This window comes from Hyphomonas sp. UBA3601 (assembly GCF_002375605.1).
Lineage (GTDB): Bacteria > Pseudomonadota > Alphaproteobacteria > Caulobacterales > Hyphomonadaceae > Hyphomonas.
The window spans coordinates 9,295-54,019 of sequence record NZ_DFME01000017.1 but is presented as its reverse complement, the minus strand read 5'-3'; the positions used below and the strand labels follow the sequence as shown (position 1 = coordinate 54,019).

The 44,725-nt window shown below is 59.8% G+C and carries 46 protein-coding genes and 2 pseudogenes; 28 read left to right on the top strand and 20 right to left on the bottom strand.

Annotated elements, in window-relative coordinates; genetic code table 11:
• Window positions 1-176: pseudogene (locus B4F73_RS16710) on the bottom strand (O-succinylhomoserine sulfhydrylase); the annotation flags it as partial.
• A 65-nt stretch (window positions 177-241) separates the two neighbouring features.
• Here B4F73_RS16710 and B4F73_RS01345 point away from each other — a divergent pair.
• Window positions 242-1,258, top strand: a complete 1,017-nt coding sequence (locus B4F73_RS01345) for a 2'-deoxycytidine 5'-triphosphate deaminase (protein ID WP_290482335.1) — start codon at window positions 242-244, stop codon at window positions 1,256-1,258.
• 11 nt (window positions 1,259-1,269) lie between these two features.
• A complete protein-coding gene (locus B4F73_RS01340; protein WP_290482334.1) occupies window positions 1,270-1,872 on the top strand; it encodes a glutathione S-transferase N-terminal domain-containing protein in 603 nt (200 codons plus the stop codon).
• 2 nt (window positions 1,873-1,874) lie between these two features.
• Here the strand turns inward: B4F73_RS01340 and B4F73_RS01335 are convergent, their stop codons facing one another.
• The 6 genes from B4F73_RS01335 to radA are packed head-to-tail and all read right to left on the bottom strand — an operon-like array spanning window position 1,875 to window position 6,915.
• Window positions 1,875-2,360 (bottom strand): GNAT family N-acetyltransferase, encoded by a 486-nt coding sequence (locus tag B4F73_RS01335; RefSeq protein ID WP_206991094.1) that lies wholly within the window; start codon window positions 2,358-2,360, stop codon window positions 1,875-1,877.
• Between the two features lie 32 nt (window positions 2,361-2,392).
• Window positions 2,393-2,740: a DUF3088 domain-containing protein gene (locus B4F73_RS01330; RefSeq protein WP_206991093.1), complete on the bottom strand. Its 348-nt coding sequence runs from the start codon at window positions 2,738-2,740 to the stop codon at window positions 2,393-2,395.
• 6 nt (window positions 2,741-2,746) lie between these two features.
• Window positions 2,747-3,481 (bottom strand): SDR family NAD(P)-dependent oxidoreductase, encoded by a 735-nt coding sequence (locus B4F73_RS01325; RefSeq protein ID WP_206991092.1) that lies wholly within the window; start codon window positions 3,479-3,481, stop codon window positions 2,747-2,749.
• A 21-nt stretch (window positions 3,482-3,502) separates the two neighbouring features.
• Complete coding sequence (gene purF / locus B4F73_RS01320) at window positions 3,503-4,954, bottom strand: amidophosphoribosyltransferase (RefSeq protein WP_290479765.1); 1,452 nt, start codon at window positions 4,952-4,954, stop codon at window positions 3,503-3,505.
• A 40-nt stretch (window positions 4,955-4,994) separates the two neighbouring features.
• The gene (locus tag B4F73_RS01315; RefSeq protein WP_034811029.1) at window positions 4,995-5,540 is read right to left on the bottom strand and encodes a CvpA family protein; all 546 of its coding nucleotides are present in this window, start codon (window positions 5,538-5,540) and stop codon (window positions 4,995-4,997) included.
• Window positions 5,533-6,915, bottom strand: a complete 1,383-nt coding sequence (gene radA, locus B4F73_RS01310; RefSeq protein ID WP_349679528.1) for a DNA repair protein RadA — start codon at window positions 6,913-6,915, stop codon at window positions 5,533-5,535. The genes B4F73_RS01315 and radA overlap by 8 nt, the downstream gene beginning before the upstream one ends.
• Window positions 6,916-7,070: 155 nt before the next feature.
• On the opposite strand from radA, the gene B4F73_RS01305 reads away from it, so the two are divergent.
• Window positions 7,071-8,684: a tetratricopeptide repeat-containing sulfotransferase family protein gene (locus tag B4F73_RS01305; RefSeq protein ID WP_290482332.1), complete on the top strand. Its 1,614-nt coding sequence runs from the start codon at window positions 7,071-7,073 to the stop codon at window positions 8,682-8,684.
• Between the two features lie 10 nt (window positions 8,685-8,694).
• Here the strand turns inward: B4F73_RS01305 and B4F73_RS01300 are convergent, their stop codons facing one another.
• The 5 genes from B4F73_RS01300 to B4F73_RS01280 all read right to left on the bottom strand — a co-directional run bounded on the left by B4F73_RS01300 (window position 8,695) and on the right by B4F73_RS01280 (window position 13,480).
• Window positions 8,695-9,300 (bottom strand): hypothetical protein, encoded by a 606-nt coding sequence (locus B4F73_RS01300; protein WP_290479762.1) that lies wholly within the window; start codon window positions 9,298-9,300, stop codon window positions 8,695-8,697.
• A 72-nt stretch (window positions 9,301-9,372) separates the two neighbouring features.
• Complete coding sequence (locus B4F73_RS01295) at window positions 9,373-10,137, bottom strand: ABC transporter ATP-binding protein (RefSeq protein WP_290479761.1); 765 nt, start codon at window positions 10,135-10,137, stop codon at window positions 9,373-9,375.
• On the bottom strand, window positions 10,134-10,946 hold the full coding sequence (locus B4F73_RS01290) for an MlaE family ABC transporter permease (protein ID WP_290482331.1): 813 nt from the start codon (window positions 10,944-10,946) through the stop codon (window positions 10,134-10,136). The genes B4F73_RS01295 and B4F73_RS01290 overlap by 4 nt, the downstream gene beginning before the upstream one ends.
• Window positions 10,924-11,979: an alanine racemase gene (alr, locus tag B4F73_RS01285; RefSeq protein ID WP_290479759.1), complete on the bottom strand. Its 1,056-nt coding sequence runs from the start codon at window positions 11,977-11,979 to the stop codon at window positions 10,924-10,926. Before alr ends, B4F73_RS01290 begins: the two co-directional genes overlap by 23 nt.
• 49 nt (window positions 11,980-12,028) lie before the next feature.
• A complete protein-coding gene (locus tag B4F73_RS01280; protein ID WP_034811041.1) occupies window positions 12,029-13,480 on the bottom strand; it encodes an MFS transporter in 1,452 nt (483 codons plus the stop codon).
• A 298-nt stretch (window positions 13,481-13,778) separates the two neighbouring features.
• Here B4F73_RS01280 and B4F73_RS01275 point away from each other — a divergent pair, with 298 nt between their 5' ends.
• The 16 genes from B4F73_RS01275 (at window position 13,779) to B4F73_RS01200 (ending at window position 26,023) form a co-directional block, all read left to right on the top strand.
• Window positions 13,779-14,240, top strand: a complete 462-nt coding sequence (locus B4F73_RS01275) for a hypothetical protein (protein WP_290479758.1) — start codon at window positions 13,779-13,781, stop codon at window positions 14,238-14,240.
• Window positions 14,241-14,326: 86 nt separating this feature from the next.
• The gene (locus B4F73_RS01270; RefSeq protein WP_290481202.1) at window positions 14,327-15,514 is read left to right on the top strand and encodes a DUF2336 domain-containing protein; all 1,188 of its coding nucleotides are present in this window, start codon (window positions 14,327-14,329) and stop codon (window positions 15,512-15,514) included.
• Between the two features lie 95 nt (window positions 15,515-15,609).
• Complete coding sequence (locus tag B4F73_RS01265) at window positions 15,610-16,098, top strand: Na+/H+ antiporter subunit E (protein ID WP_206991085.1); 489 nt, start codon at window positions 15,610-15,612, stop codon at window positions 16,096-16,098.
• The gene (locus tag B4F73_RS01260) at window positions 16,095-16,388 is read left to right on the top strand and encodes a monovalent cation/H+ antiporter complex subunit F (protein WP_034811049.1); all 294 of its coding nucleotides are present in this window, start codon (window positions 16,095-16,097) and stop codon (window positions 16,386-16,388) included. The genes B4F73_RS01265 and B4F73_RS01260 overlap by 4 nt, the downstream gene beginning before the upstream one ends.
• The gene (mnhG, locus tag B4F73_RS01255; protein ID WP_206991084.1) at window positions 16,381-16,752 is read left to right on the top strand and encodes a monovalent cation/H(+) antiporter subunit G; all 372 of its coding nucleotides are present in this window, start codon (window positions 16,381-16,383) and stop codon (window positions 16,750-16,752) included. The genes B4F73_RS01260 and mnhG overlap by 8 nt, the downstream gene beginning before the upstream one ends.
• Window positions 16,753-16,757: 5 nt before the next feature.
• Window positions 16,758-17,390 (top strand): DUF4040 domain-containing protein, encoded by a 633-nt coding sequence (locus B4F73_RS01250; RefSeq protein ID WP_290479757.1) that lies wholly within the window; start codon window positions 16,758-16,760, stop codon window positions 17,388-17,390.
• Window positions 17,387-17,839, top strand: a complete 453-nt coding sequence (locus B4F73_RS01245) for a Na(+)/H(+) antiporter subunit B (protein ID WP_034811052.1) — start codon at window positions 17,387-17,389, stop codon at window positions 17,837-17,839. Before B4F73_RS01250 ends, B4F73_RS01245 begins: the two co-directional genes overlap by 4 nt.
• 4 nt (window positions 17,840-17,843) lie before the next feature.
• Entirely contained in the window at window positions 17,844-18,359 is a 516-nt protein-coding gene (locus B4F73_RS01240; protein WP_034811054.1) for a cation:proton antiporter subunit C, read from the top strand.
• Window positions 18,356-19,885 (top strand): monovalent cation/H+ antiporter subunit D family protein, encoded by a 1,530-nt coding sequence (locus tag B4F73_RS01235; RefSeq protein ID WP_051607456.1) that lies wholly within the window; start codon window positions 18,356-18,358, stop codon window positions 19,883-19,885. The genes B4F73_RS01240 and B4F73_RS01235 overlap by 4 nt, the downstream gene beginning before the upstream one ends.
• On the top strand, window positions 19,885-21,393 hold the full coding sequence (locus B4F73_RS01230; protein WP_290482330.1) for a proton-conducting transporter membrane subunit: 1,509 nt from the start codon (window positions 19,885-19,887) through the stop codon (window positions 21,391-21,393). The genes B4F73_RS01235 and B4F73_RS01230 overlap by 1 nt, the downstream gene beginning before the upstream one ends.
• Window positions 21,390-21,836, top strand: a complete 447-nt coding sequence (locus B4F73_RS01225) for a hypothetical protein (protein WP_290482329.1) — start codon at window positions 21,390-21,392, stop codon at window positions 21,834-21,836. Before B4F73_RS01230 ends, B4F73_RS01225 begins: the two co-directional genes overlap by 4 nt.
• Window positions 21,836-23,599 carry a Na(+)/H(+) antiporter subunit D gene (locus B4F73_RS01220; protein ID WP_206991080.1) on the top strand — a complete coding sequence of 588 codons (1,764 nt, stop codon included), beginning with the start codon at window positions 21,836-21,838 and terminating at the stop codon, window positions 23,597-23,599. Before B4F73_RS01225 ends, B4F73_RS01220 begins: the two co-directional genes overlap by 1 nt.
• Window positions 23,600-23,760: 161 nt before the next feature.
• Window positions 23,761-24,156 carry a MucR family transcriptional regulator gene (locus B4F73_RS01215; protein WP_290479754.1) on the top strand — a complete coding sequence of 132 codons (396 nt, stop codon included), beginning with the start codon at window positions 23,761-23,763 and terminating at the stop codon, window positions 24,154-24,156.
• A 142-nt stretch (window positions 24,157-24,298) separates the two neighbouring features.
• Window positions 24,299-24,802, top strand: coding sequence for a PAS domain-containing protein (locus tag B4F73_RS01210; RefSeq protein WP_206991078.1), 504 nt, complete (start codon window positions 24,299-24,301; stop codon window positions 24,800-24,802).
• A 213-nt stretch (window positions 24,803-25,015) separates the two neighbouring features.
• Window positions 25,016-25,360, top strand: coding sequence for a helix-turn-helix domain-containing protein (locus tag B4F73_RS01205; protein ID WP_290482328.1), 345 nt, complete (start codon window positions 25,016-25,018; stop codon window positions 25,358-25,360).
• 3 nt (window positions 25,361-25,363) lie between these two features.
• Complete coding sequence (locus B4F73_RS01200; protein WP_290482327.1) at window positions 25,364-26,023, top strand: hypothetical protein; 660 nt, start codon at window positions 25,364-25,366, stop codon at window positions 26,021-26,023.
• Here the strand turns inward: B4F73_RS01200 and B4F73_RS01195 are convergent.
• Both B4F73_RS01195 and B4F73_RS01190 read right to left on the bottom strand, forming a co-directional pair.
• Complete coding sequence (locus B4F73_RS01195) at window positions 25,987-26,421, bottom strand: SufE family protein (RefSeq protein ID WP_290482326.1); 435 nt, start codon at window positions 26,419-26,421, stop codon at window positions 25,987-25,989. The genes B4F73_RS01200 and B4F73_RS01195 overlap by 37 nt on opposite strands.
• An 89-nt stretch (window positions 26,422-26,510) precedes the next feature.
• Window positions 26,511-27,488, bottom strand: coding sequence for a hypothetical protein (locus B4F73_RS01190; RefSeq protein ID WP_034811067.1), 978 nt, complete (start codon window positions 27,486-27,488; stop codon window positions 26,511-26,513).
• Between the two features lie 119 nt (window positions 27,489-27,607).
• Between B4F73_RS01190 and B4F73_RS01185 the strand changes: the two genes are divergently transcribed.
• From B4F73_RS01185 to B4F73_RS01165, 5 genes are all read left to right on the top strand, one after another.
• The gene (locus tag B4F73_RS01185; protein ID WP_290482325.1) at window positions 27,608-29,251 is read left to right on the top strand and encodes a sensor histidine kinase; all 1,644 of its coding nucleotides are present in this window, start codon (window positions 27,608-27,610) and stop codon (window positions 29,249-29,251) included.
• Window positions 29,252-29,341: 90 nt separating this feature from the next.
• A complete protein-coding gene (locus B4F73_RS01180; protein WP_290479748.1) occupies window positions 29,342-29,692 on the top strand; it encodes a DUF1491 family protein in 351 nt (116 codons plus the stop codon).
• 107 nt (window positions 29,693-29,799) lie between these two features.
• A complete protein-coding gene (locus B4F73_RS01175; RefSeq protein WP_034811071.1) occupies window positions 29,800-30,174 on the top strand; it encodes a hypothetical protein in 375 nt (124 codons plus the stop codon).
• 68 nt (window positions 30,175-30,242) lie between these two features.
• Window positions 30,243-31,841, top strand: a complete 1,599-nt coding sequence (locus B4F73_RS01170) for a peptide chain release factor 3 (RefSeq protein WP_206991074.1) — start codon at window positions 30,243-30,245, stop codon at window positions 31,839-31,841.
• Between the two features lie 103 nt (window positions 31,842-31,944).
• Window positions 31,945-32,775 carry an alpha/beta fold hydrolase gene (locus tag B4F73_RS01165; RefSeq protein WP_290482324.1) on the top strand — a complete coding sequence of 277 codons (831 nt, stop codon included), beginning with the start codon at window positions 31,945-31,947 and terminating at the stop codon, window positions 32,773-32,775.
• A gap of 15 nt (window positions 32,776-32,790) precedes the next feature.
• Here B4F73_RS01165 and B4F73_RS01160 read toward each other — a convergent pair whose 3' ends face one another.
• Together B4F73_RS01160 and B4F73_RS01155 are read right to left on the bottom strand one after the other, a co-directional pair.
• Complete coding sequence (locus B4F73_RS01160) at window positions 32,791-33,231, bottom strand: PAN domain-containing protein (RefSeq protein WP_290482323.1); 441 nt, start codon at window positions 33,229-33,231, stop codon at window positions 32,791-32,793.
• A gap of 60 nt (window positions 33,232-33,291) precedes the next feature.
• The gene (locus B4F73_RS01155; protein ID WP_349677861.1) at window positions 33,292-35,118 is read right to left on the bottom strand and encodes an ABC-F family ATP-binding cassette domain-containing protein; all 1,827 of its coding nucleotides are present in this window, start codon (window positions 35,116-35,118) and stop codon (window positions 33,292-33,294) included.
• A gap of 405 nt (window positions 35,119-35,523) precedes the next feature.
• On the opposite strand from B4F73_RS01155, the gene B4F73_RS01150 reads away from it, so the two are divergent.
• Window positions 35,524-36,486 (top strand): peptidoglycan-binding domain-containing protein, encoded by a 963-nt coding sequence (locus B4F73_RS01150; protein ID WP_206991070.1) that lies wholly within the window; start codon window positions 35,524-35,526, stop codon window positions 36,484-36,486.
• 51 nt (window positions 36,487-36,537) lie between these two features.
• On the opposite strand, the gene B4F73_RS01145 is transcribed toward B4F73_RS01150, so the two are convergent.
• Genes B4F73_RS01145 through B4F73_RS01135 form a run of 3 tightly spaced genes read right to left on the bottom strand, consistent with a single transcriptional unit; the run spans window position 36,538 to window position 40,333 of the window.
• Window positions 36,538-37,212: a pseudouridine synthase gene (locus tag B4F73_RS01145; RefSeq protein ID WP_290479745.1), complete on the bottom strand. Its 675-nt coding sequence runs from the start codon at window positions 37,210-37,212 to the stop codon at window positions 36,538-36,540.
• Window positions 37,209-38,249: a class I SAM-dependent methyltransferase gene (locus B4F73_RS01140; RefSeq protein WP_290482322.1), complete on the bottom strand. Its 1,041-nt coding sequence runs from the start codon at window positions 38,247-38,249 to the stop codon at window positions 37,209-37,211. The genes B4F73_RS01145 and B4F73_RS01140 overlap by 4 nt, the downstream gene beginning before the upstream one ends.
• A gap of 56 nt (window positions 38,250-38,305) precedes the next feature.
• Window positions 38,306-40,333 (bottom strand): transglycosylase domain-containing protein, encoded by a 2,028-nt coding sequence (locus tag B4F73_RS01135; protein ID WP_290481206.1) that lies wholly within the window; start codon window positions 40,331-40,333, stop codon window positions 38,306-38,308.
• A 209-nt stretch (window positions 40,334-40,542) separates the two neighbouring features.
• Between B4F73_RS01135 and B4F73_RS01130 the strand changes: the two genes are divergently transcribed.
• Together B4F73_RS01130 and B4F73_RS01125 are read left to right on the top strand one after the other, a co-directional pair.
• Window positions 40,543-42,069 (top strand): flavin-containing monooxygenase, encoded by a 1,527-nt coding sequence (locus B4F73_RS01130; protein WP_290482321.1) that lies wholly within the window; start codon window positions 40,543-40,545, stop codon window positions 42,067-42,069.
• A gap of 66 nt (window positions 42,070-42,135) precedes the next feature.
• The gene (locus tag B4F73_RS01125) at window positions 42,136-42,618 is read left to right on the top strand and encodes a GlcG/HbpS family heme-binding protein (protein WP_206991065.1); all 483 of its coding nucleotides are present in this window, start codon (window positions 42,136-42,138) and stop codon (window positions 42,616-42,618) included.
• Here B4F73_RS01125 and B4F73_RS01120 read toward each other — a convergent pair.
• On the bottom strand, window positions 42,615-43,829 hold the full coding sequence (locus B4F73_RS01120) for an acyl-CoA dehydrogenase family protein (protein WP_290482320.1): 1,215 nt from the start codon (window positions 43,827-43,829) through the stop codon (window positions 42,615-42,617). The two genes, B4F73_RS01125 and B4F73_RS01120, sit on opposite strands and share 4 nt — an antisense overlap.
• A 60-nt stretch (window positions 43,830-43,889) precedes the next feature.
• On the opposite strand from B4F73_RS01120, the pseudogene B4F73_RS01115 reads away from it, so the two are divergent.
• Window positions 43,890-44,725, top strand: a pseudogene (locus tag B4F73_RS01115) (amidohydrolase); the annotation flags it as partial.

Below are 44,725 nucleotides of genomic sequence, written 5' to 3'. Positions count from 1 at the left end.
TCCTCTTCACCCGCCATACGGCGCATGGCCTGTTCAGCGCTGTCATAGGAAAAGCCGGATGTCAGGTAGATCGCTTCGGAAATCTCGCCATGTTCGGAACGCATAAGGCCGCCGCGCACCGCTTTGGTCGCAGGCTTCCAGCCCTTTTTTCCGTCGTCGCCCGGTGCATCTGCCATGACACGATAGTCCCTTGTGTTTCCTGTAACGGGTCTTATGCCTGAGAGGGTAAGGGGTGCAAGTGATGGCCGTCGATTCTGGTGTATTGTCTGATCATGAGATTGAAGCGCTTCTCGGCGCTGATGCGATCCGGACGGACCTGCCGCTGGATGAGGGGCAGGTGCAGCCGGCAAGCCTTGATCTCCGCCTGGCCGAAGATGCTTATCGGCTGAGGGCCAGCTTCCTGCCGGGCAAGGACCGCACCGTCGCCGAGATGTTACAGGAACCGGGCATCCATATGCACCGGATCGATTTGACCAAGGAAGGCGCGGTTCTGGAAACGGGATGCGTCTATCTTGTGCCGCTGATGGAATCCCTGCGCTTGCCTGCCGGCATTGCGGCGCGGGCCAATCCGAAAAGCTCGACCGGCCGGATTGACGTGTTTACGCGGCTCGTCACCAATCGCTCCCGCGCCTTTGATGAAGTGCCAACGGGCTATTCCGGCCCGCTCTACCTGGAAGTCAGCCCGCGCACTTTCCCGATCATGGTGCGCCCTGGTGACCGGCTCGCGCAGATACGGTTCAAGCGCAAGAAGCCTGAGACGCTGAAGGAAAAAGTGGTCTCGATTGATCTCGAGTCCACGGGCGACCAGCCAGTTGGCTATCGTGCCAAGCATCATTCGGGCATTGTCGACCTGCGCGGCATTGGCGCGCATGAAGCGAGCCAGTTCTGGGAGCCGATCTGGCCGCGCGATGGTCGAATTGTTCTGAACCCGGAGGAGTTCTATATTCTGGTCAGCCGTGAAGCGGTGAAAGTGGGCGCGATGGAGGCCGCCGAAATGGCGCCCATTGCGCCGGAGTTGGGCGAATTCCGCGCGCACTATGCGGGCTTCTTTGATCCGGGCTTCGGCACGAATAGTGGCGGTAGCCGCGCTGTGCTGGAAGTGCGGTCGCGGGACGTGCCCTTTATCCTCGAACATGGCCAGCCCGTCGCCAAGCTGGTCTATGAAAGCATGGCCTCCAAGCCCAAGGGTCTCTATGGCGGCAAGGGCTCCAACTATCAGGGGCAGGGCCTGAAATTGTCGAAGCATTTCAAGACCTGAAGGTGCATGTGATGAAGCTCTACTATTCCGCGACGTCTCCTTATGCCCGCAAGGTGCGGGTGCTGATCATTGAGCATGGGTTGCAGGAGGCGGTGGAATTGGTGCGCGCTGATCCCATGGCGGAGAATGCTGCGTCGAAAATTGGGAATCCCCTGAGCAAGGTCCCCGCGCTTGAGCTGGATGACGGCGCTCACCTGTTCGATAGTCCGGTGATCTGCGAGTATCTCGATCATCAGGCGGCGGGAGAGCCCTTGCTGGCGCGCGAAGGCGCCTCTCGCTGGGCGGTGCTGACGGCCCAGGCGCTTGGTGATGGCATTCTGGATGCTGCGCTCAGTCTCGTCATGGAATCGCGACGTCCTGAAACCGAGCGCTCCGCCTACTGGCAGGATCGGTGGACGGCAGCAATTCATCGCGGCGTGGATCAGATCGCCGAAGATGTTGCGTCAGACCGGGAAGCATTCGACCTTGGGCGGATCGCCTATGCCTGCGCGCTTGGCTATCTCGACTTTCGCTTGCCCGACCTCGACTGGCGTGGCCCGCATCCGAACCTGCTGGCCTGGTTTGAAGATATGTCGGCGCGCGAGAGCTTTGCTCTCACCACGCCGCCGGAATAGAGTCATTCGTCCAGATTGAGTCGCATCTCGGTTATGTAGGGATTGAAACCTGCCTTCTCGTACGCACGGATGGCGGGATCATTGCCGCTATAGACGGTCAGCCGTATCTCGGTGAGGTCGCGCATGCGGGCCCAGTCGAGCAAATAGTCCGTCAGGATACGGTTCAGTCCCTTGCCGCGATGATCAGGGTGCACGAACATGAATCCCAGAAAGGCGTGATTGTCAGAGGCAATGTAGGGTTTTGACGCCCGCTTTTCTGCATAGCCCGTCGCAATGATGGCACCGTCCAGCTCAATCACGGCGACTTCTGCATCCTCGGACCGGACGCGTTCGCCAAGATCATAATAGCTGATCGGATCCGGCTTCAGCGTATGGTCGTAGGGCCGCTCGGCGGCGATGATTCCCTGTTCGCATTCTTTCAAGGCGGGCAAGTCGTCCAGTGTGGCGGATCGGGGGCGCAGAGAGGCGGGAGATAGATGCGTGGACATGGCCATCCTTCTGCCGGACTTGGTTTGCTGCTTCAAGGATGCGGCGTGGGAATACCGTGGCGAAGGGTCAGCGCGTTCAGAATTGCATCCTTGTCGTCGATGAAATGCACGCCAGCATGCTGCTTGACGCCTTGGCATCCTTCGCCTGCATCCGACAGGATCAGCACGGGGAGGGACTGGTTCTCAGGCCCGAGACGACTGACCAGGTCCGCGCGTGGGCGCGGCCAGGCGATGCGGTGAATATCGATCTGTTCGGCCAAGCATGGGAAGGCGGCAATCAGACCTTCCATCAACATGCAATGCCAGCAATAGAAAATCTCGTCCGGATAGGCCGGGTCTTCAAAGGGGGGCTGAAGGAGGAAGAGGTCATCCTTCGCCATTCTGCCTTATCCCTTCGATCCGGCCAGTTCGCGATAGGTGACCAATTGGCCGGTGCGTGTCTCGCTCGGGCTGACCAGCTTGACCAGTTCGGCGGCAACCTCTTCCGGGGTCGGAAGAGTCATCGGATCTTCGCCGGGCATGGCTTCGGCGCGCATACCGGTGCGTGTGCCACCCGGATCGAAAATATTGGCGCGCAGTTTCATGTTCTCATTCTCGTCGGCCCAACCGATGACGAGTGCTTCCATCCCTGCCTTGGCGGCCTGGTAGGGGCCCCAAAATGCACGCGGCTTTCGGGCAACGCTGGACGTCACAAAGACGGCGCGGGGCGTATCGGACTGATGCATCCAGGGCGAAAGGGTGCGGATCAGGTGGAAGTTGGAGGTGAGGTTCACCGCAATCGTCTCTTCAAAGCTGCGGGGACCACACGTCTCGACCGGGCCAAGCGTGCCAAGAATGCCGGCATTGGCAACGAGACCATCCAGACGACCAAAGCGTTCGCCGATCACCTTGCCGAGCGTCTCGATGCCCTTGGTGTCTTTCAAATCCATCGGCACAAGAACAGCTTCGCTGCCAAACGCGCGGATCTCGTCGTCAAGCTTCTGCAGCGCGGCCTTGGAGCGGGCAACCGCAATGACGATGTTGCCTTGACGGGCAAGCTCCAGCGCGGCGGCGCGGCCAATGCCACGCGAGGCGCCGGTAACAAGGACGAGCCTCGGGGAAGCGGAAGGGGTATCTGTCATGGCGCGGCTCAGGAAAGGCGATCAAGCGTCGTCCAGCAGGGAGAGCTGACGCTCTTTGTCGGATTCTGCATGTTCATTATCGACCAGCGGCGTTGGATAGTCACCCGTGAAGCAATGGTCGGAGAATTGTGGTTGCATCGGATTGCGCTGCGGCTCTCCAATGGCGGTATAGAGGCCCGGTACCGACAGGAAACCGAGCGAGTCGACGTTCAGTTCACTGACCATTTCCTCGTGCGTATGGATCGCCGCGAACAGTTCGGATTTGGCCGCCATGTCGATGCCGTAGAAGTCCGGGTTCAGGATGGGTGGGCTGGCCGAACGGAAATGAATTTCCTTGGCGCCGGCATCACGCACCATCTGGACGATCTTTTTCGACGTGTTGCCGCGCACGATGGAATCGTCGACGAGAATGACACGTTTGCCTTCCAGGACGGCGCGATTGGGGCTGTGCTTCTTGGAGACCGCGCTCTGACGTCCTGTCTGGGTCGGCTGGATGAAGGTTCGGCCGACATAGTGGTTCCGGATGATACCCATCTGGAACGGGATGCCGGACGCTTCGGAAAATCCGAGTGCAGCGGGCACGCCCGAATCCGGCACCGGCACGATGACATCCGCATCGGCGGGTGTTTCGGCGGCCAGCTGGTGTCCCATGCGGCGGCGTACTTCATAAATCGAACGGCCCTGAACGATGCTGTCCGGACGGGCGAAATAGACGTATTCGAACACACAGGGACTGGTCGGGCGCTGCGGAGCGAAGCGATAGGATTCGACGCCCTTGTCGCTGATGATGACGATTTCGCCATTCTCGACTTCGCGCACGAACTCGGCGCCGATAATGTCCAGCGCGCAAGTTTCAGACGCCAGCACATACGCGTCGCCCAATTTTCCAAGGATCAATGGGCGCAGTCCAACCGGGTCACGCGCGCCGACCAGTTTCTTGCCGGTCAGGCCGACCAATGCGTAGCCGCCTTCGATTCTCTGAAGTGCGTCCACCAGGCGCGCGAGGAAATCTTTGCCCGTGCTGCGCGCGACGAGGTGAAGGATGACTTCCGTGTCCATGGTAGACTGGAAGATGGCGCCGTCCTTGACGAGGTCATGGCGCAGCTTGCGGGAATTGGTGAGGTTACCATTGTGCGCCACGGCGAACCCGCCCCCGGCGAGGTCGGCGAAGATTGGCTGCACGTTCCGCAATATGGTGCGGCCCTGTGTAGAGTATCGGTTATGGCCGATGGCAGCATGACCCGGCAGGCGCGTTCGGAGGTCTCCCCCGAAATGCTCTCCTACCATGCCCAAATGACGTTCCGAGGGGAATCGCTTGCCGTCAAAGGTAATCATTCCGCAGGCTTCCTGCCCGCGATGCTGGAGCGCATGCAAGCCAAGCGCTGTCAGCAGGCTGGCTTCATGATTTCCAAAGACACCGAAGACGCCACATTCCTCGCGGGGCTTGTCGTCATCATGATCGAAAAGGACCATTTGAGACGCACCTCCTGAGTGACGGTATTGCGACAAGGGCCTATTGCCCTGTTTTGCCCTCTGAGGGAAGGGCGGCTTGCACATCTTTTCCGACTTTCGACGCATTGTCGTTCACATAGTTCGCCATCTCGGCGAGTGGTGGGTACGTCATCGAATTCCGGATGAAGTCCGGGATCCGGCTCTCATCAAGCGCCAGATTGAGGAGCACGGCAAAGAAAACGAGGGCGATGGCACCGCGCGCAATGCCAAAAAACAGACCGGCGAAATGGTCGAACATGCCAATGCCGTCGGCGCCCTGGATGTTCTTGGACAGGCGCTGGCCAAACCATGCGACCAGAACATAAACAATGATGAATGCGACAACGACCAGGGCAAGATCGCCCAGCAACGGGTCGACGCCTTCCGGCACCAGCGTGCGCACGCCGTCTGCAAAGAAGCGGCGGGCATAGAAGGCGGCGGCCAGGGCGGCGATGAATGATCCGAGTGTCGCGATCTCGCGCAGGAAGCCTCTGGCAAATGCCATGATCGCGGAGATCACAATGACTGCAACCGCGATAGCGTCGAAAGCTGTAATGGACTCAAGCATTTTGGGCGTCCGGAGCGAGAAGGTGGGCGAGATCGATAAGCCGTTTAATTGGGGTGATCGTCAAGCCATCCACTGAAGTCGGACTGCCTTCGGGCACATAGGCATGGGTGAAGCCAAGCCGGACGGCTTCCTTGAGACGTTGCTCCATGCGGGCCACCGGGCGCACTGCGCCCGACAGGGCCACTTCGCCGAAGAACACGGTCCGCTCGGGCACAGGCGTGTCGGCAAGGGAGGTCAGCAGCGCCGCCGCCGCGCCAAGGTCTCCGGCTGGCTCGCCAATGCGATAGCCGCCTGCGACCGAGAGATAGACATCCATGCCCGACAGGCTGATCCCGCAGCGCGCTTCCAGCACGGCGAGCAGCATGGCAAGACGCCCGCCATCCCAGCCGACGACGCTGCGCCGGGGCGTGCCATAGGCGCTTTTGGCCACCAATGCCTGCACTTCGGCGAGCACAGGACGTGAGCCTTCCATCGCCGCATAGACCGCTGCCCCGCCTTCGCCATCGCCATCGGCTGACAGGAACAGGGCAGACGGTTCCTTGGCCGGGGCGAGGCCGTATTGGTGCATTTCGAAGATGCCGATCTCGTCAGTCGGGCCGAAGCGATTCTTCACGGCGCGCAGGATGCGAAACTGGTGTCCGCGCTCACCCTCGAAATAGAAGACGGCATCGACCATGTGCTCGACCACGCGCGGACCGGCAATATTGCCCTCCTTGGTGACGTGCCCGACGAGCACCAGCGCGGCGCCGGATTTCTTGGCCCAGCGAGTCAGTTCCTGCGAGCAGGCCCGGACCTGGCTGACTGAGCCGGGCGCGGCCTCAAGACTGTCAGACCACATGGTCTGGATGGAATCGATCACCACGAAATCAGGTTTGGCCGTTTTCAGCGCCGAAAGGATCTTTCGAAGGTCGGTTTCGGTGGCGAGGTCGACCGGGCTTTCGGCAACCTTCAGTCGCTTGGCGCGCTCCTGGATTTGCGCGGCAGCTTCCTCGCCAGATACATAGACCGTTTTCACGCCATTGCGGGCGAGTCGCGCGGCGACCTGCAGCAGCAGGGTCGATTTGCCGATACCGGGATCGCCGCCAATCAAGGTGGCGGATGATGGCACGATGCCGCCGCCGAAGACGCGGTCCAGTTCTTCCACACCCATGACGATGCGGGCAGGCGTTTCGGTCTCGGTGTTCAGAGCGACGAATTCTGTCTTGCTGGAGCGCTTCGTGCCGGCCTTGGGCGCAGCGAGACCGCCCGGCGTGCCGCCGACCGTCTCCTCGACCAGCGTATTCCATTCGCCACAGCCCGCGCATTTGCCACTCCACTTGGAATGAACTTCGCCACAGGATTGGCACACAAAGGCAGTCGTTGCGGTCTTGGCCATGGTCAGAGAGATATGAGGGTTTGCGGGCAGGGGAAAGGGTTCGCTTTCGGTCCGGGCTGCAAAAGTGAGGGCGCGGGATGCCGGTTGCATTGCTGCAGACGGTCAGGTTCGCAGTCTCTTGTGTTCGCACGCCGGGGGCGGCAAACATCGGCCGCATGTCGACTGATAATCAAAATCCCGGAAACGACGGCCGCAGTTCAGGCCGACCGTTCGCGCCGCTGCAGCCTGCGCGGCAATTGCTGGGAGAGAAGCGTTACCGGGAGGCCCATGCTTATTGCCGGAACGCGCTGGAGCAGGACCCGGACTGCGCCGATGCTTTTTTTGTGCTTGGTATCATCAATTATGAACACAACCAGTTCGAGCGCGCCCTGAAGCTGTTCGAACGCGCGCTTGAGAAAGGCCATCCCGAGCCGGGAGCGCACGTTCAGGCCGCGCGATGCTACGCCAAGCTGACTTTGCCGAAGCAGGCGCTCATACATATTGAAGCCGCCATAAAACTACAGCCATCGGACGGTTTCACGCTGGCATCTATCGGCGCCACGTTGAGCGCCCTGGATCGGCATGAGGAAGCGGTCGCCTTTCACAGGCAGGCCGCGACCGCCTCTTCGAATGATCCGATCGTCTTCTTCAATCTTGGTTCGTCCCTGCAATTCATTGGTGATTTTGAGGGGGCAAGGAAAGCGTACCGAACCTGCCTCCAATTTGCGCCTCAGTACATTCCGGCGCGCGCCTATCTCGCGCTGATCACGAAACACAGCCCAGAGCAGAACGCAGTCGCGGAGCTTGAGGCCGCTTGGCTGCAGCGGCACCCGCGAGACATTGAAGGCGGGCTTCAACTCGCCCATGCCATTGCAAAAGTGCATGAGGACCTGGCCGACCCGGCAGCAGCCATGGACTGGCTGGACAAGGGCAAGGCCCTGGTGCGTCAGAATATTCCCAGTCAGCGAATGCAGAATCAGGCCAGTTTCGAAGCCGCCGAAGCGCTGTGCCATACGCTCGGCGTGAACAGTGAGGTTCAAACTGGCGGCCCGATTTTCATTGTCGGCCTGCCGCGTACCGGCACCACACTTGTCGACCGTATCATTTCCAGCCACTCCGGCATCGTGTCTGCGGGAGAACGCCCGGAGTTCGGAGCTTTCCTGAAGCGCGCAGTCGGCAATGACAGCGCGGACATGCTGGACGCTGGTACGATCAAGGGGGCGGCCGGAACCGACCTGTTGGCGGTCGGACAAAACTATATCGAAAGTGTGCAGGGAATATTGAACGGCGCGCAGCGCTTCACCGACAAGATGCCGATCAATGCCTTACTTGTTCCGGCCATACTTGCCGCCTTGCCGAATGCGCGCGTGATCTGTTTGCGGCGACAGCCTGCCGATAGTGTGTTGAGCATCTATCGCCAGCTGTTCGCCCTGTCGGCATTGCACTATCGTTGCGCGCACAGTCTTGAAGACCTGGCGGATTATGTGGCGCGCTTTCATGGTCTTGTTGAGACTTACACGGGCGCGCTCCCGTCCTCGCGGTTCACTCTGGTTGACTATGAGACCCTGGTGGAGGAACCGGAGGCGGAAACCCGGCGGCTTCTGGAATTTTGCGGTCTCGACTTCGAGCAGGCATGTCTGGACTTTCAGGAAAACACCGCGCCCGTGGCCACCGCCAGCGTCGCCCAGGTGCGCCAGCCCATGTATCGATCATCTGTGGACCGTTGGAAACGCTATCAGCCCCAGCTTGAGCCAGCCCTTGAGATACTTCGGAAGGCTGGACGACTCTAGGCGTCGCGTCTCAGAGCTGTGCCGGGGGAGACGCATCATGGGTGTCCGTTTCGGGAGGAGACGTCTCGGTCGCCGCGCTGTCGCCACAGGTGAAAGCGGCAAGCCCTTCCGGCATTTTCCCGTCTGTCAGACGCACGGCGCGGGCCGGTCCCCGGGCGTTGCCCGCGGTGAAGGCAAAGCGTCCATCCAACACGTCGACATTGCGCTGGTAGAATGGGATGTAGCCCGAGAAGAGACGTTTGGAGAGGCTGGGCGCAAATTCGAACCGCCCGGTAGACGCACGGCGGGAGCCTTCAAACCGACCCGTCAAAGTGACCGAGTTGATCTCTTTCGTGCCGACCAGACGGACCGGGAAGCGCGCGGTGGCAGGGATCGGTTTGAAGGCTTCCTGGATCTTCTCGCCATCGCCCACCACCGGAGCCGATAGCGGATCATCTGACAGGAAAACCCGCCAAGCCAGGTGCAAACCCTCATAACGTGTGAAGTCGGCCTCTTCGGTGCAGGTGTCGATGTGCCATTCCCCGTCGAGGCGAAATTTCTCGTATTGCAGCCAGCCCGTAAAGGCGAGCGATAGCGCCGTGAAGGCCACCGAAATATATTTGATGAAATCCATCATGGCGCGTCTCCCCGTGTTCCCGGCGGAGACTGCGCCTGAAGATCAGTCTGGGGTCAAGTGGCAGAAAAGAATCTAAATCGCCGGCTGGATCGGGCCTTCGGCGCGTCCGTGGACGAACTGGTCGACATATTCGCTGCCGCTATTGTCGATGATGTCAGCCGGGCCGTGCCATATGATCTTGCCCTCATAGAGCATGGCGATGTTATCCGCGATCTTGCGCGCCGAGGCCATGTCATGCGTGATCGAGACGGCGGCTGCGCCGAGGCCGCGCACCTGTTCGAGGATGAGGTCGTTGATCGCATCGGCGGTGATCGGGTCGAGGCCGGTGGTGGGCTCATCGAAGAAGATCAGGTCCGGCTTGGAGATGATCGAGCGGGCGAGCGAGACGCGCTTCTGCATGCCGCCGGAAATCTCAGCCGGGTAGAGGTCGGCAACGTCTGAGCCAAGACGAACCTTTTTCAGCGTCTCGATGGCGAGTTCGCGCGCGTCCTTGCGCCGCAACTTGTCGACCTGCAGCAGGCGGAAGCCGACATTCTCCCAGACTGTCAGCGAGTCGAACAGCGCGCCAGATTGGAACAGCATGCCGATGCGGGCGCGCATCTTCTCGCGCGTCCTGCCGGTTGCGTTGGTCACGTCCTGCCCATCAAACCAGATCGTGCCGTCGGTCGGCGTCATCAGGCCGAGCGCATTTTTCAGCATCACCGACTTGCCCGAGCCCGAGCCGCCCAGCACGACGAGGCTCTCGCCCTTCTGCACTTCCAGGTCGACGCCCTTGAGCACTTCCTTGGAGCCGAAGGACTTCTTGACGTTTTCAAGTTTCAGGATGGGCGTGCTCACAGGCCAATCTCCACGAACAAGGTGGACAGGAGGTAGTTGGCGGCGAGGACCAAAACGGCCGCGCCAACCATGGAGAGCGTGGCCGCCCGGCCGACGCCGGTCGCGCCGGCTTCGGAGCGATCACCCTGGTAACAGCCCATGATGGCAATTACCGCGCCGAACACGACCGCCTTGATGACGCCGACAAGCACGTCTTCAGTCGTCATGAATTCCAGCGTGTTGCGCAGATAGGTCGTGGAGTCGAAATCAAGGCCATAGACGCTGACCAGCCAGCCCCCCATCACGCCAATCGTGTCAGCCACCAATACCAGAAGGGGCAATGACACGATCGCGGCAAGGAAGCGCGGCGCGTATAGATAACGATAGGGTGACGCAGAAAGCGTCTCCAGCGCGTCGATCTGTTCGGTCACCCGCATGGCACCGATTTCGGCGGAGATGCCAGCGGAAACCCGTCCGGCCAGCATCAGGCCGGTGATCGTGACGCCCAGCTCCCGCGTGATACCAAGCACAACAATGTTTGGCACGAATTGCTCCGCGCCGTATCGGCTTCCGCCCTCATAGATGTTGAGCGCCAGTGCCGCCCCGATGAAGACCGCTGACAGCCCCACTACAGGCAGGGAGTAGAAGCCAATATTGATGATCTGCCGCCAGATCTGGCCGACATACCAGCGCGGCGTGAACGCGGCGAATTTCACGCGAGCAGAAAATACCGTCAGTCGGCCAATCTCCGTGAAGAAGCCAAGCACGGCAGCGCCGATCCATTGAAGGGGATTGGGAACCCCGCGCTTACGGGTAGACACGTTCGACACGATTGCTGAGTCCTGTAAGTAATTCATACCCAAGCGTGCCAGCGCGGGCCGCTTGATCTTCAAGTTTGGCATGCGCGCCGAGGAATTCAACGCGCGCCCCGGATTTAGCGATGCCCTGTGCTTTTGAGACATCAATTGTGATGAGGTCCATGGAAATGCGACCGAGCACGGGGCAAGGCGTGCCATCAAGATAGGCAATCAGCGTGTCGCTGCCGGATCGCGGAATGCCGTCGGCATAGCCCAGCGCAACCGTGGCCAGCGCTGTGTTGCCATCCAGCGTATGGGTTGCCCCATAGCCCACGGTTTCGCCCGCCTTGGCATGAAAGACACTGAGAATGCGCGCGTCGAGCGTCACGACAGGCTGCAGACCTACCGTGTCGGGCGGGGTCGAGCCGCCATAGAGCGCGATGCCCGGACGGGTCAGGTCAAAAGCGTAGTTCGGCCCCAGATAACACCCGGCGGAATTGGCCAGACTGGCAGGCGTGTCGGGGAAGGCGGATACGATCTCTGTGAACCGGTCAAGCTGGACCCGATTGAGAGCATGGTCCGGCGTGTCGCCGCAGGCCAGATGGCTCATCACCAGGACAGGTTGCAGCTTGTGTAGCTCGTCGCGCCGATGCGTCAGCACACTGGAGGCAAGGCCGAGCCGGTTCATGCCGGTATCAAAATGCAGCGCGCAGGCCCCGCGCGGCGTGCGGGCCCAGAGTTCGACCTGTTCCTCGCTGGACAAGACCGGCGTCAGGTCTGCCTCGCGATAGGTTCGAAGATGGCTGCCGGTCGGTCCGTTCAAGACAAAGATGCGCGGACCAAAGCCCAGCGCTTTGCGCAGGGCCGTGCCTTCTTCGAGATGGGCGACAAAGAATGTGCTGCAGCCTGCCGTGGCCAGCGTCTGGGACACTTTAGCCGCGCCAAGCCCATAGCCATCTGCCTTGACCACGGCGGCCGTGGTGGCGGTCGGATTCAACCGGTCAATGGCCTGCCAATTGGCGGCAATGTTCGACAGGTGAATAGTGGCGCGCGGGCGGGAAGTCATGAAGGTTTCGATAGAAGCGTTTGGCCCCCGTGTCATCTACACAAAGCCGTCAGCTTCGCTCCTGATGCTCCAGCCAGGCGGAGCCCTTCATGTTCCAGACGGGCGTGAAAAAGACCATCCAGATGATCAGCGCGATCATGCCGCCTGCCGGGACGATAGCGATCTTCTGGGGGCCGAACAGGTCGACCAGTGCGCCCATGATGGCGGCACCGAACGGCGCACCGGCCATGAAGCCGAGCTGATAGATAGACAGGACGCGGGCGAGCTTTTCCTTTGGCGCGGCGTCTTGCACGATCGAGCGGCTCATCGCGATGGAGATGCCGGCGGCGAGTCCCCAGATGAAGACGATGCCGAGGAAGACATAGTGCGGCACCTGCCACATCATGGCGAGGATGCTGACTGAGGCGAGGAATTGCGCGATCAGCAACAGGCGGCCCTGACGCTTGATGCGCTTGAAGATCGATAGCACGACGGACGAAACAAACGCGCCCATCCAGAAAGTGACGAACATGTCCCGGATGCCATCCGAGCCGAAGCCGTAGACGTCGCGGTTCACGATCGGCAGCACGACCAGGAAGGCACCGATCACGAAGATCCCGACGCCGAACATCAGCGCAGTCATCGCCCACAGCTTTCCGTCTGAGCGCACGGCATGGAAGCCCTCGGCGATATCGCCCAGAGCGGATTTGATGCCCTTGCCGCTGGTCGCGATCTGGCGGCCCCGGCCCAGCCAGAGGGCGAAGCCTGCGCCAAGCGCCAGGATGATGCCTTGAATGGCGAGCAGCTGTTCTGCCGGAATCGGGCCGATGCCAAACCCGCCGAGCCAGTCGGGCATCAGTGTACGCTTGTCAGCATAGCCGCCCACGATGAGTCCGCCGATCTGTGCGAGGAATTGCGCCATTGTCGCCAGGGTAACGCCGAGTTGGAGCGTGACCCCGGAGCCGACCCGCATGCGCCGCTCCACGACCTCATTCACGATGGAATCGCGCGCGGGCATCATGAAGGCGCCGACGGTGCCGATGGTCAGGCCGTAGATGATCATTGCGGGATAGGAGAGTTCGCCACGCGCAACAGCCAATGCGAGGAACAAGGCAGGTGTAGCGGCCAGCAGGTGCAGAATAATGAGCAGACGTTTGCCATCTGCGCGCTCGGCCACCACGCCGCCGATCAGCAGGAAGATGACTGACGGCGCCGACAGCGCCATATTGGCGAGGCCAAGGGCCAGGCCATCCATGTGCAGGTGTTCCTTGCCCGTGATCAGATAGGGGAACAGGACCATCTGGAGGCCAAAGGCCATGAACCAGCTGAGTTGGACCATCAGATAGGCGGGCAGTTCGATTTTCACGCCACGGCGTAGCTGGCGGGCGCGCCAATGGTTTGCCGTTGCCAGCAGGGAGGCACCAGCCCCAATCGCTTCGCTGACGCCGCTGACGGGGGACGTGATGTCCTCGGCCGCGTCTTCGGCCATCTCGTCGATGAAGTCGTCCATCTTGTCTGGCATGCGCGCTCCGGAGCAATTGGCGGGACTGTATGAAGACGGCCCCGAGAAGGAAAGCCCCCGGCCTTGCGACACATGAAGACTGATGTCCATGACCGATGCGCAAGAAACGGGTGGGACGCCATACGCACAAGTGCTGATCCTTGCTGGCACCAAGGAGAGCAGGACATGATTTCACAAACAGCGCGCGGCAAGGCTGGATGGAGTTGGTGTCACGGGAACTTCGCGCATAGTTCAGTTGCCACAGCGCTGCGGTATGGTTAGCTTCACGCTAATGGCCCACCGGTAAAAGGTATGTAGAATGCGTCTGTTCCGGCATATTGTGAGTTGGGCCCTGGCCCTGTTCCTGATCGCGATGTTCGTTCAGGCGACCATTCACCCGCTGCCCAATCCGCCAGAAGGTATGGTGAAGTTCTTCGACCCGCCGGGCGAGAACATCGTATTCCAGACCATTGCGGCGAAATCAGGCATCAGCCTTTATGAACCGGCCGGCCGTGTTGTCGTAGGCCTGCTGGAACTGGTGGCGGCGCTGTTCCTGATCTTGCCGATGACGCGCCGGTTCGGGGCGTTCATGTCTGCGGGCGTGCTCGGCGGGGCAGTTGCGATGCATCTGTCGCCTTGGTTGGGCCGGGAAGTGCCAGTGTCACTGGATCCGCAGAACACAGCCACCGATGGCGGCATGTTGTTCATGCTCGCGATCGTCATGTTGGTATCCAGCCTGTTGCTGATGGTTGTGCACCCCGGTTCTCAAGAGCGGAACTAGCGCTCAGCACCATCTCCACAGACCGTTAACCGTTTGCTGCAACAGTTTTCGTCATTGCGAAAACGGCCACACGTATGGAAGATCCCTTGGAACCGCTGCAGATGCCACCGATCGGTCGCGCGCGGAACGCATTGTTCCGGCGATTGCTGGACCTTGTTGCCATGCCAGCGTCCCGATTGGCCCATCAGGACCGCCATATGGTGGGCGATATCCTGTTGGAAGTGTTGTTTCACGCCGAAGAAACCGATCGGGAAATGTGCGCCCGTCGCCTGTCGAACCACCGCGAAGCTCCGAAACGTGTCTTGCGCTATCTCGGCCAGTGCTCATTCCGCGTTGCGCAGCATGTGCTTGAGGAAAATGAGGGCTTCGATGCCTGCGACTTGCGGGAAATCTGCATGTCCGGGACCCAGGAACACCGAAAAGTCATTGCCGAGCGCAAGCTTGTGCCCGATTCGGTCTGTGAATATCTGGCGGAGTTCGCCGAAATTCCCGTCGTGAAGGTGATGCTGGCCAATAATGGCGCGATCATGCCCGAACAGGCGATCGACAAGCTGGTTGCCCGGTCGCGCGGGGACGAATCACTCTGCGCGCTTCTGGTTGAGCGACTGGAAACCAAACCGTCTCAAGCCATGGCCATGTTCTGGTGGAGCGACAGCACGACCCGCAGGAAAATTCTTCAACGCCATGCCGCCGATCGCCTGGAAGTAATCGACACCTGCCGCGACGTGTTTGAACTTGCCGCAGAAGAGAATTGGGCCGATCCGGTTACGCGCAAGGCAATTCAGCTGATCGAACGGCGCCAGCGCAATCGCGCGGCGATCGACAAGAGTCCCTATGACAGTCTCGAGGACGCGATCAACGCATCCGCGCTGGAGGGACTGGATTCCGAACTCGCGCAGGAAATCGGTTACCTCGCGGGCCTCAAGCCAGTGACGGCGGCAAAGATTCTGACGGACAAGGGTGGAGAGGGGATCGCGGTGCTGTGCAAGGGCACCGGGGTCAAGCGCGACTTTCTCCCCGTCCTGTGGGCGGGCTTGAAACGTGACCTGGAAACCGGAACGGGAGAGATCGATCCCGATTTTGCCCGCGTGGCCGAGATCTATGAAATCATGACCGTCGCCAAGGCGCAGACCACGCTGCGCTACTGGAACTGGTCGCTGTCTTCGGCTTTCTCTCCGAACGCTCTATCGTCCGCCATCGACGATGTGCCGGCCAATGAGGAAGCCAGCTTTTCCTCGCCGCAACGTACCGCGCGACTCGTTTTTGGCAGGTAGCGACACAAAACCATCCGAAAAGCACTTTCCAAGACGCGCGCAGGCCTTTAGGTCAGGGCGTTCATTGTATTGGGTCATCTATGAAAGGGGCGCGTGTGGCGTACTTTCTGGGGTTGCTGGTTGCACTGGTCGGCTTCTGGCTGGGCATGTCCGGCCATTACACACCTTTATTGCTGTCGCTGGGCGCTGTGTCAGTGGCTGTCTGCCTGATCCTGGCATACCGACTCGACATCATTGATCGTGAAGGCTCGCCGTATGTGCGCATTGTCGGGTTTGCGCTCTACTTCCCCTGGCTGATGAAAGAAATCGCGAAAGCGAACTGGACCGTGGTCAAGGCCTGTCTGAAAGCCGAAATGGACATAGCTCCGGCCCTGGTGAAGGTTAAGACCGCCTGTGAATCTGATCTCGCAAAAGTCACCTTCGCAAATTCGATCACGCTGACCCCGGGCACCGTCACCGTTGAGATTGAAGGTGACAAGATGCTGGTGCATGCCCTCTACGAACAGGAAGCCCAGCCCGAAGCGTTCGCCGAGATGGACCGCCGGTCTCGCCGCGCTGCCGATGGCAAGGGAGGCCCCGCATGACCGCTGCTGCCCTCATCGCCGTTCTGTTCGGCATGCTCCTCTTGTTGATTCGCGCCATTGCCGGTCCTACGCTGTATGATCGCGTGCTGGCCGTGAACTCATTCGGCACCAAGACCGTGCTGGCGCTCGGCCTGCTTGGCTTCGTAATGGGGCGCCCACAATTCCTCGACATCGCCATTCTCTACGCACTGATCAATTTCGTTTCGACGATCGCGATCCTGAAATTCTTCCGCTACCGGTCATTCCAGGTTCCACTGGTGCGTCGCGGACAGGGAGGTGGCAATGGCTGATTTCCTCGCAACGCTCGCAGCAGGGTGGGAAGTCATCCGGTTTCCGCTTGGCGCCGCGCTATGCCTGGCAGGCGGGCTGCTTTGCCTGATCGGCACCGTGGGCGTGCTGCGTTTTCCGGATTTCTACACCCGCCTTCATGCGGCCAGTATCACCGACACGTCTGGCGCGACGCTACTTTTGCTCGGCATGGCCATGATGGCGCCCGACTGGATGGTCGTCAGCAAACTGGGTGCGATCTTCATCTTCATCTATCTGACCAGCCCGGCATCGTCGCATGCTGCCGCAAATGCGGCGCATACAGCCGGCCTTCAGCCCCTGATCGGGCCGGTCGATACACATGACAAGGAAGGGCAGGATTCCTGATGGCCATGAGTGAACCAGATATCGGCTTGGCGCTGGTCAACATCGTCCTGCTCGGCCTCCTGTTTGTCGTGGCGATCGCCATTGCGCGCTTGCGCAGCCTGTTCGCCATCGTGATGCTGTCGGGCATCTATTCGCTGGTCTCGGCGGCTTGGTATGTCGCCGTGGATGCGGTGGATGTCGGCTTCACTGAGGCAGCCGTCGGCGCGGGCATGTCCACCGCGGTCCTGCTGGGTGCCATGCTGCTCACATCACGCACCGCGAAGCCGGAGAAATCCCTGCGCCAGCTCGGGCCTTTGCTCGTCTGCGTCGCCACCGGCATCATGCTGATCTATGCGACGGTCGATTTGCCAGCCGTGGGCGATCCGAACTCACCCGCCAATACCGGCGTCGGCCTCACCTATCTGCGGGTGGCCTGGTATGACACCGGCATCGAGAATGTCGTGACCCCGGTCCTCGGCAGCTATCGCGGGTTTGATACGCTGGGCGAGACGACGGTTGTGTTTGTGGCTGGTATTGCTGTTGCGCTCCTGCTCGGCTTCGGCGAGCGCTCGCTGGCGGAGACAATCCGCAATGAAGACAAGACCCTGCCCAAGGCCAGCAAGACACCTGAGGCAGAAGATGAGGAGACGGACTCATGAAGAGCGACCATCACGTCATCTTGCGGGTGATCACCAAAACGTTGATTCCGGTCATCGTTCTGTTCGGTTTGTACGTTCAGTTCCACGGTGATTTCGGACCCGGCGGCGGCTTTCAGGCCGGCGTGATCCTGGCCGTGGCGATCATTCTCTACGCGCTTGTCTTTGGGGTGCCGTCGGCCATGCGGGCCGTGCCGCCCGCCTTCACCCGCTCAGTCGCGGCGGTTGGTGTGCTGCTATATGCCGGCGTTGGTTTTTGGGCGCTGCTTCAGGGTGGGCAATATCTTGAATATCAAGCGCTTTTCGGCGAGGAGCCGGGTGGCCATCATGGCCAGCATGTCGGGATTATCCTGATTGAACTGGGCGTTCTGTTTGGTGTGTCCGGTGCGATGCTGACCATCTTTTACGCTTTCGCTGGCCGCGTGGCCGAAATCCGCGACGAGGACTGGTAGGCCGATGCTGCTATTCATTCTAGAGCGCGCAAACTATTGGGCGGTCATCGGGCTGATGATGATCGGCCTGTACATCACGTTTGCGTCCGGAAATCTGATCAAGCGGCTGGTGGGTCTGTCCCTGTTCCAGACATCTATCTGCCTGTTTTACGTGACCCTTGGCATTGTGGCCGGTGGCACCGCCCCGATCCTGATGGATCCTGACACATCTGGGGGTCATGGCGGCGGTCATGGCGAAGAAGTTCCTCACGCAGCGGTCGATGCCGTACTCACGGCGTCTGCTGGTGGCGACCGCGTGGCCGATCTGGTGCATACCTATTCCAACCCCTTGCCGCACGTCCTGATGCTGACCGCGATTGTGGTGGGCGTCGCGACCCTGTCGGTCGGGCTCGCCCTGATCGTCCGCATTCGCGAAGCCTATGGCACAATCGAGGCAGATGAAGTGCGCGAGATCGACATGCAGACCGCCATCGCTCAGGAAGCCGAACAGGAAGCAGCTGAAAAAGAGGCACTGGCATGATCGACCTGCTTCTGGATACCGCGCCCCGCTGGGCGTTGCTTCACGCACCCGCACTGTTGATCATGGTGCCGTTGTTCCTGGCGCCTCTGCTGGCGATCCTGCCAAGTGGTCGGCTGTCCTGGCTGATCAGTATTGCGGCCACAGTGTTTTCGCTGTTCTGCGCTCTGATCCTGGTGGGACAGGTGCAGGCTTCTCCGGTTGGCGTCGTCGGCTATGACGTTGGCAACTGGCCCATGCCCATCGGTATCACGCTTCGGGTTGATGCGCTCAATTCCATGATCCTGTTGCTGGTGGCTGCCATTGGTGTGCTGTCCACGATCTTTTCATGGCCGACGGTCAAGGCAGAGATCCCTGAGCGCAAGCACCCGCTGTTCTACTCCGCCTTTCTCGTCTGCTTTGCGGGCCTCAGCGGCGTTGCGATCACGGGAGATGCGTTCAACCTCTTCGTCTTCCTCGAAATTTCGTCGATTTCCACCTATGTGCTGGTCGCGCTGGGGGCGGGCCGGGATCGCCGCGCTCTTCCGGCCGCGTTCAACTACCTCATCATGGGTACGCTCGGCGCCAGCTTCTACATTATTGGTGTGGGCTTCCTCTATTCCGCCACGGGTACGCTGAACATCGCTCAAATTGCCGAAATGCTGCCTTCGCTGGCGGGCAATCGCAGTGTTGAGGCGGGCTTTGCGTTCATCATTGTCGGGCTCGGCCTGAAAGCAGCGGTCTGGCCGCTGCATCAATGGCTGCCAAACGCCTATGCCTACTCACCAAGCTTCGTGACCATGTTCCTGTCGGCTACGGCGACGAAGGTTGCGCTCTATGCGCTGATCCGGTTCTTGTTCACCGTGTTCCGTCCGGAATTCGCATTCGAGCAGGCGACTTTCACCTACTTGCTGATGCCGCTGGGCCTCGCCGCGATGATAACCTGCAGCTTCCAGGCAGTCTTCCAGACCGATGTGCGCCGGACGCTGGCTTACTCCTCTGTTGCGCAAGTCGGTTACATGATCCTCGGCGTGTCCATTGGCACAGTTGCAGGCGTCAGTGCGGGCCTGTTCCACTTGCTGAACCATGCGATGATCAAGGGTGCACTCTTCATGGCAGTCGCTGGCGTAGTCCTGACATTCCAGGGCACGACCATTCGCGATTTCGCCGGCTTGGGACGCACAGCGCCCTGGACAATGACCGGCTTCGCGATCGCGGGGCTGTCATTGATCGGTGTGCCGCTGACCGCAGGCTTCCAGTCAAAGCTCCAGCTCGGCTACGCCCTGTTCGACCAAGGCATGTGGTGGGGCGTCGTTTTTGTCGTGTTCTCCAGTTTCCTGGCGGTGATCTATATGGGCCGCATTCTGGAGGCGATCTTCTTCCGGCCGCCGATCAATCCGCGCAAATCGCGCAAGGAAGCGCCGATCCTGTTGCTTGTGCCGCTTTGGATACTGGCCCTTGCAAACATCTATTTCGGTATCACGACCGAACTGCCGCTCGGACTGGCGCGTGACGCCGCTGCGGCCGCGTTCGGACTGGAGGCCTTCTGATGAACTCTGAGCTGTTGATCTGGGCCGCCCTGTGCCTGCCATTGCTGATTGCGATCGGCATTGCCGTGACGGGAGCGTTCTCGAACGTCCGTGAAGGCGTTACACTGGTCGGCGCGACCGCGCTGTTCGGTGTGGTCATCGCGCTTGCCATGAAGGTGGCAGGCGGCGAGGTGCCTGAACTCTATGTGGGGCAGGCTGCGCCGGGCCTCGATTTCGCTTTCAAGCTGGAGCCGCTGGGTGCTTTGTTCGCACTGGTCGCCAGCGGCCTGTGGATCGTCAACTCGTTCTATTCCATCGGCTATATGCGTGGAAACCGCGAACGCAATCAGACGCGCTTCTACATCTGTTTCGCCATCGCCATATTCGGCGCGATGGGCGTCGCCATGTCGGCGAACCTGTTCACGCTGTTTGTGTTTTATGAAGTGCTGACCCTGTCGACCTATCCACTGGTGGCGCACAAAGGCGATGCGGCGGCCAAGCGCGGCGGGCGCATCTATTTGCTGACCCTGTTAGGCACATCCATCGGCCTGTTCCTGATGGCGGTCATGTGGACCTGGGCCCTGGCTGGCCAGAACCTGGATTTTGTTCAGGGTGGCCTGCTTGCCGGACGCAATCTCGATCCGGCCGTGGCCAGCGCCTTGCTCATCCTGTTTGCTTTCGGCATCGGCAAGGCGGCATTGATGCCGTTCCATTTCTGGCTGCCCAATGCGATGGTCGCACCAACGCCGGTTTCCGCCCTGTTGCACGCCGTTGCGGTTGTGAAGGCGGGCGTCTTCACCGTGATGAAAGTGTCGATCTACATTTTCGGTGAGGATTTGCTGAACGCGACGCCGGGCCGCGAATTCGTGCTCTGGGTAGCGTGCTTCACCATCATCGTCGCGTCGCTCGTCGCGATGACGAAAGACAATCTCAAGGCTCGTCTGGCCTATTCGACAATTGCGCAGCTGTCCTACATCACGCTGGGGGCAATGCTGGCCACGCAGGCCGGATTCATGGGTGGAGCGTTGCAGATCGCCGCGCATGCAGTTGGCAAGATGACATTGTTCATGTGCGCTGGTGCCATTTATGTCGCCACCGGGCTGACGAACATATCCGACATGAGGGGCCTTGGCCGGAAGATGCCGATTGTCTTCATCGCTTTCTTCATTGCGACCCTGTCGATTATCGGCATCCCGCCGATGGCGGGGGCGTGGGCGAAATATGAGCTGATGCAGGGCGCGATCAACCGGGGCACAGGCTTTGTACCCTATGTCCTGATCATTTCGTCGCTATTGAACATTGCGTATCTGCTGCCGATCCCGATCCTGGCGCTGATGCCAACGCCGGGCACGCCAGAGCCGAAACCGTTCAAGCGACCGGACGGCGCGCCATTCTTCACTGTGGCAGCACCGGTCGTGACGGCGGGCCTTTGTGTGGTCTTGTTCTTCCTTGTCGGGCCGTTGGCGGACTTCCTGTCGCCTGCGTTTGAAGCCCCGTCATCCCCTGCCTTCGCTGGAGGTCAGCCATGAGCGACGAAACGCCGAATGATACCCGCGATACCAGCGGACGCTTCGTGAAGCGCGCCGCAGAGAAGGCGCACCGTCTGCACACGCCGTCAGAAGATGGGGTGCATCCTGTGGCCAAGATCCTGTTCGGATGGACCGAGGCAAAAGTCGCTGGAACGGCGATCTTCTGGGGCATCGGCCTGCTCTCGGCCTTCCTGATTGTCATCGATCTGGCCGTTGATCGGCACGAATACGTCCACATGGCCGAAGCGACCGGATTCTATGCGCTGTGGGGCTTTGCCGCTTTTGCTTTCGTTGTGCTGTTGGGCTGGCCGCTGGGCCGACTGCTGCGTCGCAGTGAAACCTATTATGGTGATCCGGGCGGTCCGCCGTCGGATATCGACCCGGATATACCGGCCGTGCCTGACGCTGCCCCGACCTATCCTGACGAAGGAGACGAGCACTGATGACTGGTTTGCTCTCCATGCTGAATCCCGGCTGGCTCCTGATTGCTGTCGGCCTTGGCGCCCTTTTCTTGCCTGTTCGCCGCGTGCGTCAGGGACTGACCATTGCCGCGCCCATCATTGCCATCCTGTTGATTTCGGTCGCGGATCGGAACGTGAATCTGTTGACCGGCCACGCGCTGGGTATCGAGATGATTCTCTATCGGGTCGACAATCTCAGCTACATTTTCGGCCTCGCATTCCTGCTCGCGGCGCTGTTGAACGCGATCTATGCGTGGCACACAGACGACCGTCTGCAGGACGGTATGTCGATTGCCTATGCAGGGGCCGCCGTCGCGGCGACCTTCTCGGGCGACATGATGACCCTGTTCGTGTTCTGGGAACTGACGGCCATTACATCGGTCTTCCTGATTCTGAGGGCAGGGACGCGCGCTGCTTATTTCGCCTCCATGCGGTATCTGGGCGTCCAGATTCTGTCCGGCGTCCTGCTGCTGGCTGGCATTGGCTATGTGTACCAGTCGCGCGGCGACCTTTCGATCTCGGCCTTTACCAGCCTGAATGAACCGGGCGCACTGCTCGTCTTCATTGCGCTGGGCATCAAGGCAGCCTTTCCCTTCCTGCACAACTGGCTGCAGGATTCCTATCCGAAGGCCACGGTGGTCGGCGCGGTTGTCCTGTCGGCCTTTACGACAAAGCTGGCCGTCTACGCTTTCGCGCGGATGTTCCCTGGCCATGACGCGTTGATCTGGATCGGCGCCGTGATGACCGTGTTCCCGGTCTTCTTCGCCGTTATCGAAAACGACCTGCGCAAGGTGTTGGCCTATTCGCTGAACAACCAGGTCGGCTTCATGATCTGTGCCATCGGCCTCGGCACCGCAGGGGTCGGCAATGCGCTCGCGCTTAACGGCGCATCGGCGCATGCCTTCTGCCACATTATCTACAAGGGCCTGCTGTTCATGAGCATGGGCGCGGTGCTCTATCGCACCGGCACGACCAAGGCGTCTGAACTGGGCGGGCTCTACAAGTCCATGCCGTGGACGACGATCTTCTGTATCATTGGTGCAATGTCGATCTCGGCTTTTCCGCTCTTCTCGGGCTTTGCGGCCAAGTCGCTGACCATGAGCGCGGTGGGCAAGGAAGGCTACACAATCGTGTGGCTGATGCTTTTGTTCGCGTCGGCCGGTGTGCTGGAGCATTCGGGCATCAAGATTCCATATTTCGCCTTCTTCGGCCATGACAGCGGCAAGCGCGTGAAAGAAGCGCCCTTCAATATGCTGCTCGCCATGGGGCTCGCCTCCTTCATCTGTATTGCTGTGGGTGTGCCAGCGATTGTTCCGGGCTTCGGCTATGAGTGGCTCTACAATCTGCTGCCGTATCGCGAAGAGGCGATGGCATATCATCCGTTCACGCTGGATCATATATTGACCCAGATGCAATTGCTCGTGCTGGCCATCTTTGCCTTCGTGATGCTGAAGCGCCTTGGCTGGTACCCACCGGAAAAGCCGGGCGTCGTGCTCGACAGCGACTGGCTCTACCGCAAGGCAGGCTATGGCATGGCGACATGGACCGGTACGGTTTGGCAAAAGGTGGGGCCGGCCATGTCCGCCATCTTCTTCAAGCTGACCGGCCGGGCCTATGAGCGGATCGAGGATACATTCAGTCCAAGGGGCGAATTGGCCCGTGGAGGTCTTGCCAGCGGCATGGCGATCTGGACCGCAATCCTGCTTGGTTTTGTCCTGCTTCTGTCCTTCATAACGACCGGATAATCAGCTTTACGGCGAAATATAACATACCGGTGGTATGCGAGCTAAATCCGGATCGTGTAGTAATTACTGCGATTTATACGTGAGTCATTATCAATCTTAAGCTAATCCCGATTGGTTAATCGCAATGACGGGGATGCGAGATGGCTGATAGTGAGCATGCAATGACCGACAGGATTGAGTTCCTGGAGATGACAACGAGAATTGTTGCGGCCTATGTGAGCAACAATACGTTGCAAGCCGAAGAGCTGCCGCAACTCATCCGGCTGGTCCATTCATCGCTGGAAGGTGTGCGGGGGACCGACGAAATTTCGGAGCCACTCAAGCCTGCTGTATCTATCCGGAAATCCATTGGCGAGGAGTATCTGATCTGTCTGGAAGACGGATTGAAGTTCAAATCCCTGAAACGCCATCTGCGCACCAAATACGATATGACGCCCGAAGAATACCGCGAGAAGTGGGGGCTTCCGGGCGATTATCCAATGGTCGCGCCGGGTTATTCGAAGCAACGCTCAATGCTCGCCAAGCAAATGGGGCTCGGTAAGTCCGAGCGCGACTAGTATTCAAAACCGAATACTTTTGTTTCGGCATCGAAATGAAAGCATTTGGTAGGAATGGTTAAGAAAAAATCACCAGGACTCTTGATCCGCGACTCAACTCGCGCGATAGGTGATTCTATCGAATCACCTGGGGGTGACTGAAATGACCAAACAGAATGTCTTCAAAGGCGTAACCGATTCGCAGCAGAAGCTGATCGAATACTGGTGTGGCTTGCGCGATTCGCACGGTCTCGTGCGGCGCGAATCAATGGATCCGGGCCAGTTCCGCGCCATGCTCGCCAGTATCTCCATTGTGGAGTTCGATCGCTTCGGCACCGGGCGGTTTCGAATCGCTGGTTCCCGTCTGCGTGAGATTTTCGGTATGGAGGCCCGTGGCCGCCAGATCGAGGATGTCCTGGGCGACCATGGTGAAGCCTATTGCCTCGGCCTCGCTGCAGCGCTTGAGCGCGGCGCGCCTGTTGGCGGGATGATAGAACAGGAAGATGGTCGCATGCATGCTTGGACACGTTTGCCACTGGCCGGACCTGACGGTCAGCTGACTCAAGTGCTTTGCCATGATGAACTGGTGCGCGCCCGCCCAAAAAAGGGCCGTCCGGACCCGGCCGGCAAGGGCATCACCGGCAACCATGATCGTGCCGCCGCCTAGGCAGGCGAAGCGAACCAGGTTCAATAAAACGCAGAAACGGCGCGGCCCACAAGGCTGCGCCGTTTGCGTTCAGGGGCCCTATCCCTCGAAAACCTGTCTGTGCCCGCGCCGCAATCCCCAGACATTGCGGGCATTCAACTTGTCGTAATAGGAAAGTTATCCTACACCTCGAGAAAGCGGGTAGTCTGATGCCTGTCATCACAGGAGAAAGACATGCAGGATTTCGATCCCCAGAAAGACGAGGACAGAGCGTATCTCGCCGCTGCACTGACAGCGTACGCGTTGGGCCTGAAGACTGAAGCGATCCTCAGCCGCCAACGCCGTTCCCCCGCAGAAGCGCGTGGCCGCCAGATTGCCATGTATCTGTTGCGCACGGCGCTGGGCATGAGCCTCAGCCGCGTGGCCCGCGCCTTCAACCGTGATCGCACCACGGTCGCCTATGGCTGCAACCTCATCGAGGATTGCCGCGATGATCCGGATTTCGATGTCTGGATCGAGCAATTGGCCGTCGGCCTGTCGAGCGTGGTCGTGCTCGATAGCGCTGCGATGGCGGTCTAGGCAATGGCCATGCGGAGGATCCTGACCGAGTATCGGTTGCGGACGGTGCTGACGCATGGTGGCATGGTTGCGCCGGTGCGGCAGACATATCTGGCCTATCGCGGCCCGGACACACGGCGACAAGTCGCCGGTTGGGTGTCGCCGCACATTATCGCGCGGCTGAAGGCCGACGCGTGCCTTCGGGCGCAGGTCGCGTTTCCGGACAGGTTGGCCGCCGGACCCACACTGATGGTTGAGTGGGATTCGCGTGCAACCTCCCGGCCGTCAGACTGGCTGAATGTGCGCGCGGATTGTCGACATGGATTGATGGTTGAGTTGGTTGCCGACACGCATGCGCCGGAAGTGATCCGACAAAGTGCGGCGGCGGGGCGCTACCGGGATGAGTTCATTCGCGCCAGCCAACCGGCTTCCGCTCGCGCACGCCCGGTCTTTGACAAATCCACACACCAGCGCGCGTCGGATCGTTTGGCCGAGCTGGAAACGGAGATGGGTGTGCTGGCCATGCGACAGCTGGAGGATTTGCTGATCGACCGGGCAACTGTCACAGCGCTGACGGCGCGGTGGCGCATGAAAGCCGAAGATGTGAAACAGGTTGCGCAGGAGGCGCTTGCCCAATTGGCCGTGGCCTACGAGCTTTCGCGAGTGGTCGACAGCCCGGCCTGAGCATCATGGCGAATACGTTCCAGCATGGAGGCGAGGCCGTTCGAGCGTTGAGCCGTGAGCGCGCCGCTGACGCCGATCTCGTCCAGCAGGGTCTTGGCGTCAAATCCGTTGATTTCTTCCAGCTGCGCGCCGGAATAGAGCCGGACCAGCAAGGCGATCAGACCGGATACGATCATCGCGTCGGATTCTGCCCGCACCTTCATGCGACCGTCCTCAAGATCGGTCACCATCCAGACCTGTGACGCACAGCCACGCACCCGCGTCTCTTCGGTGCGCTCTTCCGGCTCTAGCGCGGGGTTCGCCTTACCCAGATCGATGATGTGCGCATAGCGCGCTTCCCAATCGTCGAGCCAGGAAAACTCTTCACGGATTTCATCAGCAGTTTCAGCAATGGTCATGACCGCCAGATGGGGCATCTTCTCTAAAAAAGAAACCCCCGGTACCGATTGTGGTGCCGGGGGCGAGAGAGAGACTTGTTTGCTGGGGCTTATTGGTAGACGCCGCCAATGCATTGTCCGACGTCGGCGAGCGCGTGCTCCCCAATGCAGAACGGAACTTCATATTGCTGGTTCGCTGCAGCAACACATTGCTGCAGGTTCAGGTTTGCCATGTTCAGGCAGCCGCGGGTTTCGCGCTCAGCCATGGCGGAGTTTACCTGGCTGGACGAGGCGGCCGTCTGGCCGAGGATGCGGTAGGCCGCAAGCGTGGCGATCTGGTCGGCCACAGGCTCCTTGCCGTACTGCACACGCTTTTTCTTGGACAGGCCAAGGCCGCTGGTGACGGCGGCCGGGAAGCGAATCGCGTCAGCTGCACCGGAGACATTGTCCCACAGCGATGGCGCGCCGGAACGTCCGGCACCGGCCAGGATGCTGTCTATGTCAGAGGCCGAGAAGGCGGAGATCAGCTGGCCGCGGGCGGGCGTGCCGACCGTCTGGATGCTGTTCAGTCGTGTCGCTTTTGCGCCGGAGTTTCCGATCTTGGCTTTCGCCCAGCCGGAGCCTTGCAGGCTGTAGGCTTGTTCTTTCACATAGGCCGCCGTGGCGCTGAGGCGCTGGCTGTCGGCTTCTGTTGCGGCGAGCGATGAGCTGACCGCATTGTCGCCGCCACTGAGCTGGCGTGCATAGCGCACATCATTCTTCAGGCCGGTCAGCAGCGCGTCGTTGCCGTAGAAACTTGCAATGTCGCGAACAGCGGCCCGGTATTCAGGGTCCTGTGAGGCGATCAAGGCGGAATAGGAGATCCACCCCTTCGACAATTGGTCGGGATTGTGCCCGCCCAGAGAGTTCAGGGCGTGGTCGATGTCTTTGGCGGAGGCGAAAGGTTTCTCTTTCACATCCGTGACATCGGACTGGTATGTCCCATATACGGCGGCCGATTCCGAAATCGGATCCCCTGACTGCGCTGATGCCCCCATGGCCAAGCCAAGGGCAACCACTGCAGTACCGATCATTCTGATGGATTTCATGTGCTACTTCTCCCTCACGCGTCACGCGACAGTGTTGCATGAACTTCCCCCCATGGGGAACCTCACCTTGCCTGCTGCACACATTACAAATACAGCAAAGTATGCGTGACACAGGCAGAATGCCTAAGGAATCTCACCGGGGTGTTAACGACTTGCCCGAACTGATGCGAAAGAGATTACAGTTCATCCATCTTGTCTGGCTCGTCCTGACAGTGGCACTGGGGATCTCAGCGTTAATAGGCGGGCTTGCCGATAACGCGCTCCTGGCCGGACTCGGCCTCGCTGCGCTTCCGGGCGTGGTGGGGGCAGCGCTGTTGCATTCCAAAATACGCGCTGAGGATCTCATCGGGCCATTTCTGGTGATCGGTTGGACACTGTTGGCCATGCTCGGTATCGCCTCGACCGGTGCGGCCTTGTCGCCTTTGACCATATTGTTTGCCATCGCACCGCTGACGGCGATGAATCTGGGTAAGCCCGGCATGGCGGCCGAAGCTGCCATTTTCGGGGCGTTCGCCTTCCTTGCCACCGCCGTCATGGTGCGGCTCGGCCTGTTGCCGCCCACCAATCCGGAAAGCGCGTATCAGGTGCCGGCCATGTTGCTGGCTTTTGCAGGTCTGGTCATGATCGGATTGCTGGCCTGGACGTTCCTGAAGGCTCGCGAGGAAGAAGCTGCAATGCCAGCAGAGACGACGACGGAGATGGTGACTATCCGACAGGATGTGGGCCTGCCGGAAGAGTCCGGCCTGTTGCTGCTCGATGTGTCTGAGTTTGGTCGTATCCGAACGCTCAGCGGCGACTTGTTGGGCCTGGACAATGTGAGGGCAGGCGGCTTGCTCGCGAACCTGCTGCAGGACGAAAAGGAAGTCAGCCTATTGAAGCCCGCCAATGGCCGCACGCATGGCGAAGTCACCCTGAGCAATGGGCGCGAGGTGGCATTCGTCGCGGAAGCCCATGAGGCCGGTGCGGTGCTGGTGCTGCGGGACCTGACTGAGGCGCGGGCAATGACGCTGGATACACGTGCCAGACTGGCAGAGGCTGAAGCGCGCCTGAAAGGTCGGACGGCCTTTTTCGCGTCCCTTGGCCATGAACTGAAAACCCCGCTCAATGCCATTCTTGGCTATGCCGACATGATGCGGGCCGGCATTCGCGGGCCGATGCCTGAGCCCTACAAGGACTATCCGGAAATCATTCATGAGAGCGGACAGGACTTGCTCTTGCTGGTCGATGATATTCTGGACCTCGCGAAGGCCGAGGCCGACCGTCAGCGGCTGGAGCCGGAGCCGGTTGACCTGACGGCGTCTGCGCAATCCATCCTGAGACAGCTCGACAACCAGGCTGAACGTGCTGGCGTCAAACTGAAACTGAAGGCAACCAGCGAAGTCTGGGCGGAAGCTGATGCGCGCGCCGTGCGCCAGATCTGGCAGAACCTCGTTTCCAATGCGATCAAGTATTCCTCTTCCGGCGGCACGGTCACGCTGGATGCGCGCGACGAAGGAAATGCGACCGTGCTGAGCGTCACCGACAAGGGCGCAGGTATGTCATCGGAAGATGTCCGCCGAGTGCTTGAGCCATTCTCTCAAGGCAGCAATTCCAAAGGTCGTCAGGGCACCGGGCTGGGTCTTGCCGTGGTGAATTCCTTCGCCCAGTTGCATGGCGGTCAGGTCGTGATCGACTCCGCGCCCGGCAAGGGCACCAAGGTCGAAGTGAGCCTGCCACGCGCCAACCCGGCCGACATCCAGCCTATGGAAGACGCCGCACAGTAAGCTAGCCGCTTTCCGGATTGGCCTGAACGCGTCTATGAAGCTTCCCATCCGCAACAACCGGGCAGGCGGCCCGCAACAGGATTTCGGACCATGATGATGGAAAGATTGCCCACGAAGCTCTGGGTCGAAGCACTGGTCCGGCGGGCGCAGGTTGCGGGGGCAGCAGCATTTGTACTGCAAAAGGGCGACGCCGAACGTGGTGATGTTCTGATCAAGGTCGCGCGTCTGGATGGCACTGCGGCTGTCTATGTGCCCAGCATGAATATGGAGGGCGAACGCATCTTTATTGACCTGCGTGTGCAGGGGATCGGGCCTGAGGAAGCGACTGTGGACGCCCATGTGCGCAAGGCGCGGGATCGCGACCCCGATCTTTGGGCTATCGAGATCGAGGACCGGGACGGCAGGCACTTCCTGACCGAGCATGTGGACAGTCCCGAATAGGCGCCAACCAAGGCCGCAGATTCACAGAACTCTTTAACCGGCAGTAGGTCTTTATTAACCGTGAGAGGGCAGCTTCGGCCTGAATTCTAGTTGGGGCGCGCCAAGTCATGCTGTTTCTGATAAATGATCAGATCACCGAGATCGAAATACCCGAAATGCACCTTGCCAAACGGTGGCAGTCGCTTGGCTGCGGAGACCCTTACGGCATGCGGGCACGCGAAGCGCTGAATTTCGCCAGCCGGGTCGTTGGCGAGCATCTGAAAGAGCACATTCCCTTGGAAGACTCCCTCCTGCAGGATCTTGGGTCCCTGATCATCGCCAAGACCGGCGCCAATGCTGTGCTTTTCCCGATTTTCGGGGACGTTGTCGGCGAACCTCGCCTGACCATTTTGCCAGAAACCATCCTGGAATCCCTGCGGGACCGGCACCATCGCGAGGGAAAAGCCCCGGATGTGCGAGAGATCTGGCCGAACGCAGCCTGATACTGGTGCTTCATTCGGCGGTTCAAATGGGCTAGGGCCTCTGCCCAGCACGAAAGAGCCCAGATCACATGTCCCATGAACAGGAAGCCGCCCGCCGGCGCACCTTTGCCATCATCTCCCACCCGGACGCCGGTAAGACGACGCTGACGGAGAATCTGCTGCTTGCTGGCGGTGCCATCCGCGCAGCCGGTGAAGTTGCTGCGCGTGGGCAGGCTCGCCGCACGACGTCGGACTGGATGAAGATCGAGCGGGATCGCGGCATCTCGGTCTCTGCCTCGGTCATGACGTTCGAGTTCGACGGTCTGGTATTCAATCTGCTCGATACGCCAGGCCACGAAGACTTCTCCGAAGATACTTACCGCACGCTCACCGCGGCTGACTGTGCCGTGATGGTGCTGGATGCCGCAAAGGGCATCGAGCCACAGACGCTGAAACTGTTCGAAGTGTGCCGCCTGCGCGACATTCCCATCGTGACCTTCATCAACAAGATGGACCGCGAAGCACAGGATCCGATCGCTTTGCTGGACGAAATCCAGGACAAGCTGCAGCTGGATACCGCACCCCTCTATTGGCCCGCGGCCAGTGGCCAGCGTTTCTCAGGCATGATGGACCTCCAGAAGCAGGAATTCTGCGTCTTTGAACGCAAGCCCGGAGAAGCACCCCGCATTGGCGCAGCCGAGCGCATCCAGGGCGACGACGCCACCCTCAAAGGCGCGCTGGATGAAAGCGTTTTTGACGAGCTTAGCGAAGGCGCGGAAATGGCGACGACCCTGTTGCCGGAATTCGACATTGAAGCCTTTCTCGGCGGACATATGACGCCGGTCGTGTTCGGTTCGGCGCTGCGCCATTTTGGCGTTCTGGAATTGCTGCGTACACTGCATTCCTATGCGCCCGCGCCGCGCGATCAGAAGGCCGAGAAAAAAGGTGAGCCCGTGATGATCCATGCGGGCGACAAGCCAGTCTCCGGCTTCGTCTTCAAGATCCAGGCAAACATGGATCCGAACCATCGTGACCGGGTGGCTTTCTTGCGGCTGTGCTCCGGCGAGTTCAAGCGCGGCATGCGCTTGAAGACGACAGCCGGCAAACAGCTGAACATCCACAATCCAATGATGTTCCTGGCCCAAGACCGCGAGATTGCGGAGACGGCTTATGCGGGCGATGTCATTGGCGTGCCGAACCATGGCCAGTTGCGTGTTGGTGATAGCCTCTCTGAGAGCGGAGATATCCAGTTTGGAGGCATTCCGAACTTTGCCCCCGAACTGCTGCGCCGCGCCCGGGTGAAAGATCCGATGAAAGCCAAGCATTTGCGCAAGGCACTCGAAAGCCTTGCCGAAGAAGGGGTAACCCAACTCTTCAAGCCGGCGATCGGCTCCGACATGATTGTCGGCGCGGTTGGTCAGCTTCAGTTTGAAGTGATGACGGAGCGGGTAGCCGCGGAATACAATCTTGAAGTCGTCTTCGAGCCTGCACCCTACAATGTCGCGCGCTGGATGAGTTCAGATGACGACAAGAAGCTGGAAGACTTCCTGGACAGGAACAAGTCCGCCAGCGGAACAGATTTGGATGGCGCCCCGGTCTATCTGGCGAAGAATGCCTGGGATGTGGGCTATGCTCAGGAAAAGAACCCGGACATTCGCTTCACGGCTACCAAGGAACGTCTAGTCTAGTTCTGCTGGCGCACGCCGAAAGATATTCTGAAATCTCGTTTCGGTGGCGTATCAAATGTCACGATTCTGGTGTATCTTTCCGTCATTACGGAAGGAGATCAGCATGCCGTATATCATGACGCGAGATGAGACTGAGATCTTCTACAGGGATTGGGGCCCGGTCGAGGCGCCACCCATCATGTTCCATCATGGCTGGCCTTTGACGGCTGACGACTGGGACAATCAGATGCTGTTCTTTCTCTCCGAGGGATATCGGGTGATCGCAGCCGACCGCCGCGGTCATGGTCGGTCGCAGGAAACCTGGACTGGCAACGACATGGATACCTATGCCGCGGACACGGACGACCTCGTTACAGCGCTAAACCTGACAAATGTGGTTCATGTCGGACATTCGACAGGCGGCGGGGTGGTGGCGCGTTATGTGTCCCAACATGGCGGGGACCGGGCTGCCAAAGCCGTGCTGATTGGCGCGGTCCCACCCTTGATGCTGAAAACGGCGGACAATCCGGATGGCATACCCATGGACGTCTTCGATGATTTCCGGAGGCAATTGTCAGACAATCGCGCCAGCTTTTTTCTCGATGTCCCAAGCGGTCCGTTTTTCGGATTCAACCGGGATCATGTCGAGACGGTGGAGGCAATGGTCCACAATTGGTGGCGTCAGGGCATGATGGGTAGCGCAAAGGCGCACTATGACTGTATCGCCGCCTTCTCCGAGACGGACTTCACTGAAGACCTGAAGGCTCTCAAAGTGCCCACACTGATCATGCATGGGGACGATGACCAGATTGTTCCGCTCGACCTTACCGCCCGCAAGGCCGCAGACCTTGTCGAGGGTTCGGTGCTGAAGATCTATGAGGGCTTGCCGCACGGAATGTGCACAACGCATTCTGAGCTCATCAATCCAGACCTGCTAGATTTCATTCGCGCCTAGAGGAGAGCCACACGTTCAGGATGGGTCTGGTGCCGTCAGCGGCTCCGGCTTGTCGCTTGGCGGGGAGGCGAAGTCCGATCCACCCTGTAATTCTTCCTGAACTTCAAGCACAGGCTGATGGCGATCTTCGTGCCGGGAAGACAGACCGGAGGTCGCGAGCGGATTGCGCTCGACCTTACCTGCGCCGCGTTTAAGCTCACAGCGCGAAGCGCCTTCATCGAGTGCAGCTATGTAGCTCCAGGCTAGACAGGCAGACCGCGTATTGCAGAGCTGTTGGCAGTCATCGACATTTGCGGTGTTTGTAAATTCATAGGTCGCGCCAAAGCGGTAGATGCCAGGCTGCTGGCCCGGAGTGGCTTGTATCGCTTCAGCCGATGCCGGCTCAGCCTCCAGGCTGTCGGCCATGACAGGCAGGCTGAAGCAGGCGGCGAGCAAAAGGGCTGGAAAAAGGCGCATTTCGAAAGACTCCCTCAATCGTCGGCGAATCCTAGGCAGCCTGTCTTAAGGAAAGGTTGTTCAGGCGCCGGACAGGCTTTCGCGCTTTTCCTCGATTTCCAGCCATTCCATTTCGATCATGTCGAGTTCATCCCGCGCAGCGCCTATCCGGGCCGATGCCTTCGCAAACGCATCCGGGTCGCGCGTATACAGCTCCGGGTCGCCCATCTTGGCTTCGAGGGTCTTGATCTCCGCCTGCAGTTTCGGGATCAGCGCGTTGATCTCTTTCTGGCGATGCTCGTCCTTGTAGGAGAGCTTCTTCTGCGGCTTCGGACGCGCGGTTTCAGTTTTGGCCTTCTCGGATTTCTGGGTGGTCTCGTCCTGCTGGCGGAAATGCTTCAGCTGATCCTGCGCATCGGTCCAACCGCCTGCGGTGACCACCCATTTACCGTCGCCTACGGGGCAGAGGCAACTCGTCACCGTGGCATCCAGAAAGGCCCTGTCGTGGCTGACCAGGATCAGCGTGCCGTCATAGGAGAGCAGCATGTCCTCCAGCAATTCCAGCGTTTGCATGTCGAGATCATTGGTCGGTTCATCCATCACCATCAAGTTGGATGATTTGGCGAGGCCAATGGCGAGCGCGAGCCGATTGCGCTCACCGCCAGAGAGAGCGCCGACGGGCTGACGCAACTGTTCCGGTTTGAACAGGAAGTCCTTGGCATAGGCGGCGACATGGCGCTGGTTGCCCTGCACCATGATGGAGTCACCGCCCGCCGGTGCGAGCGCTTCCCAGACAGTGTCTTTCGGGTTCAGCGTGTCGCGCGTCTGGTCCTGATAGGTAACTTCCAGCGTCTTGGACTGGCGTACACTGCCCGCATCCGGTTCGATTTCACCCAACAGCAGGCGTACCAGTGTTGTCTTGCCTGCGCCGTTCGGGCCGATGATGCCGATCCGGTCGCCCCGCAGGATGCGCAGGGAAAGGTCTTCGGCAATCATGAGCGGGCCGTTTGGCGTGTCAAAGGTCTTCGACAGACCCTTGGCCTCGATCACCTTCTTGCTCATTGAATCACCGCTGGAGACTGACAGGTCGGCCGTATTCTTGCGGTCCTGTAGCGCGCCACGCATTTCGGCATGCTGTACGCGCATCTGTTTCAGCCGGGCTAGGCGGCCCTGGTTGCGCTTGCGGCGTCCGGTCACGCCGCGCGCCAGCCAATGATGCTCATCTTTCAGCTGTGTCGTCATGCGGCGAAGCTGGCGTTCCTCTTCCTGCTCGACCTGTTCGGCCCATTCATCGAACTTGGAATAGCCTTCCGGGCTTTTCAGTACCTTGCCCTGACGCAGCCAGAGTGTGTTGGTCGAGACATTCTCCAGGAAGCGTCGGTCGTGGCTGACCAACAAGACGACGCCATTGAAACCTTTGAGGCGACGCTCCAGTGTTTCGATCATGGGCACATCGAGATGGTTGGTCGGTTCGTCCAGCAACAGGACATCAGGCTCGCGCGCGAATGCTTTGGCAAGGGCCGCGCGGCGCTGTTGTCCTCCCGACAGGGTGGTTGGGTCTGCCGCGCCATCGACGCCGAATTCCATCAGCTCCGCTTCGGCCATGTAGCTGGCCTCTAGGCCTTCCGATACATAGTCCAGAACCGTCTCGTATCCGGCCAGACTCGGTTCCTGGGAAACGATGGCATAGGTGATGCCAGGCTGACGCCAGACGTCTCCGCTGTCGGATTCGACACTTTCGGAGATGATTTTCATCAAAGTCGACTTGCCGGCACCATTTCGCCCGACCAACGCGACTCGTTCGCCCTTGGATAGGGAAAAGCTAACCCCCGTAAACAAGGGCTTGCCGCCAAAGGTGAGGCGAAGGTCGTTCAGGGTGATCAATGGGGGCTGTGCCATAGGCGCGATGTAGCGTGTGCTACAGGTTCGCGCTAGGGGGCGCATGCGGTGTCTGGGTGCACGGGCCCGCAGGATTTTGGACCAGAACCGACGCCCGAAAACTTCACTGGTGAAGTTTGACCAAAGGCCCCGTTCATTCCGGAATGCGCGTTCTGCGCATGCAAAATTCTACCTTCCGTATGCGATGCGGGACGAGAAATGCAGTCGATTGCAGTAAATCCGGCCGGCGTTCAGGTAGCGTTCATTGCGAAACTTTCATCTGTGTCCGCGTTGCCTCAGCACCGGCGTCTTAATCGCCAGGCTGACGGGTGACAAAGTGTTGGGGGGACACATGACAAAACAATCGTTCCCCCGGCTTTATCTTGGTGCGCGTTAATTCGAGAACGAATTATGCGTGTGAATAGGGGACAAATCATGTCAAAGAAAACTCTCATCGCCTCCGTTGCTGTTGCCACGCTTGTGGGCGCCGCATCTGCGGCTGAATCCAGCGATTATCCGCCGGCATCCGATCCGGGTACATGCTATGCGCGGGTTTTGATTCCTGAGCAGATCAATGTTCAGACGGAACAAGTTGTTGACCGCCCGGAAAGCACCGAAATCAAGCTGGTTCCTGCAACTTATGAGACCGTGACCGAGCAGGTTCTGGTCAAGGAAGAAACAAAGAACATCCGCGTTATCCCGGCGACATACGAGACTGTCACCGAGCAGGTGCTCGTGGCACCTGAGCGCATCGAAACCACCGTCGTTCCGGCAGAATATGAGACCTATACAGAGCAGGTTCTCATCCGCGAAGCCTACACGACCTGGAAGCCTGGCAATGGCTTGTACGGTCGCGCGACGGACGCATCGGCGTCATCCAATGGGGTTTCCACGGGCGAATTGCTGTGCCGTGTCGAAGTGCCAGCCGAGTACGAAACCGTGACGCGCACACGTCTCCTTTCGCCAGAGCGCACGGAAACCCGCACCATTCCGGCCACCTACGAAACCGTGACCAAGGAAGTCGTGGTTGAAGAAGCACAAGTGGTCGAAGAGATCGTGCCGGCTGTCTACAATACTGTGACTGTCGAGAAACTGGTCACGCCAGCCAGCGAGGAAACCCTCGTTGTTCCAGCCACATACAAGACGATCGACAAGCGCGTCGTCAGCGGCGGTGGCGCTCTGGAGTGGCGTGAAGTCCTCTGTGATACCAACGCGACCTCGTCCAAGATCCGCAGCGTTCAGCAGGCGCTCTCCGATGCGGGCTATTCGAACCCGGTCGATGGTGAATTCGGCCCGGCCACGCTTACCGCAATGGAATCCTACCAGCGGTCCAACAATTTGCCGGTTGGCTACCTGACCATCTCTACGGTCGAGTCGCTGGGTCTGACCAAGAACTAGGCCCCTGACCCTGGCGACTTGCCCCGCGCGTCTTCGGACGTGCGGGGTTTTTCATGCACCAAGCCGTGCAAGGCCGTCTTCATCCAGCACGCGCCACTCGCCTTCCGGAAGACCGCCAAGCTCCAGCGCGCCAAAGCTGGCGCGGTGTAGGGCCTCTACGTGATTGCCTGCGGCAGCAAACATGCGGCGGACCTGATGGTATCGGCCTTCCGTAATGGTCAGGCGCGCCGAGCGCTCGCCGGTGACTTCGAGACGCGCTGGCAATAGAGGTTTCTCTTCACCTCGCAACATTAGCGTGCCGCTGGCAAACAGCTCTGCCTCATGACCCTCCAGCGGGCGCGCCAGAGATGCCTCATAGGTTTTCTCGGTTGCTGATTTTGGTGAGATCAGTTTGTGAAGCAGTTTACCATCATCCGTGAACAGCAAAAGTCCTGTCGTGTCTGCATCCAGTCGCCCGATCGTTGAGAGGGGCGGGCTGCGTTGGAGGAAGCGTGATGGAAGCAATTCATAGACCAGTCGGCCCTGGTCGGCCCGCGAGCAGGTAAAGCCCGCTGGCTTGTTCATGATCAACACCATGCCGGGCGCCGGGTCGAGCGGTTCGTCGTCGAAGCGAAGATCATCGCCTGCGCCGGTTAGGCGGCCTGCGCGGATCGCGGCCTCCATTTCCTTGCGGCTGCCATAGCCCAGGCTCGCCAAATACTTTGCAAGCTGACGATCAGGCTTCATCGCTTCCGCTTTGGTTTTTCCGCACGAAGAATCTTGTAGCCGCCTGAGTCTTCCAGCATTTCGAACGTCTTGAAACATTCGCCAAGAACTTCTTCATAGGGCAGGTGACGATTGGCAACCAGCCAGAGTTGCCCGCTGCCACGGAGCGCCTTTGCGGCAGAACGTATGAAATCCTGACCCAGCGATGCGGCATCGGCGCGACCAACATGGAAAGGTGGGTTCATTACGATGAAATCGTACAGTGTGCTGCCACCTTCTTTTGTCGCATCTGCCCATTTCATGTCCCAGTTTTCAAAGCCGGATAGAGTTTGCGCAATACAGGGCAGGGCGCGATGTTCAGCTTCCAGCAGGGTCATGTGCTCGACATGTCGGCAATGCTGGAGGATCTCGCGGGACAGGAATCCCTGGCCTGCGCCAAAATCTGCGCCGCGCCCGCGAATGTTTTCCGGTACGCTGTCTGCAAGCAGTTCAGACCCTGCATCGATCCGGTTCCAGGAGAACAGGCCAGGGCGGCTCCACACACCGGCTTCCATTTCCTGTGGTGCATCGCGCGCGATCCACTCTTCCATCAGGTCGGTATTTATCTGTGAGCTGTTCTTGACGGTCCAGAAGGCGCGGCACTTGTTCTTTGAATGCGCCTCTGTCTCGCCGGCGATCTCGCGCAGCAGTTTCTCGATCGTCTTGGAGCCGAGCGTGTTGGGCAGGCAGGCGAGGATCACGCCGCCCTCCGGCGCATCGCGCAGGGCGCGGGCGAATAGGGCGCGTGTCTCATCCTTCTGGCGAGGTGGCAGGAGCAGGGTCAGCTGTGTGGCCGGGAAGGTCTCGGTCTCGGGCGGCAGGACATCAAACCCGGCAGCCTCCAGTGCCTCATGATCCGGCTTGAAACTGTTCTGGCAGACAAGGCGCTCTTTCGGGAGGCGTGCAAGATGCGGCGACAGCTCTGCGCGCAGGAACAGGATCGGCCCCTCATCGGGCAAGGTTACGGCCCCGTCATCAAGGGCCAGCATCAGGGTTTCATAGACAGCAGTATCAAACATGCGCGGTCTTTAATGGGTTTGTCCGGCGCGGGAAAGTCCCGGCCATCATACCGCATCTATTGGCGGATGATCCGCACGCCGTTGCTGGTTCCGCTGCGCGAGCTTGACGCTGTACCAAACGCCTGCGCCATCCCGCGATAGAAGGTCACGCGTTCTTCGGCGGCTTCGCTCATTTCAATGCCCGCTTCTGCGCCAAGCAGGGGCTCTGGCGGCATACCCGCATGGGCGATTTCCATGATGTCCGACCAGAGATCGGCTGGCAGACCGCCCCCGGAAACCTTTGCCATGGGACTGTCATCATCATTGCCGACCCAAACGCCCCCGACATATGCGTTGGTGAATCCGATGAACCAGGCATCGCGCCAGTCCTGGCTGGTGCCGGTCTTGCCGGCGACCATCCAGTTGCCAAACCGCGCACGGCGGCCGGTTCCGAACCTGGCATTGACGACGCGGGCGAGCATGCCGTTCATTTCCTTGGCAAGCTCATGATCATAGACCCGGTCCCGATTATAATCGGGACGCGTGTAGAGCACATCGCCGCGCGAATTTTCGATCTTCTCGATCAGCCACGGATCCATGCGCAGCCCGCCCGACTGGAACGTGCCAAATGCGCGGGTGATTTCCCACAATGAAACTTCCTGGCTGCCCAGCGCAATGGAGGGGAACGGCTGCAGCGGCGTCGTGATGCCAAAGCGACGTGCAATATTGATGACGCTTTCTTCGCTGGCTTCCTGCGTCAGTTCAGCGGCAATCGTATTGGTTGAGCGCGCCATGGCCTCGCTCAATGTCATGGGCCCCAGGAAGCCGCCGCCATAGTTTTCGGGTTGCCATTTGCCAATGGCGAGCGGGGCATCCTCGAATACGTCATAGGGTGAATAACCATTCTCCAGCGCCGCGGCATAGACAAAGGGCTTGAAACTGGAGCCCGGCTGACGCTTGGCTTGCGTCACACGGTTGAATTCTGACTCGGTGAAATCGCGCCCGCCGACCAGCGCCACAACGCGACCATCGCGGTCGATAACGAGGGCAGAGGCCTGGCTCGCTTTTGCGTCCTTGCCATCTTTCTCCATGCGCGCGTCCAGCTTTGCGCGTATCTTGTCCTGCATCTCGATATCGAGCGACAGGGTCACCACCATATCACCCGGCGGCCGCGGCAGCATAAGCTTCACCCGGTCGGCAACCGTGTCCATCACATAGCCAAGTTGGGGATCATAGGCGGGCGCGTCGATGATGGTGATGTCGGTCTCAATGGCGTCGGTCACTTCATCGGCCGTGATGAAGCCAAGATCGGCCATTTGTTCCAGAACATAGAGCTGGCGTGACTTGGCGCCTTCCAGGTTCTCCCGCAAATTCAGTTTTGACGGCGCCTTGGGCAGCGCAGCCAGAATGGCAGCTTCCGGTATGGACAAGTCTTCCGGCGGCTTGCCGAAATAATAGCGTGAGGCCGCGTCGATCCCATAAAGGCCGGCGCCGAAATAGACCCGGTTCAGATAGAGCGTGAGAATTTCGTCCTTGCCGAGCTTCTTTTCGAGTTCGCGCGCCAGTTTCATTTCCTGCGCCTTGCGGGACATGGTCTGACGGCTGTCCAGAACAAGGTTCTTGATGAGCTGTTGGGTGATCGTGGACGCACCGGACACGGTCTCCCCGGCGCGCATGTTCGACCAGGCTGCACGTGCGATGGCGGCGTCGTCTGCCCCATCATGCTCGTAGAAGCGCTTGTCTTCGGCGGCGATGAAGGCTTGCGGCACGTGCGGGGGCAGGCGGTTAATATCAGTCGCGCGGCCATAGCGCGGCCCACGCACGTCCAGTGTGTTGCCATCGCGGTCAACGAATTCGATCGCGGCTTCACGCTTGGCGTCCCACAGCTCAGCGACCGGCGGCAGGCTCGGCATGCCAAAATAAAGCGAACGCCATTTCCAGAAGGCCCACCCAGCGCCAATCAGCATCACGACAAGGATGAACAGCATCAGGTAACGGCCAGCACGTGTGCCGAGAAAGCCAAAGCGTGACCGCGGCACCTTAATCGCCTGCGATCCGCCCGTCTTGGCCGCCTTTTTGGGCGTTTTGCGTGGTGTCTTCGCCATGTTTTCCAGATACCTGAATTCGGGTTTCCAGCAAGCTAAATGCCGAAGGAATTGGGCGAGGTGAAGGCACCGCCTGCAGCACGCGCCCTGCCGCGAGGTCACGCCTTACAATAGGGGCTATTCCTGAGTGATATGAGATCAACAAGCTGGTTCAATGAAGTCAGCAAGATCAGGGCTAGACAAAAAGGCCCGGCACTCCGGAGGAAATCATGCCCACATTGCCCGCCACGCCCGCAGAACATTTTGACGTGCTGATCATTGGCGCAGGGATTTCGGGCGTCGGCGCAGCATGGCACATGCAACACCAGAGCCCGGACAAGAGTTTCTGCGTGCTTGAAGCCCAGGGCGGCTTCGGTGGTACATGGCGCACGCATACCTATCCCGGTATCCGCTCAGACAGTGACCTCTATACCTTCGGCTACCGTTTCAAGCCGTGGACCGGTGCGCCCATCGCGGCGGCGCAAGAGATCATGACGTATATGGGCGAAGTGATCGAGGAGAACGGTCTGGATCGCCACATCCGGTATAATCACCGGATCATCGGTGCCGACTGGTCATCCCGTGACAAGCTCTGGACGGTAACCGCCAAGCGCGAAGATACGGGCGACACGCAGACTTTCACCGCAAACTTTCTCTGGATGTGCCAAGGCTACTACAATCATCAGAAGGGCTACACGCCCGAATGGGACGGCATGGAGGACTTCCGGGGGCAGATCATCCACCCCCAGACCTGGCCAGAAGATGTCGATCTCAAAGGCAAGAAAGTTATCTGCATCGGTTCCGGCGCCACGGCAGCGACAATCGTGCCTGCCATCGCCGAGGATTGCGAACATGTCACGCTATTGCAGCGCTCGCCGACCTATTTCACGCCCGGCCGCAATGTGAATGAGCTGGCGGATGCCCTGCGCGAGCAAAATGTTGATCCGGCATGGATCCACCAGATCATCCGCCGCCGGGTCCTGTTTGATCAGACGAAGTTCATGAACCTGGCAGAGGAACAGCCGGATCTTGTGCGAGCCGAGTTGCTCAAGGGTGTGCGCGAATTCCTTGGGCCTCACTACCCGATCGATCCGCACTTCACGCCACACTATCGCCCGTGGCAACAGCGCATCGCCTTTGTGCCCGATGGGGACCTGTTCCAGGGCATCGCAAGTGGCAAGGCCAGCGTCGTCACCGATCATATCGATCACTTCACTGAAAAGGGCATCCTGCTGAAATCGGGCGAAGAGCTTGAGGCTGACATCATCATCACGGCGACGGGCTTCAACCTGTCGGTCTTGGGAGACATCCCGTTTTCCAAAGATGGAGCGCCCATCGACTTCAGCCAGACGGTTACCTATCGCGGAATGATGTTCACCGGCGTGCCCAACATGGCATGGGTGTTTGGCTATTTCCGCGCCAGCTGGACGTTGCGTGTAGATATTATGGGGGATTTTATCAGCCGCATGCTGAAGCATATGGATGATATCGGTGCAAAGGAAGTGCGTGTCGAATTGCGCGAGGAAGACAAGAGGATGGATATCCTGCCCTGGATGGATACGGACAATTTCAATCCTGGCTACATGATGCGATCACTTCACTTGATGCCCAAACGTGGCGCGCATGACATCTGGCAACACTCGCAGGATTACTGGCGCGAGAAAGACGAGATGCCGCTCATAGATCTGGACGGCGAGGAGTTTGTCTATGATGGGATTGCGGCGCGCGCCAAATCGAAAGATAATGCGCTCGTTTGAATTCCATCTGGCCAAGCCGGTCGTCCCCGTCTAGCGTTGCCTTCCACACAAAGGGAGGGACGCATCATGCGCCGAACACTGATTACGGCCACACTGTTTGCCGCCGCCGGACTGGTCGCGCAGGCTCAGGACGCCAAGCCCACAATGGGGCTCGAAACCGCTGGCACGATTGTTACGGCGTGTATCGATCATGCCGAAGCCAATGCGCAGGCGGTGGCGATCGCGGTCTATGACCAACACGGCAATTTGCGGGCCTTTGCGCGCATGGATGATGCATCCGCAGGCGTGTCCGACATTGCCATGTGGAAAGGTAAGTCAGCTGGCAAATACGGCTATGCCACGGCCATGACCGCAGAGTGGGGCATTGGCCCGGGAGACGTGGCCAATTGGCGTGGCGGACTGCCGATCCACCTGGAAGGCGGCGAGTTGATCGGTGGCGTCGGCGTTTCCGGTGCGCCGTCCGTGTTCGATGAAGAATGTGGCAATGTCGGCATAGCTGCGGCCGGCCTCCCAATGGCAGACATCATGGAAGTGGACGCCGAGGACTAGGGACAGCCAATGGCATGGGCCAGAATGTTTCGGTGCACTTCGCTCGTGCCGGAATAGATCGTCGCGGCGCGCGTGGAGAGATATTTTGCCTGCGCGAACTGGCTGTTCGGTGACAGGTCGAGCCCGACTTTGGTGATGGCCTGATGCAATTCCGTCGCGAGCAGTTTCAGGATCGACGATGTCGCCGCGGCGCTGATGGGTATCTCGCCGTCGGCGGCGCGCGCCTCAAGGGCTTCGAAGGCATCAACTCTCATGGCCAGTTCCAGCAACTGCTGTGATGACGCGTTTCCAGCCACCCCGCGCGCTGCTGCTCGCAATGCCCGTCTCAGCAGGCCGGTCGTTGTGTTGTTGGAGCGGGCAATCGCCATCAAGGCTTTTGCTGCCGGCCAGCCCTCATCGATCTCGCCCACCCGATCAGCGACTGGAGTGCGGACATCGTCGAAGAAAACTTCATTTGTCTCTTGTTCGCCGCTAATGAACTCGATCGGACGTATACGGATTCCGGGTCGATTCATTTCCACCAGCAGGAAGACAAGTCCGCCACGACCCGTGCTGCCCGGCCTGGATCGTGCCAGCAGGAACATGTGGGTGGCGTATTGGGCAAAGCTCGTCCAGACCTTGGTGCCGTTCAACACAAATTCGTCACCGTCACGGGTCGCACGCAGGGCAAGCGCGCTCAAGTCTGACCCGGCCTGGGGCTCAGAAAAGCCTTGGCACCATTCGTGCTCGCCATTCAGGATGGCGGGCAGGTAGTGCGCTTTCTGTTCGTCTGAGCCTTCGGCAATGATCAGCGGACCAATCGTGCGTACACCGGAATTCATAACAATGGGCGCATCGCGGGCCGCTGAGGCATTTTCGAAATAGAGCCGTTGTTCGGCGCTCCAGCCTGCGCCGCCATATTCAACAGGCCATGAGGGAGCAAACCAGTCCCGCGCGTTTAGCCGCTTGCGCCAAGCCTCGCAGGCCCAGCGCGGCGATTTCAGCCCGGTGGTTTCCCGACCGGCTGCGCGCAGTTCCTCGGTCAGTTCAGCGTCGAGAAATGCATCCACCTCGGCGCGGAAGGCGGCGTCGGCTTGACCTTCCACAAGGTCGGGAGCTGGAAAATTTCCGTCCATGTCGCTCTCCTGTGTTTCGAGCGGATGGCCAGTGTCTGGGGCAGCGGCGCAGGCCGCAATCAGGGGAAATACGGGGTGCGGCACGTGCGCCGCCATTGAATGAACCTTGTAGGGCCCGGTGTTCCCCGGCTAGGACTGGACAAAAGGGAGCGCGACATGGGTATCAGGACAACACTATTGGCATCATCAATTCTCGGCCTGCTGGCGGTCGGCTGTGCGAAGCCGGTGGCTGAGACGGCGCCCGTCGTCGCGGCCACGCCAGAAGTTGTGTCCACCGCCGCGCCGTTACCAGCCTTGACCGGGACAGAAGCGTTCAAAGTGTTCGTTTCGGGAACCGAGATCGGCCACCTGAATGTCGACCATTCCGGCGGTGTGACCAAGGTGGACTTTGAGTACCGCAACAATGGTCGCGGCCCGACCCTTCTCGAGACGGTAACGCTGGACTCGTCCGGACTGCCGGTGGACTGGGATATCACCGGCGCGACGACGTTTGGGAACAAGGTAGAGGAGTCCTTCTCACAGGATGGCCTTCAGGCGAGGTGGACAGATGCGACCGGCAGCGATTCCCGCACGCTTGATTCGGCGACGCTCTACGTGGCCCAGAATGCCAGCCCTTACGCCCTGTGGCTTTATGCCCGGATACTGATGGCAGATGCCGATCAATCCGTTGGTGTTTTGCCTGGCGGTACACTTCAGCTTGAAAAGATGGAGGACCTGACCGTCGCCGGGCCGGAAGGAGATGTGGCGATCAGCGCTTACGCACTGTCCGGGATCGAGTTGAACCCGACTTACATTCTGATGGATTCGAGTGATGCGTTTGTGGGCGTTATTTCGCCGCGCTTTGCCATCTTGCGGGACGGTCTGGAAACGCATGATGAAATGCTGCGCGCCCGGTCGGTCGAGTATTCCGCCAAGCGGTTTGAGAATATCCAGGCTGAAACGGCGCACAATTACGACGCGCCCGTCCGCATTGCGGATGTCCGCGTGTTCGA

Coding starts and splice junctions, on each gene's coding strand:
- B4F73_RS01345 (WP_290482335.1), top strand. CDS start 242: ATGGCCGTCGATTCTGGTGTATTGTCTGATCATGAGATTGAAGCGCTT.
- B4F73_RS01340 (WP_290482334.1), top strand. CDS start 1,270: ATGAAGCTCTACTATTCCGCGACGTCTCCTTATGCCCGCAAGGTGCGG.
- B4F73_RS01335 (WP_206991094.1), bottom strand. CDS start 2,360: ATGTCCACGCATCTATCTCCCGCCTCTCTGCGCCCCCGATCCGCCACA.
- B4F73_RS01330 (WP_206991093.1), bottom strand. CDS start 2,740: ATGGCGAAGGATGACCTCTTCCTCCTTCAGCCCCCCTTTGAAGACCCG.
- B4F73_RS01325 (WP_206991092.1), bottom strand. CDS start 3,481: ATGACAGATACCCCTTCCGCTTCCCCGAGGCTCGTCCTTGTTACCGGC.
- purF (WP_290479765.1), bottom strand. CDS start 4,954: ATGGTCCTTTTCGATCATGATGACGACAAGCCCCGCGAGGAATGTGGC.
- B4F73_RS01315 (WP_034811029.1), bottom strand. CDS start 5,540: ATGCTTGAGTCCATTACAGCTTTCGACGCTATCGCGGTTGCAGTCATT.
- radA (WP_349679528.1), bottom strand. CDS start 6,915: ATGGCCAAGACCGCAACGACTGCCTTTGTGTGCCAATCCTGTGGCGAA.
- B4F73_RS01305 (WP_290482332.1), top strand. CDS start 7,071: ATGTCGACTGATAATCAAAATCCCGGAAACGACGGCCGCAGTTCAGGC.
- B4F73_RS01300 (WP_290479762.1), bottom strand. CDS start 9,300: ATGATGGATTTCATCAAATATATTTCGGTGGCCTTCACGGCGCTATCG.
- alr (WP_290479759.1), bottom strand. CDS start 11,979: ATGACTTCCCGCCCGCGCGCCACTATTCACCTGTCGAACATTGCCGCC.
- B4F73_RS01280 (WP_034811041.1), bottom strand. CDS start 13,480: ATGCCAGACAAGATGGACGACTTCATCGACGAGATGGCCGAAGACGCG.
- B4F73_RS01275 (WP_290479758.1), top strand. CDS start 13,779: ATGCGTCTGTTCCGGCATATTGTGAGTTGGGCCCTGGCCCTGTTCCTG.
- B4F73_RS01260 (WP_034811049.1), top strand. CDS start 16,095: ATGACCGCTGCTGCCCTCATCGCCGTTCTGTTCGGCATGCTCCTCTTG.
- mnhG (WP_206991084.1), top strand. CDS start 16,381: ATGGCTGATTTCCTCGCAACGCTCGCAGCAGGGTGGGAAGTCATCCGG.
- B4F73_RS01250 (WP_290479757.1), top strand. CDS start 16,758: ATGAGTGAACCAGATATCGGCTTGGCGCTGGTCAACATCGTCCTGCTC.
- B4F73_RS01245 (WP_034811052.1), top strand. CDS start 17,387: ATGAAGAGCGACCATCACGTCATCTTGCGGGTGATCACCAAAACGTTG.
- B4F73_RS01240 (WP_034811054.1), top strand. CDS start 17,844: ATGCTGCTATTCATTCTAGAGCGCGCAAACTATTGGGCGGTCATCGGG.
- B4F73_RS01235 (WP_051607456.1), top strand. CDS start 18,356: ATGATCGACCTGCTTCTGGATACCGCGCCCCGCTGGGCGTTGCTTCAC.
- B4F73_RS01230 (WP_290482330.1), top strand. CDS start 19,885: ATGAACTCTGAGCTGTTGATCTGGGCCGCCCTGTGCCTGCCATTGCTG.
- B4F73_RS01225 (WP_290482329.1), top strand. CDS start 21,390: ATGAGCGACGAAACGCCGAATGATACCCGCGATACCAGCGGACGCTTC.
- B4F73_RS01220 (WP_206991080.1), top strand. CDS start 21,836: ATGACTGGTTTGCTCTCCATGCTGAATCCCGGCTGGCTCCTGATTGCT.
- B4F73_RS01215 (WP_290479754.1), top strand. CDS start 23,761: ATGACCGACAGGATTGAGTTCCTGGAGATGACAACGAGAATTGTTGCG.
- B4F73_RS01210 (WP_206991078.1), top strand. CDS start 24,299: ATGACCAAACAGAATGTCTTCAAAGGCGTAACCGATTCGCAGCAGAAG.
- B4F73_RS01205 (WP_290482328.1), top strand. CDS start 25,016: ATGCAGGATTTCGATCCCCAGAAAGACGAGGACAGAGCGTATCTCGCC.
- B4F73_RS01200 (WP_290482327.1), top strand. CDS start 25,364: ATGGCCATGCGGAGGATCCTGACCGAGTATCGGTTGCGGACGGTGCTG.
- B4F73_RS01195 (WP_290482326.1), bottom strand. CDS start 26,421: ATGACCATTGCTGAAACTGCTGATGAAATCCGTGAAGAGTTTTCCTGG.
- B4F73_RS01190 (WP_034811067.1), bottom strand. CDS start 27,488: ATGAAATCCATCAGAATGATCGGTACTGCAGTGGTTGCCCTTGGCTTG.
- B4F73_RS01185 (WP_290482325.1), top strand. CDS start 27,608: ATGCCTAAGGAATCTCACCGGGGTGTTAACGACTTGCCCGAACTGATG.
- B4F73_RS01180 (WP_290479748.1), top strand. CDS start 29,342: ATGATGATGGAAAGATTGCCCACGAAGCTCTGGGTCGAAGCACTGGTC.
- B4F73_RS01175 (WP_034811071.1), top strand. CDS start 29,800: ATGCTGTTTCTGATAAATGATCAGATCACCGAGATCGAAATACCCGAA.
- B4F73_RS01170 (WP_206991074.1), top strand. CDS start 30,243: ATGTCCCATGAACAGGAAGCCGCCCGCCGGCGCACCTTTGCCATCATC.
- B4F73_RS01165 (WP_290482324.1), top strand. CDS start 31,945: ATGCCGTATATCATGACGCGAGATGAGACTGAGATCTTCTACAGGGAT.
- B4F73_RS01160 (WP_290482323.1), bottom strand. CDS start 33,231: ATGCGCCTTTTTCCAGCCCTTTTGCTCGCCGCCTGCTTCAGCCTGCCT.
- B4F73_RS01150 (WP_206991070.1), top strand. CDS start 35,524: ATGTCAAAGAAAACTCTCATCGCCTCCGTTGCTGTTGCCACGCTTGTG.
- B4F73_RS01145 (WP_290479745.1), bottom strand. CDS start 37,212: ATGAAGCCTGATCGTCAGCTTGCAAAGTATTTGGCGAGCCTGGGCTAT.
- B4F73_RS01140 (WP_290482322.1), bottom strand. CDS start 38,249: ATGTTTGATACTGCTGTCTATGAAACCCTGATGCTGGCCCTTGATGAC.
- B4F73_RS01135 (WP_290481206.1), bottom strand. CDS start 40,333: ATGGCGAAGACACCACGCAAAACGCCCAAAAAGGCGGCCAAGACGGGC.
- B4F73_RS01130 (WP_290482321.1), top strand. CDS start 40,543: ATGCCCACATTGCCCGCCACGCCCGCAGAACATTTTGACGTGCTGATC.
- B4F73_RS01125 (WP_206991065.1), top strand. CDS start 42,136: ATGCGCCGAACACTGATTACGGCCACACTGTTTGCCGCCGCCGGACTG.
- B4F73_RS01120 (WP_290482320.1), bottom strand. CDS start 43,829: ATGGCGGCGCACGTGCCGCACCCCGTATTTCCCCTGATTGCGGCCTGC.